A 40,986-nucleotide genomic window follows, 5' to 3' on the forward strand; every position below is an offset into this window, starting at 1 on the left:
GCTGGTCGACTACGGCGTGGTCGGTGACCTGTTCCAGGTCGTGCCGCAGCTGACCGAGGAGGTCACCGCCCGCAAGGGCTGACCCCGGCACACCAACCGACCGGCAGCACACACCGGAGCCCCGTGACGCCCCCTGACGGCACCACGGGGCTCCGGCGCGTCCGTCAGCCTCCGAGGTAGCCCCGCAGCAGCCGCTTGCACTCGGCGATGAGCACCGGATCGCCCTCGGGGTCCCGGCGGAAGGCGAGTCGGAGGACCGCGTCGGCGGACTCGAGGGCGACGTGCAGCCGCACGCGAGCGGCGGCCTGGTCCTGGTCGCCGAGCAGCCCGCCGACGAGGAACCAGAGCCGGTCGGCGACGGCCGCGTTGTTCTCCAGCACCGCGTCGAGGAGGTGGACGCTGCGGGGGTCCTCGCGGCCGATCGCCCCGAAGTCCACCACGCCGAAGCCCGGTACGGCGCGGCGCATCGCGACGTACTCCTCGATCGCCAGGTCCACCATCGCCCCGATCCGCGGCGGGCGTTCGGCCTCCACCCGGCGGGCGAGCCGGTCGGCGAAGTGCCCCAGGTTCCGTTCGGCCAGCGCGCCCAGCAGCCCGTCGACGCCGGGGAAGAACTGGTACAGCGTCCCGATCGGGACCTCCGCGCGCCGGGCCACCTCCTTGGTGGTGAGCGCCGTGTAGCCGACCTCGTCCAGCAGGTGTGCGCAGGCGTCCAGGATCCGGTCGAAACGTTCCTGGCTGCGCTGCTGCACGGGGCGGCGGCGGAGGGGACCGGACGGGTTCGCATGTGCCTGCATGGTCCCACTCTGCCGGATCGGGTGTACGTTGGCGAGATCCAACATGAGCAACCCTCATGTTCACCGCGCTCCACTGAGGAGAGGATCCCGATGTCCCCGCTTCCCGCCTCCTTCAGCTGGGGTGCGTCCACCGCCGCGTACCAGATCGAGGGCGCCGTCGCCGAGGACGGCAAGGGGGCGTCCGTGTGGGACACCTTCAGCGCCCGGCCCGGCGCGATCCGCGACGGCCACACCGGTGAGGTCGCCTGCGACCACTACCACCGCCACACCGCGGACGTGGCGCTGATGAAGGGCCTCGGGATCGACGCCTACCGCTTCTCGATCTCCTGGCCGCGCGTCCTGCCGGAGGGCCGGGGCCGCGTCGAGCCGCGCGGACTCGGCTTCTACGACCGCCTGGTGGACGAACTCCTCGCGGCCGGCATCACCCCCACGCCGACCCTCTTCCACTGGGACCTCCCGCAGGCGCTGGAGGACGAGGGCGGCTGGCTGAACCGGGACACGGCCCGCCACTTCGCCGAGTACGCGGCCGTCGTCGCCGGGCGCCTCGGTGACCGGGTCACGCGCTGGATCACCCTCAACGAGCCCTTCGTCCACATGGTGTTCGGCTACGCCTTCGGCACCCACGCCCCCGGCCGCGCCCTGATGCTGGAGGCGCTGCCCGTCGCCCACCACCAGCTGCTCGGGCACGGGCTCGCCACCGCCGCGCTGCGCGCGCACGCCGCCGTCCCCGCGCAGGTGCTGATCGCCAACAACTGCACCCCGGTGCGGACCCGCGAGGGCGCCACCGACGCCGACCACGACGCCGCCGCGGCCTACGACGCCCTGCACAACCGGCTGTTCACCGACCCGCTGCTGCTCGGCGGCTACCCCGACCTGTCCGCGTACGGGCTGACCGACCCGACGTGGGGCGGCGTGGTCCACGAGGGCGACCTCGCGGTGGTCGCCGCGCCCCTCGACGGCCTGGGCGTCAACTACTACAACCCCACATGGATCGCCGCCCCCTCGGCGGAGGCCGGCCTGCCCTTCGACATCCTGGAACCGGACGCGGCCGTCCCGGGCCCCCCGTACCCGCGCACCGCCTTCGGCTGGCCGGTGGTGCCGGACGGCCTCACCGAACTGCTCACCGGTCTCGACACGCGGTACGGGGCCGCGCTCCCGCCCGTCTGGATCACCGAGAACGGCTGCTCCCAGGCCGACCACCCCTCGGACGGCGGCGAGATCCGGGACGAGGCCCGCATCGACTACCTGCGCAGCCACATCGAGGCCGTCGAGACCGCACACGCCCGCGGGGTCGACGTCCGCGGCTACTTCACCTGGTCGCTGCTGGACAACTTCGAATGGGCCGAGGGCTACCACCAGCGCTTCGGGCTCGTCCACGTCGACTACGCGACCCAGCGGCGGACACCGAAGGCCTCCTACCACTGGTACCGGGAGCGCATCGCGCAGGCACGCCGCACCGCGCCCTGATTCGCCCGCATCCCTTGGCGGCCCGCCGGCCCGGCACTACACTCGCGCGAACATGAGATGACCTCATGTTCTCGGGTGCTGCAGGGGGAACCGCATGCGCCACACCGGTGAGGACGCCGCCCACACCCCGGACACCCTGTCGGCCGAACCGGTCGCCCGGGTCCGTCCGGCCTGGACCGCCCTGCTCAGCCTGGCCACGCTGGCCGTCTTCATGGCCTTCCTGACCCCGATCCAGATCCTGCTGCCGCTGCAGCTGGAACACATCGACCCGGCCGGGAAGCACACGGCGCTGTCCTGGGTGACCGGCGCCGGCGCGCTGGTCGCGATGGTCGCCAACCCCGTGGCCGGCGCCCTGTCCGACCGGACGGCCTCCCGCTTCGGGCGCCGCCGGCCGTGGATCGTCGGCGGCGCGCTGGCCGGGGCGGCGGGACTGCTGGTCACCTCCGGTCAGCACACCGTCCTCGGCGTGGCCCTCGGCTGGTGCCTCGCCCAGGCCGGGCTCAACGCCATGCTCGCCGGGGTCACCACGCCCATCGCCGACCGGGTGCCGGTCGCCCAGCGCGCCGAGGTCTCCGGGTGGACCGGCATCACCCAGTCCCTCGGCCTGGTCATCGGCGCCGTCGTCACGACCACCGTGGTCACCGGGGTCGCCTCGGGCTACGCGACGATCGCGCTGCTTACCGTCGTCCTCGCGCTGCCCTTCGTGCTCCGCTTCGGCGAACCCGCGCTGCCCCGCGCGCTGCGTCCGCCCCTCGACCCGCGGAGCCTGGTCGCCGGCCTGTGGGTGAGCCCGCGCCGCCACCCGGACTTCGGCTGGGCCTGGCTGACCCGCTTCCTGATCAACCTGGGCAACGCGATGGGCACGCTGTACCTGCTCTACTACCTCACCGACTCGGTCCGCCTCGAGGACCCCGACACCGGCGTACTGGTCCTCACCCTGATCTACACCCTGTGCGCGGCGCTCACCGCCGTCCCGGTGGGCGTGCTCTCCGACCGGGCCGGCCGCCGCAAGGGCTTCGTCCGGCTCTGCGCCGTCGTCATGGCCCTCGGCGCGGTCCTGCTGGCCTGCGTCCACACCTGGTCCGCCGCCATGGCCGCGGCCGCGGTGCTGGGCGCCGGCTTCGGGATCTACCTGGCCGTGGACCAGGCCCTGGTGACCCAGGTCCTCCCGGCCGCCGAGAACCGGGCCAAGGACCTCGGCGTCATCAACATCGCCAACTCCGGCCCCCAGGTGCTCGCCCCCGCCGTCGCAGCCCCCGTCATCGCCCACCTCGGCGGCTACACCGGCCTGTACCTCGCGACCGCGCTCGTCACGCTGCTCGGCGGACTGCTGATCTCCAAGGTGCGCGCGGTCCGTTAGCGACGAAGAGAGCCGAAACGGACGAGGTCCTGGGCCGTGCCGCGCGGCAGGCCGGCGACCGCCGCCTTCGGCAGGCCCGCGATGACGGCGCTCAGCCGGGCGGCGAGATCGGGCAGTGCGGCCCACGCGGCGTCAGGGACTCCGGCAGCCGCGAGCAGCAGGTCCCCCTCGTAGAAGCACGCGTCCAGCAGTGGCTCCTCCACGAGGAGCCGCACCGCGAGGGGCAGGACGTACGGCAGGCCCACCTGCTGGGTGAGCAGCACGCGCAGATCCGCCGCGCCGAGGTCGCCGAGCGGCACGCGCCGCAACGCGTGCACCGTGCGGACGAGATGGGTCGCGTCAGCGGACGGAGCCTCCCAGCGGGGCGGGTCCAGTTCGTCGAGCGTGCGGTCGAGGTGCAGCAGTCGGACCATGGCGACCATTCTCGGCGCAGGGATACATGTGCCCCGGCTGGCTGCGCCCTCGGGCGGATCGATAGAGGCCTTCGATCAAGCGATAGGAAGGCGGTCTTGGACGCGTCCCGTGCGGCGACGCCACGATCGAGGGCGTGATCCCCGTCGTCACGGAAGAGCCGCCGTGGACCGGATACGGGGATGGTTCCGAGGAGTCCCCATGCTGATTCCGCGTGCCCCGGGGGCCTGTGCCCCGCTCCGCCCCGAGACCGGTCACCCCCATGGCGACTGACGCGCCCGGGGCGACCAGGAGCGTCGACGCCGTGCCCCGCGGGGCGGAGCCGGCGCCCGAACGCCGCCGCAAGCACCACCTGCCGCGGCTGCCCCCGCGGACGATCGCCTCGGCGGCCGTCACGACTTCGGTCGGACTGGCCGTGCTGGTGGCGCTGGGCACGCTCACGCACCAGACGGTGCTCGTGCCGCCGCTCGCGGCCACGATGGCGATCGTCACCGCGACCCCCGAGTCCCCCCTCGCCCAGCCCCGCCACGTCATCGGCGGCCACATGCTCTCCTGCCTCGTGTGCTTCGGGGTGCTGGCCCTCGGCTGGCACGGCCCCTGGGCCGCCGTCGTGGGCTGCGGCATCGCCTGCGGGCTGGTGCTGCTGCTCAGGACGCCCCACCCGCCGGCCATGGCTACCGCCGTCATGATCACGCTCACCACCCCGTCCGCCACCCATTTCGTCCCGCTGCTGGCCGCCGGCACGGTGCTCCTCGTCGCGGTGCAGATGGTCTCCTCCCGCCTGAGGCGGCAGGTCTACCCCACGACCTGGTGGTGAGGGTTCATCGCGCGGCCGGGATGTTGTGGTTGAACCGGAAGAGGTTGTCCGGGTCGTACCGCGCCTTTACTTCGCCCAGCCTGCGGTAGGTCTCCGGGGTGTACGCCGTTCGCGTCCGCCCCTCGACCGCGTCCGTGTGGGACAGGAAGTTGGGGTGCCTGCGGTCGTCCGGCCGGGTCATCACACGGTCGGTGAGTTCCGTGCCCGACGCGGCACTTCGCGCGGCCTGGCCCGGCGCGACGAAGGTCAGCGTCAGCATCGCGAAGTCCGCGTCCCGGTTGCCGACGGCGTTGGGGGTCCCGGGCGGCTCGGCCAGGGCGCCGCCGAGGTGGCGTATGTCGACGATGTCGATCAGCGTCTCGGCGTCCGGGCCGGCGGTGTCGAGGACGGCGTCGACGGCCCGCGGGGTCAGCTCGTCGAGCAGGGCGAAGTGCTCGACGGCGGCCCAGGGTCCGCTCCCTTCGGGGACGATGCCCAGGCACTCCGCGAAGGGGATCCCCGTCACCAGGTCCCCGAGCAGCGGTGCCGCGTACCGCATCGGCGCGACGAGTTGCGCCCCGCGTACGGCCGGCGCGAGGCAGGCGACGCGGACGTTCACGGTCAGGGCGCCACGCATGAACTCCGGGAGGAACGGCAGGTCCGGCATCCGCATCAGCGCGAAGGAGGAGGTGAGCTCATCGGGCGCCTCTGCCGCGAAGTCGCGGTAGGCGCGGAGGACTTGCGCGGCGTGCTCGCCGGCGTAGAAGAGGTTGCCCGCGTAGAGCCGGGTCACTGGGAACAGGCTGAAGGTCATGGCGGTCACGACGCCGAAGTTGCTCTTGCCGCCCAGCAGCGCCCAGTAGAGCTCCGGTTCCTCGCGGGGTGCGGCGCGCCTCAGCTCGCCGTCCGCGGTGACCACGTCCATGGCCAGCACGTGGTCGGCGGCCCAGCCATAGGCCCTGGCCATGCCGATGCTCAGTCCGCCGCCCAGGGTGTAGCCGACCACGCCGACCGCCGCTGACGAGCCCACCAGGGGCGCGAGGCCCTCCCTTGCCGCCGCGTCGACCACGGGCCCCCACAGGGCCCCCGCCCCCACATGCGCCGTCCGGGCCCCGGAGTCGACGCGGACGCCGTCCATCCGCCGCGTGGTGATCAGCACGCCCTCGTCCATCGGCAGCGAGGGGCCGTGCCCGGTGGCCTGCACGCCGACCGGCAGCGCGTGTTCCCCGGCGAACCTCACGGCGGCCCGCACATCGTCCGCGGTCACCGCACCCACGACCACCTGCGGACGGTGCGCCACGGCGAGGTTGGCCCCCGAGCACTCGCCGGCGTAGCCGTCGTCCCCGGGCCTCAGCACCGGGCCCGACACGGCGGACGCCAGCTGCCTCGCGTCCCGTGCAAACGGAAGTTCGGTCATGGTGACCTCCAGTAGGGCTTTTCGCCACAACTGGAACGATTACATGCAAACGGTAAACAAGAGCCACATGGACTGCCAATTACTGCTGAGTCAAGACCAAAGAACGGAACGCATCGTCTTGGATCACGAGACGCCCAGGAGGGCGCCCCGCAGGATGGCCAGGTCCTCGGGAAGCATGGGCCGCGCGTGACCGGGCCGGGGGACCAGCGGTTCCGCGGCCAACGCCACCGGGACCACTGCCAGGCCCAGCCGGATGGCCACGGCGATCCTGTGGTTGCCGTCGAGCGTTGCGAACTCCTCGTTGAAGCCGAGGCGGAGCGGCACCAGGATCCCGTGCGTGCCGATGTCCGCCGTCAGCGCGTCGAGATGGCGCGGCGTGTCGACGAGCGCGGAACCCACGACCTCCCGGTCGACCGCCCGGTACCTCGCGACGAGAGCGGTGGGCAGGTGTACTGGCGAATGCGGCATCCGCCCATGATGACCTCCCCGAGGCCGCGGCTGCGGCGCCCGGCCGGCAACCGGGACGGGCGCCGCAACCGCGCACGTCAGGCCGACGCGGTGACCGCTTCGCCGAGGTGCCGGGCGAAGAAGCGAACCGCACTGTCAGCCTCGAAGCGGGGCAGCTCCTTGTGCTTGCCCGAGTTCACGTGCAACGACTTCTCCTTCGAGGCGAAGGCGTCGAACAGCGCTAGACCCTCCGCGCGGGAGATGTGCTCGTCGTCCCACTGCAGATCGAACTCGATCGGAATGGTGATCTGTTGCGCCTTCTCGGCCAGGACGTCGGGCCAGTGCTGGCCGAAGACCGCAGCCGTGATCCGGGGTTCGGCTGCCACGAACGGCACGCCGATCGCGGTGCCCATGTTGATGCCCCAGTAGCCGACCGGCCCGTCGGTGCCGATCTCCGGAAGCTCCTGAAGGGCGTCCAGGAGTGCCCGGTACTCGGGCACGGCCAGCGCCGCCAAGTGGTCGTTGTAGCGGACGACGATCGGGCCTTCCGGCTCGCCGGCCGCCCTCGCCCGGAAGAGCTCGGCGATCTCCGCTTCGTCGTGCGCCGTGCGCGGCCGGTCGCCGTGACCGGGCGCGTCAAGGACGGCGACGTGGAAGCCGCAGCCCCTCACCAGGCGCTGGGCCCGCCCCGACATCGCCGGGTGCTTCTTGTGGTTGCCGCCGCCGTGCCCCATCAGGACCAGGGGCGCGGCCTCGGCACCGGCAGCCGGTGACCAGAGAACACCGGGGACCCCGTCCACGGTGAAGTCGCGCTCGACCACGCCGTTCATCGACGACTCGGCGGTGAACTGCAGAGAGTGCATGAGTGTGTGCCTTTCGGGAGTGCCTTGTTGTCGGGGCGCTCCCGGCGACACCTACGTCAATCGCCAGACCGTGACGGCAAGGGGGAGCACCCACAGAGATACCGCGTTCATGGGTCTCACCTCCTCGGGCGACGTCACGGGCAACTGAAGCTAACAGACCGATCATCGGCCCGCCCGAGATTTTTGCAGGTCACCGACGGTGCGGTGGACGCATGGCCGGTCCTCACCATGCAGGTGGACACCTGGGAGTGGAACCGTTACGAGATCACCGCCACTGAGCTCCTGTACCGGATCCTCACCGAACCCGGGTTCTGGCCCCCCTCCACGACACAGGCCGTATCCGAGCCCGTGGCACATGCCATGCCCGAGCCGTTCTTCGAGCCTGCCTGATCGGCTGGCGAGCGCAGAGGCGGGCTGTGATGGGCGGGGGCCGCAGTCGTACGGCTCTCAGCAACAGCCTCCTCACCGTATGGCTCCCGGAGCATCGAGCTGTTCACCCTGACCCAAGATCCACTTTCGATACACGTCCTAGAACCCCAGCTCTGGTGCGCGCGAACCCACGTGGCGAACTAACGGTGCAGCTGGACTCCAGTCGCCGACACCTGCCTTGTAAGTTCGGGCCAGGCCTCGTATGGACTGCCAGAAGGCGCCTGCACAGCCGGTCTATCGTCGGTCCCCGGCCGCCCCGCTCCGCAGTCATCCGTCCACGTTGATGTGAGCCGCGACGGAGCCGGCGCTTAGAAGATGCGGGCAACCGCCGTGAACTGGGGGTGCGCCTTGGTTACAGAGTCCGCCAGGTGCTGCACTTGTACGTCGACGTCCGCGCTCGTTGCCGTCAGCGCTGCCGTCACTGCCGTCGGGCCCTGCCCGTATCGTGCACGCAAGCTCTGGGTGGGCGACGAGCAAAGGGGAGTGGGATGGACGAGTGGGTCCCTGTTGACTTGATAAATCTGTCTGACGGACGAGACGTTTCCCTCGTCCTGCGCGCGGTTGAGCCTCACGAAGCCCTACGCGCCTGGGTTCGAGCTGAGTGCCTGATCGCAACGGATTTCTTGAACGCCCGTTTGGAAACCCGCATTTGGCTTGACCACCTCGAAGAGTGGGAGGAAGCACTGAGGTGCCTCAGTTTTGGTGAAGATGCCAGCTGGCCGAAAGGAAGCCGAGGACTGGAGATGTACTTTCACCCACATGAAGACGGCTGGCTTTCCATCTCGGTCCATGACCCCGACAGGTTGACCGTGGCCCTGGGACTCGAACCAGCGCCTGGATGGATGGATGAGCATGGGGCAAACCTTCAGCGTCTACGTGATGCCTGTGGCGAGTTCTAAAGACAAGTCAAGGTCGGCGTAGCGGCTTTGGACTGGAGTTTCAATGACCCAGTCAAGCGCCGCCGAGCTCGTCTCCCGGAGCGCCAGTTTGGAAGACGCCTATGCGGATGGCTGCTGATCTGGCGACTCCCTGACCTGGTTCGGAGCGAGGTTGGCGCCGCCGTTCTCCGTGAGTTCCCGCTGCGTCCCCTCCGAACGGACACGCAGCGGGCAGATGAACCCCTCGATGCGAACTATGGGCACGACGGTCGCTGAGGTCTGCCGGGCACGCCAGCCGGCCGTCTGGGTCTGGTGGCGGTCGGTGGTGGAAGCGGTGGTTGCTGTACTCCACTGCTGTACAGCGCTGTCGTGTAACCCGGCTGGCGGTGCTGCCGAGGTCTTCGACACGAAGAGTACTGGCGCCACTATCTGCCAATTCCGCGGCTCTGGTGCCACTTGAGAGCGGTCACAAAGAACAGTGGTCCCAGTAGGGCCAGGCTGGCGTGAACCGTCGGCCGGATCACGTTCCAGGCCACAAAAGCCAGTTGCGCCCAAAAGATCAGCCACAGCCACCAGGGCATGATGCCTGGCACCTTGCCTTTCCACCCCATAACTTCCCCCCGCGATGGCACGGACGATAGCGCGGCCGAGAGCCAGCGCACCAGGTCCGCTGACTACCAGCCCTGAGCAGCAGCTTGTGTGGCGGTGAGTGACGCTCGGCAGCGATGCGATCACAGCAGCGCCGGACGCGCGCCGGCCAGCACCTTGCGACACCCGCTTTAGGAGCGTGGTGGGGTGAGTGACTTGCTTACTGACCTGCGAGAGCGGTACTTGGCTTGGTACCGGTCTGAGCGGCCTTGAGACACCCCCATTCCCCGTGATTCGCCGCTCCTTCTGGCACACCTGTGGCACGGGCTGACCTCTCGATGCGAACTACGGGCGGGGCGGCCGTAGATGTGGAGGCGCCGGACTGCTCGCTGCGCCGATACGGGACTATGTTCACGATGATGCGCAAGAACTTGTCGTAAGGGGCGCTCGGGTGGCGGTGGAAGTGTGGGGACCGGTCTTTTCACTCGCGGGTGTCGCCCTCGGCGGTGGCTTGACGGCGCTCTCCCAGCGCGCCACGCAGCGGTCAGCTGAACGGTCGGAGGAACGCCGACAGGCAGTGGCCACTGCCGAGGCTCGCAGGGCAGAACAGATGCAGACGATCAAGGAATTCATCGCGTGCGCCCAGGATGCCGAACGGGCGGCCTACAGCCGTCCCGAGGCGTGGGGCGATGACGAAGGCTGGAGAGACCGGGCTTCGGCCACCATGACCAGCCTCTGGGTCGCTGAACGGCATCTCGTTCTGCTCTGCGAGCCGGTCGTGCATGCCCCTGTCCATGCGTATGGCCGCGCGCTCAACCAAGCGGTGTGGCGCGAGATCGGCGACACCGAGGTCAACGAGCACCTTGAGGAACACAAAACCGCCTTCATGACCGCAGCCCGCGCGAGCCTCGCCTCCCTGTGAGGCCAATCCGTGGAATCCGATGGCGCGACGCAGCCCTGACGCCAAGAACCGCCAGATGCATGAAGTCAAGATGTCCGACGGGATCATCACCCTGTCCCCGCTACGCCTGGACGATGCGGAGGCGCACCTCGCAGGGGAGGACGAGCCGCTGGTTCGTTGGCTCAGCGGCGGTCCCGGCACACGCGAAGGCGTCGTCGCCTACATCCGGCACTGCCGGCAACAGTGGGACACGGCCGGGCCACTCCGCGCTTTCGGCGTCCGGGCAGGCGCCGACGAGACGCTCGCGGGGACGATCGACCTGCGTTTCGCAGCAGAGGGCTTGTCTCCCGGCCAGGTGAATGTCGCCTACGGGCTCTACCCCTCCTGGAGGGGACGCGGCCTGGCCACCCGCGCGGTCCTCCTGGTCTCTCGATACGCGGCAAATGAGGGCGGGAAAGAGGCCGTGATCCGGGTAGAGCCGGAGAACGCCGCATCCGCCGCAGTCGCCCAGCGGGCGGGGTTCACCCCCGGCAAGCACACGCACAGCGTGGACGGGACACGGCTCGACTGGTACATCCGGGACCTGCACAGCGATACCCAGTGACGACTCCCAGTACCCCCAAGCCAGCATGAGCGCGTTTGGCAACGCGTGACCAGCGATTACGGGACAGCCCTGGCGACGCGCTCGTCGGCCACGACGAGACCGGTACCGACGCGGAGCGACCACACCGGCCGCCACCACATCGCGGCAGCAGCTGCTCCCCGCCCGCCCATTCCCGGTGGTGCGCTCGCCTCACGCACCCGTCATCCGTGACGGCGGGGGTACGGCGCTCGGCCTGACTCGGTCCCGGCAGTCGGCCGGCCGTGCGCAAGAGGCCCCTTCCCTCGCCGCTGGCCGTGTTTGGGCACCCCGTCCCGGCCGCAGTCGGCAGCGCTCCCGGCTACGCATGCCATGTGACGGATGCCGTGCCTGTAGGCCCGCCTCAGCTACCCATCAACCCAAGCCGTAGGCGTGCGGTCGGCGGCCGGGCTGGAACGGGGCGCAGACAGGAGCGCAGGCCCGGGCGACGGGCCGCACGCGCCGCGCGTGCGCGGCGGGTGCCTTGATGAAGTAGAGAAAGTCTTACCGCGCAGCGCTGCTTCATGATCGTCTAGGCCAGTAGTCAAGCCTCACCTGGCGCCAGAGTGGCGGACTTACGTGGCCCGGCAAGTGCGTTGGGCCTGAGACGGGTGGCCTAGAAGGGCGGGTCGTCGCTGCAGCCGGAATGTTGGTCGTCGATGGAGACCGCATCACCCCACGGCGATCCATCTTGCTCTGTCGGCCGGGGCGGACGAACGTCGGTGGGGCGCATGAGGTCTTCGTAGGGCTCGCCCCAAGCCTTGAGGCCGTCGATGGCGCTGTGTCGGTAGTACTGAGGCCGTTCGCAGGTCGTCAGCAGATCCCGGGCATGGATGGCTAGGTCTGGGCGGTGGCCTGCCAGATCGGGGTGCTCGGCGAGGAAGATGGCTGTCATGAGGGCCGCGTGGCGCACAGCGGGCTTGCCGTCGTCCAGGAAGGGGGCGACGGCCTGGAAGAACAGTGGCCGCAGAGCCCGTACCGCCTCGATCTCCGGTGAGACCTCTCCCCGCCGCAGTAGCTTGGCGTACAACTCGTCGTCGGTGTCGTAGGCCAGCGACGCCAGCCATTCGAGCAGTTCCACACGGAGCAGGCTGCGCCGTTCCCCTCCGACTGGATGTTCCCAGGAGTAGTAGGTCCCTTCGACCTCGGTACTTGGCTCGGGAAGGATCGCGGCGATGAACAACGCCGCGGGCACCGTGGCCGGGGAGACGCCGTTTGAGTGGCGCAGGCAATCGAGGTCCTTGTCCATGACGCGCGCGTGGACGACGGGATCGGTACCGCACAGGGCCGCCAGCGAAGCGGGTACGTCGCCTGCTGGACCCCACAGGTGCTCCAGACTGGCCCAGTCGGTGTCGCGGAGGATCGCTTCCGGCTTGGGCAGAGACACCGCAGTCGTGGTGTGCTCTGGTTCGCTCGTCACCGGGACATGCTACGAAGGGCCATGAGACGGGGTTCAGGCGCTTGCCATCGTGGCTCCGCACATGGGGAGCCTCGCCGTCGAGGGCGTCGAGCAGCCGGACCGCGAAGACTTCGGACATGCGCTCGGCGACTTCTTCGGGCGTGAGCCAGTCGACGGCTGCGGACTCGTCCGAGGTGCGTTCGGCCGGAGGGCTGGCAGCGGAAGACCAGGGCAACGATGCCGCGCGTGGTGTTCTTGTAGACCCCGTGAGCTGGTCCACCGCGACGTGGATGCCGGTCTCTTCCCAGACCTCGCGCTTGACCCTGTCCTCGGGTGGCTCGTGCAGTTCGAGGACGCCGCAGGGGAGCTCCCACGCCCCGTTGTCGGCGCGGCGGATCGCCAGGAGCCGGCCGTCCTCGCGCACTACGGCTCCGGCTACCGACACTGAGTGCAGTGGTGGCGCTGATGTGGATCTCTGCGTGGTGCTCGACCTGGAGGAGCGCGTCATCCGGGTTCGCAAGCAGCGTCAGCGCGTCCATGGAGAGGTGTACGACGACGATCCCAAGGCCGCCGCAAGCAGTCGCTTCCCCTGCCGGCGATGTGCGTGGCGCCTTTGCGGTGGCAGCGGATGCGCCAGGCGGCCATGCGGGAGCGCGCGGGGGAGCAGTGGATCGAGAGCGACTACGTCTTCACCACTCGCACGGGGCGGGCCGTCGAGCCGCGCAACCTGTACCGCTCGTTCACGCGGGTCGCTGGCAGTGCCGGCCTTCGCGTGATCCGGTTGCGCGATGCCCGGCACGGCTGCGCCACGCTGCTGACGGCGGCCGGCGTCGCGCCCCGCGTGGTGATGGAGATCCCCGGGCACTCCCAGATCGCCGTCACGATGAACGTCTACACGCACGTCGTGCAGGACACCCAGCGTGAGGCCGTGAGCCACATGGGCCGGCTGCTGCGGAGGCGACCCGACCGCGAGTGAGCGTGGCCGTTGATGTCGGATCTGGATGTCAAAGACCCCCAGCCATGACCGGCTGGGGGTCTTCTCACTGGTGGGCGTGGACGGTTTCGAACCGCCGACATCTGCCTTGTAAGCCTGGTGGTCAGGGTCGTCGAGGGGGCACACAGGTCAGAGCGGGTCCCCAGTGCTACCGGGAGGGCGGACTGGAGTGGAACGAGGATGCCTTGGTCTTCCCCAAGGACGACGGTGAGCAGCGGGATTCGACCAACGTGTTCCGTAACTTCAGGAGTCTTCTCAAGGAGGCCGGGTTCACTGACCCGAAGGAGTGGACCACCAGGGAGCTGCGAACGAGCTTTGTCTCCGTCGTCTCGGACCACGGAATCCCCATCGAGGTGATCTCGCGCGTCGTGGGGCACAGCGGGAGCGCCACGACCGAACGGGTCTACCGCAAGCAGCTCCGCCCTCTCATCGCCGGTGGCGCCGAGGCTATGGACGACATCTTTGAACCGAGGACCCACTCCAAGGACGCGCCAGGAGAGGGTTGAAAGCGACGCCGGTGGCTCCCCATCTGGCTCCCATGCATCGGCGCCTTCCCGCGCAGGCGCTCGCTGACCTGCGCGGGGAGGCACGACCCACGCCGCTCCGCCATTACCCCGGGCGTAATCGACCCCTCGTGGCCGGCCCGGCAGGGTGGTCCTACCGGGCGGACGGGGTGGCGCACTCCACCCCGTCCGGCCGGGCCACACAGCCCGGATGAGGAGGACCGTGATGTCGCAGAACCGGTACGAGGCCGCCGTCGCCCGTTACTTCGAGGCGTGGAACAGCGCCGCGGACGCGGAGGCGCGGGCGAAGGCGGTGGCCGCCGCGTGGGTGGAGGACGGTACGTACACGGACCCGCTGGCACAGGTGGTGGGGTACGAGGGGATCGGGGCGCTGATCGCCGGGGTGGGGGAGCGGTTTCCCGGGTTCGTGTTCACGGCCGTGGGGGAGGTCGACGGGCACCACGGCGTGGCGCGCTTCGCCTGGGAGCTGGGGCCCGCCGGGGCGGAGCCCGGGGCGGCGCCGATCGCCGGGTCCGACGTGATCACGCTCGCGGAGGACGGCCGGATCCGCTCGGTCAGCGGCTTCCTGGACCGGCTGCCGGCGGCGTGAGGGACGGAAGGGCGGCGGCGGTCTCCGGGTCGGCGGGGAGGAAGGTCTCGATCGCCAGCTCGGAGACCGTGACGTCCATGGGGGTGTTGAAGGTGGTGGCCGTCGAGATGAAGGACAGCACCCGGCCGCCGTGCTCGATCCGCATCGGCAGGGCGAAGGGGAAGACCTCGGTGTCGCCGGAGGCGGAGGAATCCTCGGCGGCGTCGTGCAGGGTGGGCGGGGCGGGGTAGGCCGTCAGTTCCTCGTACAGGGCGCGCAGCGGCTCGTGGCCGCTCATCGTGATCTGACGCTCGATCCGTTCCAGCAGGTGCCCGCGCCACTGGCGGAAGTTGCGGATGCGCGGGGCCATGCCCTCGGGGTGGAGGGTGAGGCGCATGGCGTTGAGCGGCGGTCGCAGTAGGTGCGGGGCGACGCCCTCGAGCAGGGCGCCCACGCCCTGGTTGGCGGCGACGACGTCGTACATGCCGTCCAGGACCAGGGCCGGGAAGGGGTCGTAGGCCGCCAGGAGACGGTCGAGGCTCTCGCGCAGCGGGTGCATCGCGGGGTCGCGCAACGGGGTCTCCGGGTACGCGGGGGCGTAACCGGCGGCGATGAGCAGGGCGTTGCGTTCCCTGACGGGTACGTCGAGGTGCTCGGCGAGCCGCAGGACCATGGCCTGGCTGGGGCGGGAGCGGCCGGTTTCGATGAAGCTGATGTGCCGGGCCGAGCTGTCCGCGCGCAGGGCGAGTTCCAGCTGGCTGATCCGGCGCCGCTCGCGCCAGCCGCGCAGCAGCGTCCCCACCCCCGCCGTGGTCGTCGTCATCCCCCGACCGTAACCCAGGTGCGGGGCCCGGAGCCGCGGCCGGCCGACCGACCGGACCGCTCAACGGGCCGCCGTGGCGGGGGAGTCCTTGACCAGGGCGAGCAGCCGGTAGAGCGGGTCGGGGCGGGCGGTGTCCTGCCCGGGCAGCGCGGCCAGGCGGCCGGCGAGGGCCTGCGTGTCGCCGTCGCGCAGGGTGAGGGCGGAGGCGAAGTCGCCCGCCGCGATGCGGGCGGCCAGGTCGCGCGGAGTGCGGCCCTGGCCGTGGCCGGCGAAGCGGGCCCCGCCCGCCGGGCGCAGGCCGTGCGCGGCGGCCTGCCGCACCACCCGTTCCTCCGCGTCGTACGCCACCCGCGTGCGGAACGGCGCGAGGAGGGCGTCGACGTCGCTGCCCACGTCGTGCCCGGCGTCCTTGTCGACGGTGGTGACGAGCACCCCGCCGGGGCGCAGCACCCGCGCGCACTCGGCGATCACCGCGGGCGCGTCCGGCAGCAGATGGAGCAGCCACACGGCCGTCACCGCGTCCAGCGAGGCGGTCGCGAACGGCAGCCGGCGTACGTCGGCCTGTACGATCCCCGGCCCCACCCGGCGGACGGCGAGCCGGGCCATGGCCAGGGCGGCGTCGGCCCCGAGCACGCGCAGCCCGGGGCGGCCGGTGTAGCGGGCCGTCACCAGGCCGGTCCCGCAGCCGATGTCGAGCACGGTCCGGGCCGTTCGCGGTATCAGCCCGAGCACGGCCGCGGCCGCGGCCTCGGCCCGGGGGACGCCGCCGCGGGTGGCGTCGTAGACGGCGGCCTGCTCCTCGTAGTTCAGCACGTCCGTAGGTTAGCCGCCCGCCATCTACCCAGTGGTAACCAACTGCCCCTAGTCTCACGCTGTTTCCGCGACCGAGCTCCACCCGACTCCAGGAGAGCCCGTGAGACACGGCAGAGCCGCCGCCGCTTGCGCCTTCGTCCTGCTCATCGCCTCGTCCGCCGGCGCCGCCGGCACCGGAACCGCAACCGCGAGCCCCACGGCCACCGCCGTCGCGCCCCCACTGCGGCTGGTCACCAGCAACGTGATGATGCTGCCGCGCACCCTCTACCCCAACTGGGGCCAGTTGCAGCGCGCCGACCTCATCGCCGCCTCCGGTTACGTCCAGGGCGCCGACGTCCTGGTCTTCCAGGAGGCGTTCGACAACGGGGCCTCCGACCGGCTGCAGGCGAACCTCAGGAGCCGCTACCCCTACCAGACTCCGGTGCTGGGCCGGTCCAAGAGCGGCTGGGACCGCACCGAGGGCGCGTACAGCTCGCTCACGCCCGAGGACGGCGGTGTGACGGTCCTCAGCAAGTGGCCGATCCTGGAGAAGGTCCAGCACGTGTACGGCGACGCGTGCGGCGCGGACTGGTTCTCCAACAAGGGCTTCGTGTACGTCGTCCTCGACGTGAACGGCACCCGGGTCCACGTCGTCGGCACGCACACCCAGGCCGACGACTCCGCCTGCGGCAGCGGTGAGGCCGCGGGCGTCCGCTCCGCCCAGAACCGGGAGATCGACGCCTTCCTCGACGCCCGGGCGATCCCCGCCGCCGAGCCGGTCGTCATCGCGGGCGACCTCAACACCGACGCCGGCGGTGCCGAGTACGCCCGCATGCTCGCCGACCTGGACGTCGCGGCGCCCGACGCCGACCCCGGTCCGGCCGCCAGCTTCGACCCCGCCACCAACTCCGTCGCGTACGACCGCTACCCCGACGACCCCGCGCAGCGTCTCGACCACGCGCTCCTGCGCAACGGCCACGCCCGCCCCGCCCGCTGGAACAACCGCGTGGTCGACGAGCACGCGCCGCTGTGGTCGGTCACCAGCTGGGGCACCACCTACACCTTCGACGACTACTCGGACCACTACCCGGTCGTCGCCGGCGACGTCTGACCGCTCGGGGCGGCGGCAGGCCCGGACGGCCCGCCGCCGCCCCGCGGCGCGTCCGCGCGCGTCAGTTGAACGACGTCGGGTCCGGGCCGAGGCGCCCGCCGTTGTCGAGGGCGTCGATCGCGGCCAGGTCCTCGCCGTCGAGCTCGAAGCCGAAGACGTCGATGTTCTCCCGGATCCGCGACGGGGTCACGGACTTGGGGATCACGACGTTGCCGAGCTGGAGGTGCCAGCGCAGGACGACCTGGGCCGGGGTCCTGCCGTGCTTGGCGGCGAGGGCGGCGAGCGCCGGCTCGTCGAGGAGGCCGCGGCCCTGGCCGAGCGGCGACCAGGCCTCGGTGGCGATGCCGTGGCCCGCGTGGAAGGCCCGCAGCTCGCTCTGGGGGAGGTTGGGGTGCAGCTCGATCTGGTTGAGGGCGGGGACGACGCCGCCCTCGTCGAGCAGGTGCTGCAGCTGGGCGACCGGGAAGTTCGACACGCCGATCGCCCTCGCGCGGCCGTCGGCGTGGATCTTCTCCAGGGCGCGCCAGGTCTCCCCGTACAGGCCGCGGGCGGGCGTGGGCCAGTGGATCAGGTAGAGGTCCACGTGGTCCAGGCCGAGCTTGTCCAGGGAGGCGTCGAAGGCGCGCAGGGCGTTGTCGTGGCCCTGGTCGGTGTTCCACAGCTTGGTGGTGACGAACAGTTCCTCGCGCGGGATGCCCGAGGCGGCGATGGCACGGCCGGTGCCGCGTTCGTTGCGGTAGAGCGCGGCGGTGTCGATGCTGCGGTAGCCGGCCTCCAGGGCCGTGGCGACCGCGGTGGCGGCTTCGTCGTCCGGGACCTGCCAGACGCCGAAACCGAGCTGGGGCATGGTGACGCCGTTGTTCAGGGTGATGTCGGGAACCGTGCTCACGAGCAGGTCGTCCTTACGTCGTCGGAGGAGGACTCATCGTTGATCCTCTTTTCAACGATCTCCGCGGCGGCCGCATTCCCCGGCACCCCCAGCGCCCGCCTCAGGCGTGGTAGAGGGCCTCGATCTCTCGGGTGTACGCCTTCTCTATCGCCCTTCTCTTCAGTTTGAGCGAGGGCGTGAGCAGCCCGCCCTCCTCGGAGAACTGCCCGGCCAGGATGCGGAAGGTGCGGATCGACTCGGCCTGGGAGACGAGCGTGTTGGCGGCGACGACCGCCCGCCGGATCTCCGTCTCCAGGTCGGCGTCGTGGATCAGCTTGGCGATCGGCAGCTGCGGCTTGGCCCGCATCGTCAGCCAGTGCCCGACGCCCTCGGGATCGAGGGTGATCAGCGCCCCGATGAAGGGCCGGTCGTTGCCGACCACGACGCACTGCGAGACCAGCGGGTGGGACCGCACCCGGTCCTCCAGGACCACCGGCGAGACGGACTTGCCGCCGCTGGTCACCAGGATCTCCTTCTTCCGCCCGGTGATCGTGAGGTAGCCGTCCTCGTCGAGCGCGCCGAGGTCGCCGGTGGCGAGCCAGCCGTCGTGCAGGACCTCCGCGGTGGCCTTGGGGTTGTTGAGGTACTCGCTGAAGACCTGGCCGCCGTACACCCAGATCTCGCCGTCGTCCGCGATGTGCACCGTGGTGCCCGGGATGGGCAGGCCCACCGTGCCGAAACGTGTCTGCTCGGGCGGGTTGGCGACCGCGGCCGCCGTGGTCTCGGTGAGGCCGTACCCCTCGAAGATCCGCACGCCCGCGCCGTCGAAGAAGAGCCCCAGTTGCCGGTCCATCGCCGAGCCGCCGGAGAAGGCGTGCCGGACCTTGCCGCCGAGGGCGGCGCGCACCTTGCCGTAGACCAGCTTCTCGTACAGCTGGTGCTGCATCCGCAGCGAGGTGCTGGGGCCGGGACCGGTGCCGAACGCCCGGGCCTCCATCGCCTCGGCGTGCCGCACCGCCACTTCCACCGCCTTCTCGAAGGGCCCGAGCTTGCCCCCCGCCTCGGCCTTGCGGCGGGCGCCCTGGAAGACCTTCTCGAAGACGTACGGGACGGCGAGCACGAACGTCGGCTGGAACGAGGCCATCGCGGGCAGCAGCTCGGCCGCGGCCAGGTTGGGCTGGTGCCCCAGCCGGACCTTCGCGCGGACGGCCGCGACCTCCACCATGCGCCCGAAGACGTGGGCGAGCGGCAGGAAGAGCAGGGTGGACGCCTCGTCGCCGCGCTTGCTGTGGAAGACCGGCTCGTACCGGGCGACGACGTTGTCGCTCTCGGCCATGAAGTTGCCGTGGGTGATCACGCATCCCTTGGGGCGGCCGGTGGTGCCCGAGGTGTAGATGATCGTCGCGGTGGCGTCGGGGGTGACCGCCTCGCGGTATTGGTGGACCAGGTCGTCGTCGACGGAGAGGCCGTGCCGGGCCAGTTCGGACAGCGCGTCGGAGTCCAGCTGCCACAGCCGGGTCAGGTGGGGGAGTTCGTCGATGACCGCGCCGATCGTCATCGCGTGGTCCTCGTGCTCGACGACGCAGGCGACCGCCTCGGAGTCGTGCAGCATCCAACGGACCTGGTCCGAGGACGAGGTGGGGTAGATCGGGACGGGCTGGGCGCCGATCGCCCACAGCGCGAAGTCCAGCACGGTCCACTCGTAGCGGGTGCGGGACATCAGGCCGACCCGGTCGCCGAAGCGGATCCCCTGGGCGAGCAGGCCCCTGGCCACCGCCAGGACCTCGTCGCGGAAGCGGGCGGCCGTGACGTGCTCCCAGTCGGTGCCGTCCGCTCCGGCGCGGCGGCTCAGCACGATCCGGTCCGGCTCCTCGTCGGCATTGGAGAACACGGCGTCCGCCAGTCCTCCGACTTGGGGTGCCGTCACCAGTGGGGGAATGGTGAACTCGCGCAACGTCGCTCCTCGACCGCCTCGGCGGTCACAGACCGTACCCGATACCACGTGCGGAGGGGAGGGGCGTGACAATCGGCTGTGAAGGCCCGCGTGGGCTCCCTCACACCTTTGCGACGAGCCGATTCCCGGTTACCCCAAGGAACATGGCGCCGGAGGACGGTTTCCGGGCGGACCGCGGCCCGCCCGGACTCTCCACCAAATCCCCCCGCGGGGATCACGGCCGCTCTACAGCCCCCACAGGCTCGGGTGCCGCGGCCGGCGCCGGCTTGCCCGGCCGTTCCCGCACCAGGACGAGCACGACCGCACCCGCCAGCAGGCCGGCGACACCGGCCGCCAGGGCCGCCGCGTTCAGGCCCGAGGCGAAGGCGGCGTGCAGCGCGTGGTCGGTCGCCGCGCGCCGGCCGGAGGGGACCCGGGCCAGCAGCTCCCGCGCTCCGCCGCCCGCGAGCGCCTGGGCCGTCGCGTGCGGGGCGGGGGCCCCGGCTTGGCTCAGCGAGTGCTCCATCCGCGTGGAGAGCAGGGCGCCGAACACGGCGACGCCGAGCGCGTACCCCAGCTGCCGGAAGGTGTTGACCGCCCCGCCCGCCATGCCGGCCCGCCGCGGCGGCACGGAGGCCAGCGCGGCGCCCGCGATCGCCGGATTGACCAGCCCGACGCCGAGGCCCGCCACCACCAGGCCCGCGGTCAGCGCGGCCCAGCCGGAACCGGCGTCCAGCACCGCCTGGGCCAGCGCGCCGGCCCCGATGAGCACCATCCCGCCGCCGATCACGAGCCGGTACGGCGCCCCGTGCAGGAACCGGCCGCCCACCGCCGAGGCCACGAACGCCGCCAGCGCAAGCGGTATCAGCACCAGGCCGCCGCGGACCGGGCTGAGGCCGAGCAGCGTCTGCAGCCACAGCGAGGTGTACGGCAGGAAGCCGAAGGCCGTCGCGCTGAGCGCCAGCGCGCCGACCATGATCGCGGTGAAGGAGGGGTTGCGGAACAGCGCCAGGTCCAGCATCGGCTGCGCGGCGCGCCGCTCGGCCACCACGAACACCACCAGCGCCGCCACCGCGCCGCCGAGCGTCCACGCCGTACGGGCCGAGGCCCAGCCGGCCTCGTCCGCCCGGATCACGGCGAAGGTGAGCAGCCCGGCGAAGGCGGTGAAGGACGCCGTGCCCGGCCAGTCGATGCGGGCCCCGCCGTGGCCCCGGGACTCCTTCACCACCCGCAGCGTCAGGGCGATCGCCACGACGCTCACCGGCAGGTTGACGTAGAAGATCCAGCGCCAGTCCAGCGCCTGGGTCAGCAGCCCGCCCAGCACCGGCCCGAGTGCCGCCGCCGCGCCGCTGACCGCGCCCCACACGCCCAGCGCCACCGAGCGGTCGCGGCCCTGGTAGGCCGCGCCGAGCAGGGAGAGCGTCGTGGCGAACATCGCCGTCGCGCCGACCCCCTGCACCGCGCGCATCGCCACCAGGACCCCCGCTCCGGGCGCGAGTCCGCAGGCGAGGGAGGCCGCCGCGAACAGGGCCGTCCCCGCGACGTACATCCGGCGCCGCCCGATCACGTCGGCCGCGGAGCCGGCTCCCAGCAGCAGGGCGGCCAGTGCCAGCGCGTAGATGTCGATCATCCACTGGAGGTCGGACAGCGACGCGTCCAGGGCGTCCGCGATGTCGGGCAGCGCGACGATCACGATCGTCACGTCGATGAGCAGCATGAAGGTGCCCAGGCAGACCGCCACCAGCGGTCCCCACTTGCGCATGTCCTTCTCCGTTCCGTTCTTCCATTCCGGGGTGGGTCCTCCGTACCATCGCGAGACCACCCGGGCTTCCTCCAGCCACGGGCGGCATCCCGCTGGAATCCGACACAGTGAAGGAGAGGGCGATGGATTCCCACACACTCGACGAGCTGGACATGCGGCTGCTGCACGCCCTGCAGCTCGACGGGCGCGCCCCCTTCAGCCGGATCGCCGACGTCCTCGGCGTCTCCGACCAGACCGTGGCCCGCCGCTACCGCAGACTCCGCGGCGACTTCGGGATGCGCGTGCTCGGGCTCCCCGAGCAGGAACTGCTCGGACGCACCCGCTGGGCGCTGCGGCTGCGCAGCACCCCCGAGGCCGCCGAGTCCCTGGCCAAGGCCCTGGCCCGGCGCGACGACACCGCCTGGATCTCGCTGATGTCGGGCGGCACGGAGGTGATGTGCGTGACGCGTCCGCGCAGCCACGACGAGCACGACGCGCTGCTCCTCGGGCGTCTGCCGCGCACCCCGAGCATCGTCGAGATCGGCGCCCACAGCATCCTGCACACCTTCTACGGCGGCGCCCTGGGCTGGTTCGCCAAGCGCGGCGCGCTCACCGACGCGGAGGTCGCCGCGCTGCGGCCGCCCCCGCCCGAGCCGCCGTCCGGCACGGTCGTCCTCGACGCCACCGACGAGGCGCTGCTGGCCGTCCTGGCCAGGGACGGCCGCGCCTCCTACCCCGAACTGCACCGCGCCACCGGCCTGTCGGAGTCGGCGGCCAAGCGGCGGCTGGAGCAACTGCGCGGCTCGGGCGTGCTCTACACCGACGTGCAGCTCGACACGGCGTGGATCGGCCACGACACCCGCGCCATCTTCTGGATCACGGCCGCCCCCTCCGCCCTGTCCGCGGTCGGGCAGGCGCTGGCCGCGCACCCCGAGACCGCCTACGTCGCGGCGACCACCGGATCGTCCAACCTCGTCGCCGTGGTCATCTGCAGCAGCACGCCGCAGCTCTACCGCTACCTGAGCGAGTGCGTCGGCGCCCTGGACGGGGTCCGGCACGTGGAGACCGTGCCGTCGCTGCGCCTGGTCAAGCAGATCACGACCGAAGGGATCCGCTGAGGATCGCCGCCGCGAGCGCGTCCGCCGCCTCCTGCGCCGCGGGCCGCCGCCGGCCGTGCAGCAGCACGAAGTCGACGCCGCCGAGCTCGGGCAGCCCCGCGCGGGCCGGGACCCGCACCAGACCGGGCGGGATCAGCCCCTCGGCGTGTGCCATCACCCCGAGCCCCGCCCGCGCCGCGGCGACCAGACCGCTCAGCGAGCCGCTGGTGCACGCGATGCGCCACGCACGGCCGTGCCGCTCCATGACCTCCAACGCCCGCGCCCGGGTGATCGCGGGGGCCGGGTAGAGGATCAGCGGGACGGGCCGCTGGGCCTCCGGGCGGTACCGCTCGCCGGCGATCCACACCAGCCGGTCGCTCCACACCAGTTGACCGTGGCTGTCCCCGGCCGCGCGCTTGCCGAGCATCACGTCCAGCCGGCCGGCGGCCAGCTGCCGGTGCAAGGTGGCCGACAGCTCCACCGTCAGCTCCAGGTCCACCTCGGGGTGGTCGCGCCGGAAGCGCTCCAGGATCTCGGGCAGCCGGGTCAGGACGAAGTCCTCCGAGGCGCCCAGGCGCAGCCGGCCGCGCAGACGGGTGCCCGCGAACCAGCCCGCGGCGCGTTCGTTGGCCTCCAGGATCGTCCGGGCGAAGCCGAGCATGGCCTCGCCGTCCTCGGTCAGTTCCACGCTGTGCGTGTCGCGGGTGAAGAACCGCCGGCCGGCGGCCTCCTCCAGCTTGCGCACGTGCTGGCTCACCGTCGACTGGCGCAGGCCGAGCCTGCGGCCGGCCTGCGTGAAGCTCAGCGTCTGGACGACGGCGACGAAGGTCCGCAGCTGCACCGGATCGAACACGGTGCCAGCCTACCGCCGCTCATCGCGATACGTGATGACAGTCAGTGCGGTCAAAGTCATTTACGATCTCCCGGTCACCGGGCACCCTGGAGAGGGGCCCCGTCCAGCACCAATGAGGAAGCCCATGCGCCGCCTGCGTTACCCGTCCTGGCTCCCCGTGGACCCGTACATCGCGGCGCTCCTCGGGACCGTGCTCCTCGCGGCGCTGCTGCCCGCCAGAGGCACCGGCGCCCACCTTGCGGGCGGGGCGTCCACCGGAGCGGTGGGGCTGCTCTTCTTCCTCTACGGCGTGCGCCTGTCCACCCGCGAGGCGATGGACGGACTGCGTCACTGGCGCCTGCACGGCACCGTCCTGGCCGCCACCTTCGTCGTCTTCCCGCTGCTCGGCCTGGCCTCGGGCGGACTCGTGCCGTACCTGCTGACGCCCGAGCTGCGCACCGGCCTGCTCTTCCTGTGCCTGGTGCCCTCGACCATCCAGTCCTCCATCGCCTTCACCTCCGTCGCCCGCGGCAACGTGGCCGCCGCCATCTGCGCCGGCTCCTTCTCCAGCCTCGCCGGGCTCGTCCTCACCCCGCTGCTGGCCGCGCTGCTGCTCGGGGGGAGCGGCGCGGGCTTCACGGCGGACGCGGTGCTCGGCATCGTGCTGCAGTTGCTGGTGCCGTTCGTGGCCGGTCAGCTGCTGCGCCGCTGGATCGGCGGCTTCGTCACCCGCCACAAGAAGGTGCTCGGCCTGGTCGACCGGGGGTCGATCCTGCTGGTCGTCTACGCCGCGTTCAGCGAGGGCGTGGTGCGCGGCATCTGGCACCAGGTCACGCCCCTGCGCCTGCTCGGGCTGCTGCTGGCCGAGGCCCTGCTGCTGGCCGCGATGCTCGGCCTCACCTCGTACGGCTCGCGCAGGCTCGGCTTCCCCCGCGCGGACCGGGTGACCATCGTCTTCGCCGGGTCGAAGAAGAGCCTGGCGGCCGGACTGCCCATGGCCTCCGTGCTGTTCGGGGCCCAGGCCGGGCTGATGGTGCTGCCGCTGATGCTCTTCCACCAGATGCAGCTGATGGTGTGCGCCGTCCTCGCCAAGCGGTGGGCCCGGCAGGCGGAGGCAGCCGTGCCCGCCGCCGCCCCGGCGGCCGCCGCACGGCCCCGGGAGGTCGTGGCCGGCCGGAGGTGAGCCCGGTCCGCCGCGCCGCGGCGGGGCGGGGTGCCCGCTCAGCGCACGGCGTCGACCACGAGGACCGCCAGCGCCATCGCCAGGAACAGCGCGTACGCGGCCAGGGCACGCCCCCGGTCACCGCAGCGCAGCTGGCACAGGAGCACCCAGGCGAAGATCCCCGCCTCCAGCGCGGCTCCGGCGACGCCGACGGGAGGCAGCCACAGTCCCGCCAGGACCGCGGCGGCGCCGAACGTGTGCAGCGTGCCGAGCAGCGTGACCACCCACAGGCGCCGCCCCTCCAGGACGCCCAGCCGGGTCAGCTCGTCGAGCCGTTCCAGGCCGGGCCGCGCACGGATCAGCTGGGCGACCGCTGAGGGGACGACTTCCAGCAGCAGGAGGACGGTCGACGCGACGGCGAGTGCGAACACCCGGACAGTCTGCCGTACGTTCGAAAACCCTCAGTCCCCGCGGCAGATGACGAAGTCCGGGTAGACGTGGCGTCCCGGCCGGTCGCCGATCTCCTCGACGGCCCGCCGGACCTCGCGGAGCTGGTCGACGGTCATCTCCAGCGGCGGCTCGTCGGGCTGGTGGGTGGTGCGGACGGGGTAGTCCACGCCCGGCTCGCGGGTCATCTCGACGTGGCAGCCCAGCACGTGGGTGACCGGGCGCTCCCCGGCGAAGGCGACCAGCCGGTCGACGGTGCGCCGGAAGGCGGCCCAGTCCTCGACGTACAGCCGGCCCGGGTAGACGGTGTCGCCGGTGAGCAGGAAGCCCGTCGCCGGGTCGTAGTAGGTGACGGCCGAGGCGTGGTGGCCGGGTGTGGCGAGGCACTCCAGGACCCGGCCCCCGAGGTCCAGGAGCGCCACGCGGTCGGGGTCCTGGGTGAAGCCGAGGAAGTCCCAGGCGCTGTCGCGGTCCGCCGACACCACGACCGTGTCCGGGCGGCCCGCGAACTGCGCGTCGCCGGCGACGTGGTCGCCGTGGGCGTGGGTGTGCAGCACGAGCAGCTCGTAGCCGGGACGCTGCAGGGCGGGCGGCCGCAGTTCGAACAGCTCGTCCACGACCTCCCGCAGCGGGAAGAACTCCTCCTCCGGCGTGGCCCCGGTGTCCAGGAGCACCGCGCGGTCGTCCCCGAAGAGCAGGAAGAGGAACGGCGCCTCGTAGTGGACCGCCTTGTTCTGCCGCAGGACGAAGGTGCGTTCGTCGTACTCGAACACCTGGATGTCGGGATCGGTGTTGTGCTTCGCCGATGCCGAACCGTGGATCCAGCGCACGTCGAGCGGCTCCGGCGCCGGAGGGGCGGATGCGTTCATGACCTCTTCTCCTGCCGGGAGTCGTGGCGCCGGACGGACCGGCCTGCGGGTCCGCCCCGCCGCCGGGCGGCGCGGGCACCGTTTTGTGCGTCCCACCGGTCGGGAGGGACACTGTCCACGTGACCTCGGAGGCAACAGTGGCGACGTTCATCCAGCCTATCGGCGTCCTCGCCCCGGACCGCGCGGCCGGGTGCGCGGCCGGCGGCGACACCGAGGCCGTCGACAAGGAGGTGGCCCCCTGATGGCTCCGCGCCTCGTGCTCGTGCGGCACGGCCAGACCGAGTGGTCCAAGAGCGGCCAGCACACCGGCAGGACCGACATCCCGCTCACCGAGGAGGGCCGGGAGGCCGCGCGCCTGCTGGGCAAGCGCCTGGCCCGGGCCCCCTGGCACGACTTCCCCGGCGCCCGGGTCCGCACCAGCCCCCTCCAGCGCGCCCGCGACACCTGCGAACTCGCCGGGTTCGGCGACCGGGCGCGGACCTGGGACGCGCTGCGGGAGTGGGACTACGGCGAGTACGAGGGCCGTACGTCGCCCGAGATCCGGGAGGAACGCCCCGGCTGGGTGATCTGGCGCGACGGCGTCGTCGGCGGCGAGACCTCGTGGCAGGTCGCCAACCGCGCGGACGAGGTGGTGGCCTGGGCCAAGGAGGAGGACAGCGACGCGGTCGTCTTCGCCCACGGCCACTTCCTGCGCACCCTGGCGGCCCGCTGGCTCCGGCTCGACCCGATGCGCGGCATGGTGCTGAGCCTGGCCCCGGCCTCGCTGTCGGTCCTCGGCTGGGAGTACGGCGACCCCGCGATCACCCTCTGGAACGACACCGCCCACCTGCAGTGACGCGCTGACCCGCCGGGCGCCCGGCGGGTTCAGCGGGCCCAGGGCGGGCTGATCCGGGACCCGTCGGCGAGCACCGCCTCCAGACCGACGCCGGTGGTCACCCAAACGGAGGCGGGGCCCGCGCCCGGGTTCTCCAGGGCCAGGCGGGAGCCGGCGGGCGCCGTGGCGACGTCGCCGGGGGACAGGTCGTACGCCTCGCCGTCGATGGTCAGGCGCGGGCTGCCGGACAGGACGAGGAAGACCTCCTCGCGGCTGATGGTGTGCGAGGTACCGGCGGTCCCGGCCGGTACCTCGCCGCGCCACGCGCACAGTTCCGTGCTGCCGGTGGCGGTGCGGGCGTACGAGACGAAGCGGACGCCGTGCAGGTCGTGGACGACGGCGTCGGCGGAACGGACGACGGGCATACGGGCTCCTGTTCCCCGATGGGCAAGCAACTTGAGCAAGTTGCTTGCCCATATGCTCAAGCTGCTTGCGCACTGTGTCAAGGTGGCCGCATGAAGGACGAAGAGGCCCTGGCCATGGCCCTGGGCGTCAACCTGCTCGCCGCCGCCGGCGCCCTCACCGCCGCCATCCACGATGGCGTCGTCGCCCGCGGCTTCGACGACCTGCGCCCCGCCCACGGCTTCGCCTTCGCCCGGATGGCGGCCGGCGGCGCGACCGTCACCGAACTCGCCGCGCACCTCGGGGTGACCCGCCAGGCGGCCGGGCAACTCGTCGACGAACTCGAGGCCAAGGGCTACGCCGAACGCCGCCCCCACCCGGACGACGCCCGGGCCCGGCTCGTCGTCCTCACCGACCGCGGCCGGGCCTGCACCCGCGCCGCCGACCAGGCCGCCGCCGACGCCGTACGCCCCTGGGCCGACGTGCTCGGCGAGGACCGGCTGCGCGCCCTGTGCGCGGACCTGGGACGGCTCGCCCCCGGCGGCCCGGTCCGGCCGGCGTGGTAGCCGGGCCCCCGGCGATGGACTTCACCGGAGACTTCGAGACCCACTTCACGGTGCCGGCACCGAGGCCCGGGGACGAGGAGCGGATACGCCACTGGGCGGAGCGCAACGGCCTCAAGTACACCCGCATCGTGCTCGACCGGGGCGCCACCCCCGACCAGCCCATGCTGACGCTGCGCGGCCGCGGCGCCCTGCCCGCGCAGCGCGCCGCCGCCGCCCGGTGGACCGGACGGCTGCGCGCCGAGGGGATCGGCGTCGCGCGTGTGAAGATCGAGGCCGCGCCCTGGAACGCCGGCGTCCCGAGCACCCGCGGGCAGGCCCGTGCCCTGCCGCCCGGCTGCTACTTCGAGCACCACGTCAAGCTCGTCGTCACCGACCCCGCCCGCCTGGACGAGGTCCGGACGATCGCCGGGCGGCACGCCGCCCACGTCTCCCGCAACGCGCGTCGTGACCTCGGCGCCCGCGGCCACGAACGCTTCGTCACCCAGCGCTGCCGCGACGTCGGGCGCCCCGAGGCGCGGCAGCGGCTCGACCGCCTCCTCGCGGACCTCACGGCGGCGGGCCTCACGGCGGTGAAGGTCGAGGAGGAGTTCGTCGTGCACGACGACCGGCCCGCCCTCGACGACGGCTGGATCGACGAGGCGCAGACCCGGTGACCGCCCCCGCGGAGCGGGACCCGGCGGCCGCCGCCCGGCGGGCCGTCCTGGACCACCTGCTGGGCCTGGTCGCGCGGTCCCCGCTGGGTGAGTACCTCGTGCTGCGCGGCAGCATGGTGCTGCCCGCCTGGGTCGGCGCCGCCGCCCGCGAACCGGGCGACCTCGACTGGATCGTCCCGCCCTCCCCGGCGGTGCCGATCGACCCGCTCCACCCGTACCCGTACGTCGACGAGCGGGCCACCGTGCAGCAGTGGCCGGAGGCCGCCGACGGCGCAGTCCGTCCCGAGATCTGGACGGACGAGGAGTTCGGCACCGGCGGGCAGCGGGCCCACGTCCCGCCCGAGGGCCTGCACTGGATCGTCGACCCGGAACCGGACGGCTCCGACGGCCCCGACGGCCCGCCCGGCGAACTGCTGGCACTGGTCCGGGCCCACCCCGACGCCGCCCCCGGCGTACGTCTCGACCCGGAGGGCGCCCGCGACGACGGCAGTTGGACCTACGCGGAGTACGACACGCCCGGCGTGCGCCTGGTCGTCCCCTGGCACGCGGACGGACTGCCCCCGGGCGAGGTGCGCCTGGACTTCGCCCGCGACGAACGGCTCCCCGAGCCGCCCGTCCTGACCGCCGTGCCGCGCGGCGACGGCGGGCCCCCGGCCGTGGTGCTCACCGCGAGCCGTGAACTCTCCCTCGCCTGGAAGCTGCTGTGGCTGCAGGCCGACGCCGCCGCCGAGGGCCGCGCCCAGGGCAAGGACCTCTACGACGCGGTCCTCCTCGCCGAGGTGCCCGGCACCGCCCTCTCCCCACGCCTGCTGCGCCGGGTGATGAGCCGCGAGCACGGCCACCCGGCCTCCGCACCCCGCCTCACCGAGGTCGCCCCGCACTCCGTCGACTGGGACGCCGTCCGCGCCGCCCACCCCCACGTCACGGGCACGGCCGCGGAGTGGCTCGCCCGCCTGTCGCGCGCCCTGGACGGCGTTCTGACGGGCGGTCACTGACGGCCGGACCGGTCCGGCCGTCACCGCCGCTCCCGCCGTCCCAACCGCTCCCGGCGGGCCTCCACGTCCCCGTCGGCCTCGACCCCATCGTCCGTACGGAGGAGTTCACCGCCGTCGCCGGCCCGCCGCAGTGAGGCGAAAATGGCGAGCCGACACTGGGCCTGACGGGCTAGCCTCGGCGCTCGTGACCGCTCACCCCGCTCCCATACCGGCCGAGTTCGTCCGCTTCGCGGTCGCGCTGGAACCCGGCGAACTGGCCGTCGGCTACGCCACCGGCCGCGTCACCGACGACGACGCGCGATGGCTGGCGTTCCTGCGGCGGTGCGACCTGGGGGAGCTCGGCGGGAGGTTCGCCGCCCTGACGGAGGCGGAGCCGGAGGTGTGGCGGAAGGCCGCCGCCGACGCGGGCCCGGAGGCCGGGCGGGTCTGGGCGTACCTGGAGGGGGCACGGCGCGGGGAGCCGGACGCCGCCGGGCGGGGGGAGTTCCTCGTCGGGCGGGCGGCGGCCGGGCGGGGCATGAACTGGGCGGACTCCGCTGCGCTGCTCGGGACCGACCGGCCCGAGGAGGTGGACGCGGCCTTCGAGCGCGGGGAGCCGATGGTGGGCGTGGCGGTCATCGGGCTGGCGCTCACCCACCCGGACGCCGCCGCGATCCTGCCGCGCGTCGCCCGGGCGCTGGGGGCGCCGTACGGGGAACTGCGCCGGCAGGGCGTCGTGGCCCTGGCCCACGTCGCCCGTCTGCAGGGCACCGTCGACGACCGGTGCCTGGAACTGCTGCGCGGCATGCCTCCCGGGACCGAGGCGCATGACGACATCCTCACGTACGTGCCGCTGCGCCGGCTGCCGTGGTGGCTGCGCCGATCCGGCTACGCCGGGCGCCTTCGGGCCTTCGTCCGGCATCCCCGCATCGTCCTGAGGCGCCCCGGGAAGCGGTAGGTGCCGCCCGGACCGGGGCCCACGGGGCGGCGAGGGGGCCGTCCCGCTTCGCCCGGTGGCGGCACGTGAGGGCGGTTAGCATGCCAGGAGAACGTGATCGCGGTTAAGGAGGCGGGTCCACCATGGCGGACGACGTCACGATCCCCGGCATCGACCCCACGTCCGAGCCGAGCGGCGCCGGCTGCGCCGACTGCGGTGCCGGTCAGGGACCGGGCTGGTGGCTCCACCTGCGCCGCTGCGCGCAGTGCGGGCACATCGGCTGCTGCGACTCCTCGCCCTCCCAGCACGCCACGCGGCACGCGCTCGAGGAGGGCCACCCGTTCATCACCAGCTACGAGCCCGGTGAGGACTGGTACTGGAACGTCGAGACCGAGCAGTACTACGACGGTCCCGCGCTGACCCCGCCGCAGTCCCGCCCGGAGAGCCAGCCCTCCCCGGGCCCCGCGGGCAAGGTCCCCGAGGACTGGCAGGCGCAGTTGCACTGACGGGGCACCTCCCGGGGGCGGCACGGCCGTCCCCGGAACGCACGGCCCGCGGGCGCGGCCGCTACGCGGCGCCCTCGGGCAGCCGTACCCGCGCCAGCTGCCGGGACTGGGCCACGAGACGGCCCGCCGAGTCCCAGACCTCGGCGTCCTCCTCCATGTAGCCGTCCGCGAAGTTGCGGGTGGAGTGCTTCAGCCGCAGCCACCCCGGCTCGGGCCTGGCCCGGACGTGGGCGGTCAGCTCCAGCGTGGGGGCCCAGCCCGGGATGCCGAGGTCGAAGCTGACCGGGGGCAGGCTGTCCACGGCGAGCAGCAGCATCAGCGGGTCGGGCTCACGGCCGTCGGGCATCCGCAGCCAGCCCTGCACCATGCCGCGGCCCGACGGGGCGCCGACCGCCCAGCCGGCCGTGTCCGGGTCCAGCCGCAGCTCGATGCGCTCCAGCATCGGGGATATCTTCAGGAACTCCGGCGGCGCCACGTCGGTCCCCACGCACTTCTCCGGCGGCGGCATCTGCGGAGGAACGGCGGAGGTGCGCACGTCGCCCGCGTGGTCGTGGCCGCTCAGGTCGCCGTAGGTCGCGACCGCCCGCAGCCGCTCCTCGCCCTCCTGCTCCAGGGACACCATGCCGGTCGAGACGGTACGGCCGCGGCGCAGGGTCTGCGTGCGGGCGGTCACCGGGCCCGGGCGCGACGTCGACAGGTAGTAGGCACTGATCGAGAACGGATCCCGGTGTCCCTGCCCGTCGCCGCCCAGCTCCTCGGCGAGCGCCCGGCCGGCGAGGGCGAGCAGCAGCCCGCCGTTGACGCCCATGCCGATCCGCCACCCCTCGTGGAGTTCGGCGTCGTAGACAGAGGGCTCGTCCGGACGTGCCGTGACGGCCGTCTCACGGTCGAATCCGTACTTCTCATGCATCGTCAGTGTTCCTTGAGGTCGAACGAGGTGAACAGCGCGTCGAGCGCTTCGTCGATGGACGCGGCGCCGGTGCCCAGGGCCAGCGAGCCCCACAGCCACAGCTGCGCCACACCGTGCAGCCCGGACCACACGGCGCCGGTGAGCGCCCGGGTGTCCGCCCCGGGCCGCCAGCCCTCCGCCTGCGCGGCTCGCACGAGCACGAGGAGGTGGTCGTCGAAGGCCGACATGCCGGCCCGGCCGAGTTCCTTGTCCCGGGGGTCCAGCAGGTCGTGCCGGAACATCAGGGTGAACATCGCCGGCCGTCCCAGCGCGTACGCCACGTAGCCGCGGGCCCCGGCCCGCAGCCGTGCGGCCGCCGGCGCCCCCTCGGGGCACGCCCGGACGGCCGCCTCGGCGCGCACGTTGAGTTCCCTGAACCCCACGGTGGCCACGGCCGACAGCAGCGCCGCCCGGTGCGGGAAGTGCTTCAGCGGCGCCCCGTGCGACACGTTGGCGCGCCGTGCGATGGCCCGCAGGGTCAGCCCCTCGACGCCGTCGTCGTCCAGGACGGCGAGGGCAGCGTCGAGCAGGCGCGCGCGGGGAGCGGTGGTCATGGTGGACAGTGTCCACCTCGAGGTGGACACTGTCTACCTCGCGGTCCGCAGGTCCGCAGGTCTGCGGGCCGCGGGTACTCAGGTCCTCGGGTTCTCGGTCCGCGGATACGGCGGGACCGGCCGGCGCAGGGGGCGCACCTCGCCGGCCGGTCCCGCACGCGTGTACGCGGGTCGGGACGGGTCAGGCCCGCCCGGCCGCCGGCGCGGGCAGGGCGATCCGCTCTTCGCCCGCGTACACGTTCATGGAGGTGCCCCGCAGGAAACCGACGAGCGTGAGGCCCGATTCGGCGGCGAGGTCGACGGCGAGGGAGGACGGGGCCGAGACGGCGGCGAGCACCGGGATGCCGGCCATCACGGCCTTCTGGGCGAGTTCGAACGAGGCCCGCCCGGAGACCATCAGGATCTTCCCGGCCAGCGGCAGCAGGCCCTGCTGGAGGGCGCGGCCCACGAGCTTGTCCACGGCGTTGTGGCGGCCCACGTCCTCGCGGACGTCGAGCAGTTCGCCCTCGGACGTGAAGAGCGCGGCCGCGTGCAGACCGCCGGTCCGGTCGAAGACCCGCTGCGCGGCGCGCAGCCGGTCGGGGAGCGCGGACAGCAGCGCGGGTTCGAGCCGCAGCGGCGAGGCGTCGTTGATGGCCCAGCGGGCCGTGGTCCGTACGGCGTCGAGGCTGGCCTTCCCGCACAGGCCGCAGGAGGACGTCGTGTAGACGTTGCGCTCCAGCGTGATGTCGGGGACGGGGACCCCGGGGGCGAGTCGTACGTCGACGACGTTGTAGGTGTTGGACCCGTCGACGGTCGCGCCCGCGCAGTACACGATGTTCGCCAGTTCGTCCGCGCTCCCGAGCACGCCCTCGCTGACCAGGAAGCCGGCCGCGAGGGCGAAGTCGTCCCCGGGGGTGCGCATGGTGATCGCGAGTGGCTTGCCGTTGAGCCGGATCTCCAGCGGCTCCTCCGCGACCAGGGTGTCCGCCCGGTGGTCGACCGCTCCGTCCCTGATCCTCAGTACCCGACGCCGTTCGGTGACCCGTCCCATGTCGATCAGTCCCGGTTCTGTACGTGCTGGAAGCCGTATCGGCCCTTGATACAGAGGTTGCCACGGTGACCGCGCCGTCGTGCGGCGAGATCACCTCGACGAGTCCGCCGGCCCTGGGTTCTCAGCCCCGGACGAATACTGTGTACAGTATTCGTCTCCACGAGGTCAAGGGGTCGTAAAGGCGGTCCCGGCCGGCGTTCCGCCGGAGGGGAGTTCCGTTCCGCCGAGGGGAGTTCACCTGATTTCTCGCAGGATGCCCCGGCCTTCAGGCCGGGGAGGAATGGGTCATTGAGTCGGAGCCCGAAGCGGCGGAGCTCTCTGCATATCCGTTCTGACCTGCACTCTCCTTCATTGTCAGTGGGGGCTGTTAGGTTCCGGGGCGTGACGTCGACAGTGATGGCCGAGCAGGGGTCGGGGCATGCCCGGTCGCCTTTCGGCTGCGGGTGTCGTCGTCGGCGGGTGCCGGTCTGGAGGCGGAGTGGGCGCGGTGCCGGTGGGTGTGGAACGAGTGTGTGGCGGTGTCCCGCAAGGTCCACGGCCTGAACAGGACCGCCGAGCAGAAGATCACGTGCGGCCCGGCGCAGCTGGACAGGATGCTGACTGAGGCGCGGCGGTCGATGGCGTGGCTGCGGGAGGGCAGTTCGGTGCCGCAGCAGCAGATCATCCGGGACTTCGCGAAGTCCCGCGTCAAAGCGTTGAAGGACATCGCGGCACGGCTGCCGATGGGGCAGCGGGCCGGGATGCCCCGCATCAAGCGCAAGCGCGAGGCCGCACCGACGCTGAACTACACCACCCGCGGCTTCCGGCTCAAGGACGGACGTCTGCACCTGGCCGGCGGCATCGTGCTCACGGTGGTGTGGTCCCGAGACCTGCCGTCCGCACCATCCTCTGTACGCGTGTACCGGGACAGCCTCGGCCACTGGTACGCCTCGTTCGTTGTCGCCGTCGAGGTGCAGCTGCTGCCCGCCACCGGCGCAGTGATCGGTGTGGACTGGGGCGTGCGTGAGACCGCGACCACGACCAGCGATGCCTATGACCTGCCCCACGCTCAGCACGGCAAGACGGCCGCGCAGCGTCTCGCGCGGTATCAGCGGATGATGGCCCGGCGTAAGCCTGCTCGTGGGCAGGCTGGGTCCAGGGGCTATCGCAAGGCCAGGCACCAGGCGGCGAAGCTGCACAAGAAGGTGGCGCGTCAGCGGCAGGACACCGCCCGCAAGTGGGCCAAGCACGTCGTGACCGACCACGATGCGATCGCGGTCGAGGACTTCCGGCCGAAGTTCCTCAGCCGGACCACGATGGCGCGGAAGGCGGCGGACGCTGCGATCGGCGCCACGAAGACGGCCCTGATCGAGATGGGCCGCAAGCACGGGCGGGACGTCCGCCTGGTGCATCCCGCGCACACCACCATGGACTGCGCGTCGTGCGGAGCGAGAACCAAGCACGCACTCCCGCTCTCGGAACGTACCTACACCTGCACCGCGTGCGGAGCCGTGTCCCCCAGGGACAAGAACTCCGCACGCGTGATGCTGGTCCGGGCTGGTCTCAACCCGGCTGGTGCCGATCGTGTAAGCGCTGGCGGACCGCTGGTCCCCAGCCCACGTGAGCCAGGAATCCCCGTCCATTAAGGCGAGGAGGATGTCAAGGCATCACGGTAGGGGGACCCCCCACCCCCGACCGAGACCGACCGGAGCCGCGGAATAGCATCGGCGTACGACGGACGCGGCCGGGCGAGGAGGTGTGCGGTGGCCGGGGACCCGTTCTCGGTGAGCCGGGGGACGTGGTGGCGCATCGGCGTCCCGCTGGCCGCCGCGGCCCTGCTGGTCGCCCAACTGGCCTGGGGGAACGGCCCGCGACGGGAGGCGGCGGCGGTCTCCCGGCCGGGGGAGTGCGGGAAGGGCGCCGCGCGGCAGGTCGGCGAGCCCGGCGTGTCGCGCGACATGGTCATCGGGAGCTACGGCGCGGACAACCTCCCCCGGATGAAGGGCAGGCCGACCTTCAAGGTGCGCCTCACCGTCTCCCCGGGACCGGATCGGCGCCCGCTGACGCTGCGGATCCCGCTGGCCGGCGCGGTCACGGTGCAGGTGCACGCCGGGCGCGGCGGCGGCCTCCTCGCCGGCGCCCGCGGCCTCACCGCCCGGATCGACGAGGGGATGTACGAGGCCGGCCAGGCCCCTCCCGCGACCGGCACCGTCCGCGTGACGGAGGACGACTTCCTCCAGCTCGTCGTCGAACTGCCGGACGGTGCCATCTGCCCGGGAGTGACCATGGCCGACCTCATCTCCATGCGTCCCGGCGGCAACGACGCCGCCGACCTCACCGTGGTCACCGTCGTCCTCGCCGACCGGGCCTCCGGCCTGCGCATGGAGGCGCAGAGCGGAGTGGTTTGACGCCCTGTGCCCGGGGTGGGTACAAACGTGCGACTCCAACGTCCCGTACGCCACATGGGGGGCCTCGCGCTCGTGAGCACCACGGACACCGACCAGGGCACCGAGCCGCCGGTCACCACCTGCTACCGGCATCCCAAGCGCGAGACGTACGTGCGCTGCACCCGCTGCGACCGCTCCATCTGCCCCGACTGCATGCGCGAGGCGGCGGTCGGCCACCACTGCCCGGAGTGCGTGAAGGAGGGCGGCAGGAGCGTCCGCCAGGCACGCACCGTCTTCGGCGGCCGCGTGGCGACCTCGGGCACGCCGGTGGTGACGCAGATCCTGATCGCCCTGAACGTCGTCGCCTACCTCGGCGAACTGGTGCGCTCCGACCTCGTCGCGCGCTTCGGTGCCCTGGGGCAGGGGCTGCTGGGCCCCGACGGCGCGGCATACATGTACGACGGCTCGGCGTACCCCGGCTTCGAGGCCGTCGGCATCGCGCACGGCGAGTGGTACCGGCTGATCACCTCGGCCTTCCTCCACCAGCCGCCGGGCGAGGGCACCTTCGGGATCCTGCACATCCTCCTCAACATGTACTCGCTGTGGACCCTCGGCCCGGCCGTCGAGGCCCAGCTGGGCCGGATCCGCTTCGTCGGGCTCTACCTGCTCTCCGCCCTCGGCGGCTCCGTGCTGGTGTACCTGCTCGCGCCGCACTCCGGCGCCGTCGGAGCCTCCGGCGCGATCTTCGGTCTGGGCGCGGCCTACTTCGTCCTCAGCAAGCGCCTCCACCACGACCCGGTCGGCGGGCGTCAGCTCCTCATCGGCCTGCTGGTCTGGATGGCGGTCTCCGCCGCCGTGACCTCCTGGCAGGGCCACCTCGGCGGCCTGCTCACCGGAGGTGCGGTCGGCCTCGTCCTGGCCCACGCGCCCCGCAGGCACCGCGGCTTGTGGCAGGCGGCCGGGATGGCCGTGGTGCTGCTGGTGCTGGTGACCCTGGTCGTCCTGAAGACCTCCCAGCTCACCGGCGCCGCATAGCGGTGCGCCGCGCCGCCGGTGTGAAGCGCGTCACGCTTGGGTGCGGTGTCCGCGCCAGGGCCCTGCGCGCGTAGACTGTAGACGAAAGCCAATCATCCCCGGGAAAGGTTGGGGCCTCGATGCTGTCCAGCGGGCTGTCGCAGGGATCCGTGCCCAAGCTCCAGCGTCCGGGACCCCTGCGTGAGCAGGTGTACGAAGCGCTGCTCGAGCTGATCATCACCCGCTCGCTCACCCCCGGCCAGCACCTGGTGGAGACCGAACTCGCCGGCCACCTCGGGGTCTCCCGCCAACCGGTGCGCGAGGCCCTGCAACGGCTCAACACCGAGGGGTGGGTGGACCTGCGCCCGGCCCAGGGGGCCTTCGTCCACGAGCCCACCGACGAAGAGGCCGACCAACTCCTGGTCGTCCGCGCCCTGCTGGAGACGGAGGCCGCCCGCCTCGCCGCGGCCAACGCCACCTCCAAGGGCCTGGAGCGGCTGGACGAGCTGTGCGGGACGGGCGAGGCGGCCGTCGCCGCCGACGACGTCGACGCGGTCGTCGCGGCGAACGCCGCCCTCCACGCCTGCGTCATGGAACTGGCCGGGAACGCGGTGCTCGCCGAACTCGCCCGGCAGGTCGAGCGGCGCGTGCGCTGGTACTACACCCCGGTGGCCCGGCAGCGCGGCATGCAGTCGTGGGTCGAGCACCGCGAGCTGATCGCGGCGATCGCCGACCGTGACGGGGAGCGCGCCCAGCAGGTCATGCGCGCCCACACCGAGCACACCAGGACCTCGTACCACCAGCGCTCCCACGAGGACTGACCCCGCTCCGCCCCGCCGGGCCCCGTGGGCTCAGAGCAGCGGCTTGCCGTCGAAGTGGCCGAGGTCCTCGCGGTACAGCTCCACGTTGACCCCGTTGGGATCGCGGATGTAGAGGCTGTCCTCCACGCCCCGGTCCGGCCCGAGGTACTCCACCCCGGCCTCGTCCAGCCGGCGTTTCGCCTCGGTGAACTGCTCGCCGGTCACCGACAGCGCCAGGTGCTGCAGTCCGCCGATCGTCTCGTGCTGCTCGGGGTGCTCGTGGCCGGGGAAGTCGAAGAACCCCAGCAGGTTGTCGTGGCCGATGTCGAAGAAGAAGTGGCTGGAGCCCGCGTAGTCCCGGTTCTCCACCAGCTCCACCAACGGGAAGCCCAGGAACTCCTGGTAGAAGCGGACGGTCTCCTCGACGTCGCGGCAGATGAACGCGACGTGGTGCACCCCCGCCGCCCGCGTCGCCGGCCGTTCCGCCGGTTCGCGCAGGTACCTCCCGCGCAATTCCTCCCGCCGGGCCCGTACGGCCTCCAGCTGCTCGCCCTGCGGCTCACCCATGATCGATCCCGCCTCCTTAGACCCCGCGCTTAATGCGGTGCGCCGGAAGATATACCCGATTACCCTCCGGGCATGGTGTCCATCGACCGACTCGCGGCATTCGCCCTGGTATCGCTGGTGCTCGTGCTGATCCCCGGCCCCAGCGTCCTCTTCGTCATCGGCCGCGCGCTCGCCCACGGGCGTCGTGTCGCGCTGACCTCCGTCGCCGGCAACACGCTCGGCTCGTACGTCCTGGTGGTCGCGGTCGCCCTCGGCGTCGGCCCCGTGGTGGAGCGCTCGGCGCTGCTGTTCGCGGCCCTCAAGCTCGCCGGCGCCGCCTACCTGGTGTACCTGGGGGTCAAGGCGCTGCGGCACCGCGGGGCCCTGGCCATGGTGTCCGGGGAGGCGGGGGCGGCGCGCGGCGCGCTGCGCACGCTCGGCGAGGGCTTCGTGGTCGGGGTCTCGAACCCCAAGACGATGGTCTTCTACGCGGCGGTGCTGCCGCAGTTCGTCGACCGCCCGGCCGGTCACGTCACCGTGCAGATGCTGCTGCTCGGCCTGGTCTTCAACGCGATCGCCCTCGTCTCGGACAGCACCATGGGCCTGGTCGCCGCCGCGGCCCGTTCGTGGTTCGCCCGTTCCCCGCGCCGCCTGTCGCTGGTCGGCGGTGCGGGCGGCCTCGCGATGATCGGCCTCGGCGTCACCGTCGCCGTGACAGGACGTACCGACTGATCGGCGTCCCGCTGGTTAGGCTGGGCGGATGGACGACGGACACGCGGACGACACGGCCGCCCTGGAGCGGCTGCGCCACCTGCGCGGCAGCATCGACAACCTGGACGCGGCCCTGGTGCACCTCCTCGCGGAACGCTTCAAGGCCACGCAACAGGTGGGTGAGCTGAAGGCGGCGCACAACATGCCGCCCGCCGATCCCGGGCGCGAGGCGGAACAGATCGCCCGGCTGCGCCGGATGGCCGAGGACGCGCACCTCGACCCGGCCTTCGCGGAGAAGTTCCTGAAGTTCATCGTCGAAGAGGTCATCCGGCACCACAAGGCGATCGCCGCCGACCGCTCGGGCTGACGGACGGCCGCGTGGGCCTCAGCCGTGGCGTCCCACGACTGAGGCCCACGTCATGCCGGCACCGTCTCCCTAGGACACGGGGGTGGTCCGGGGACGCCGCGGCGGACGGGAGGAACACCCGGTCGTCGGGCACGAGGTGCCGTGCCGGAGCCCCGGGTGCTCTCCGGCGGTCACGTCAGATCGCCTCCCTGCTGATGGGCTGCGGATTGGGCTTGATGTCCTTCTTCCTCGGACGTCCCGGCGGGGTGAGGAAGAGCGCGACGAAGCCCGCGAACAGCGAGATCGAACCCGCGAGGGTGAACGCCCCGCTGTGGCCCCAGTGGCTGACGACGAAGGCACCCATGCCGGAGCCGAGCAGACCCGAGACCAGCTTGGAGCTGTAGACCAGGCCGTAGTTGGACGCGTTGTTGTTCTCACCGAAGTAGTCGGCCGTCATCGCCGCGAACATCGGGAAGATCGCGCCGCCGCCGAACCCGGAGATGGACGAGAAGATCAGGAACAGCGGCAGGTTCTTGATGTCCGCCGACCACAGGATGCCGTACTGCGCGAGGCCGAGGACGAAGCAGACGAAGATCAGGCACTGCTTGCGCCCGTAACGGTCGGACAGCCAGCCGATGACGCCGCGGCCCGTGCCGTTGACGATCGCCTTCAGGGACATGGCCGTGGCCACGATCCCGCCGGCGAAGCCGGCCTCCTCACCGATGTCGACCTGGAAGGCGATGCCGAAGATGTTCACGCCCGAGGTGCACAGCAGGCAGAACCACATCAGCGCCACCCGGCCGGTCCGCCACGCCTCGGCGGGGGTGTACTGCCGGACGGCGGGCGGGTTCTTCTCCATGGCACGCCGGGCCCGCGGGTCGTCGGGCACCTTCAGCGGGTCGACGTCGGCCGGCCACCAGTTCTTCGGCGGGTCCTTGAAGAAGTACCCCGCCACCGCGACGGTCGCCGCGAGGAAGATGCCGACCGAGACCAGCACCCAGCGGAAGTTGGTCAGGTTCATGTAGCCGGTGAAGAGGAAGACGAACGGCACCGAGCCGTAGGCGAAGCCGCCGTTGACGAAGCCGGTCTTGCCCCCCTTCCGTTCCGGGTACCACTTGCCGACCATGTTCACGCAGGTCGCGTAGACCATGCCGGCGCCCATGCCGCTGAACATGCCGAAGCCGATGTACGCGACGACCACGTGCGGTGCGTACGCCAGCGACAGGTAGCCAAGGAAGGTGCCCAGGGCGCCGCACATCATCGCCCAGCGCGCGGGCAGCTTCCCCGACTCGCGGAGCTTGCCCGCCGGGAAGGCCACCGCGGCCTGGAAGAACACCCAGACCCCGAGCATCCAGAAGATGTGCAGGCTGCTCCACGCATGTGCGGTGTGGAGCGTGTCCTCGGCGGACGCGAACGCGTACTCCGCCGAGCTGATGCCCATCATGCCTACCCACGGCAGGATGACCATCCACTTGCGCTTCCGGCCCATGATGTCCATGTCGGTCTCGCCGACGCGGAACACCCGGCCGTTGTGGTCGGTCACCTCTCGATAGGTGACGGGTGGTTGGGACGTCGATGTCGTTGACGCCATTGTCATGATTCCCCTGCCTCGAAAGAGTCTGGCCAGCGCCCCCTGGACCTGGGGCCGGCACGGGTCGGTCTCCGTGGAGACCGACCCGTGC

Annotated in this window: 45 protein-coding genes and 2 pseudogenes; 26 read left to right on the forward strand and 21 right to left on the reverse strand. The window is 72.0% G+C overall.

Annotated elements, in window-relative coordinates; translation table 11 throughout:
- Window positions 1–164 precede the first annotated feature (164 nt).
- Window positions 165–797, reverse strand: a complete 633-nt coding sequence (locus ACFV3E_RS42495) for a TetR/AcrR family transcriptional regulator (protein WP_500541297.1) — start codon at window positions 795–797, stop codon at window positions 165–167.
- Between the two features lie 90 nt (window positions 798–887).
- Between ACFV3E_RS42495 and ACFV3E_RS42500 the strand changes: the two genes are divergently transcribed.
- A complete protein-coding gene (locus ACFV3E_RS42500; protein WP_500541299.1) occupies window positions 888–2,264 on the forward strand; it encodes a GH1 family beta-glucosidase in 1,377 nt (458 codons plus the stop codon).
- Between the two features lie 94 nt (window positions 2,265–2,358).
- Window positions 2,359–3,624 (forward strand): MFS transporter, encoded by a 1,266-nt coding sequence (locus ACFV3E_RS42505; RefSeq protein WP_500541301.1) that lies wholly within the window; start codon window positions 2,359–2,361, stop codon window positions 3,622–3,624.
- On the opposite strand, the gene ACFV3E_RS42510 is transcribed toward ACFV3E_RS42505, so the two are convergent.
- On the reverse strand, window positions 3,621–4,037 hold the full coding sequence (locus tag ACFV3E_RS42510; RefSeq protein ID WP_500541303.1) for a contact-dependent growth inhibition system immunity protein: 417 nt from the start codon (window positions 4,035–4,037) through the stop codon (window positions 3,621–3,623). The two genes, ACFV3E_RS42505 and ACFV3E_RS42510, sit on opposite strands and share 4 nt — an antisense overlap.
- 260 nt (window positions 4,038–4,297) lie before the next feature.
- On the opposite strand from ACFV3E_RS42510, the gene ACFV3E_RS42515 reads away from it, so the two are divergent.
- Complete coding sequence (locus ACFV3E_RS42515; RefSeq protein ID WP_500541305.1) at window positions 4,298–4,852, forward strand: HPP family protein; 555 nt, start codon at window positions 4,298–4,300, stop codon at window positions 4,850–4,852.
- A gap of 4 nt (window positions 4,853–4,856) precedes the next feature.
- On the opposite strand, the gene ACFV3E_RS42520 is transcribed toward ACFV3E_RS42515, so the two are convergent.
- From ACFV3E_RS42520 to ACFV3E_RS42530, 3 genes are all read right to left on the reverse strand, one after another.
- On the reverse strand, window positions 4,857–6,248 hold the full coding sequence (locus ACFV3E_RS42520) for an FAD-binding protein (protein ID WP_500541307.1): 1,392 nt from the start codon (window positions 6,246–6,248) through the stop codon (window positions 4,857–4,859).
- A gap of 123 nt (window positions 6,249–6,371) precedes the next feature.
- The gene (locus tag ACFV3E_RS42525; protein WP_500541309.1) at window positions 6,372–6,716 is read right to left on the reverse strand and encodes a ParB N-terminal domain-containing protein; all 345 of its coding nucleotides are present in this window, start codon (window positions 6,714–6,716) and stop codon (window positions 6,372–6,374) included.
- 77 nt (window positions 6,717–6,793) lie between these two features.
- Entirely contained in the window at window positions 6,794–7,558 is a 765-nt protein-coding gene (locus ACFV3E_RS42530; RefSeq protein ID WP_500541311.1) for an alpha/beta hydrolase family protein, read from the reverse strand.
- Between the two features lie 204 nt (window positions 7,559–7,762).
- Here ACFV3E_RS42530 and ACFV3E_RS42535 point away from each other — a divergent pair, with 204 nt between their 5' ends.
- The 4 genes from ACFV3E_RS42535 to ACFV3E_RS42550 all read left to right on the forward strand — a co-directional run bounded on the left by ACFV3E_RS42535 (window position 7,763) and on the right by ACFV3E_RS42550 (window position 10,958).
- The gene (locus ACFV3E_RS42535; protein WP_500541313.1) at window positions 7,763–7,948 is read left to right on the forward strand and encodes a hypothetical protein; all 186 of its coding nucleotides are present in this window, start codon (window positions 7,763–7,765) and stop codon (window positions 7,946–7,948) included.
- A 527-nt stretch (window positions 7,949–8,475) separates the two neighbouring features.
- Entirely contained in the window at window positions 8,476–8,886 is a 411-nt protein-coding gene (locus ACFV3E_RS42540; protein WP_500541315.1) for a DUF5959 family protein, read from the forward strand.
- Between the two features lie 1,018 nt (window positions 8,887–9,904).
- A complete protein-coding gene (locus ACFV3E_RS42545) occupies window positions 9,905–10,375 on the forward strand; it encodes a hypothetical protein (protein WP_384048825.1) in 471 nt (156 codons plus the stop codon).
- Window positions 10,376–10,394: 19 nt separating this feature from the next.
- Window positions 10,395–10,958 (forward strand): GNAT family N-acetyltransferase, encoded by a 564-nt coding sequence (locus tag ACFV3E_RS42550; RefSeq protein ID WP_500541318.1) that lies wholly within the window; start codon window positions 10,395–10,397, stop codon window positions 10,956–10,958.
- 631 nt (window positions 10,959–11,589) lie between these two features.
- On the opposite strand, the gene ACFV3E_RS42555 is transcribed toward ACFV3E_RS42550, so the two are convergent.
- Window positions 11,590–12,393: a hypothetical protein gene (locus tag ACFV3E_RS42555; protein ID WP_500541320.1), complete on the reverse strand. Its 804-nt coding sequence runs from the start codon at window positions 12,391–12,393 to the stop codon at window positions 11,590–11,592.
- A 127-nt stretch (window positions 12,394–12,520) separates the two neighbouring features.
- A pseudogene (locus ACFV3E_RS42560) lies at window positions 12,521–12,880 on the reverse strand (NUDIX hydrolase); the annotation flags it as partial.
- Between ACFV3E_RS42560 and ACFV3E_RS42565 the strand changes: the two are divergent.
- The 3 genes and pseudogenes from ACFV3E_RS42565 to ACFV3E_RS42575 all read left to right on the forward strand — a co-directional run.
- Window positions 12,858–13,348 (forward strand): annotated as a pseudogene (locus ACFV3E_RS42565) (tyrosine-type recombinase/integrase); the annotation flags it as partial. The pseudogenes ACFV3E_RS42560 and ACFV3E_RS42565 overlap by 23 nt on opposite strands.
- Before the next feature lie 44 nt (window positions 13,349–13,392).
- A complete protein-coding gene (locus ACFV3E_RS42570) occupies window positions 13,393–13,872 on the forward strand; it encodes a tyrosine-type recombinase/integrase (protein WP_500541322.1) in 480 nt (159 codons plus the stop codon).
- A 223-nt stretch (window positions 13,873–14,095) separates the two neighbouring features.
- Window positions 14,096–14,479: a nuclear transport factor 2 family protein gene (locus ACFV3E_RS42575; protein WP_500541324.1), complete on the forward strand. Its 384-nt coding sequence runs from the start codon at window positions 14,096–14,098 to the stop codon at window positions 14,477–14,479.
- Here the strand turns inward: ACFV3E_RS42575 and ACFV3E_RS42580 are convergent.
- Window positions 14,445–15,281: a helix-turn-helix domain-containing protein gene (locus tag ACFV3E_RS42580; RefSeq protein WP_500541326.1), complete on the reverse strand. Its 837-nt coding sequence runs from the start codon at window positions 15,279–15,281 to the stop codon at window positions 14,445–14,447. The genes ACFV3E_RS42575 and ACFV3E_RS42580 overlap by 35 nt on opposite strands.
- Window positions 15,282–15,341: 60 nt before the next feature.
- Window positions 15,342–16,094 (reverse strand): class I SAM-dependent methyltransferase, encoded by a 753-nt coding sequence (locus tag ACFV3E_RS42585; protein ID WP_500541327.1) that lies wholly within the window; start codon window positions 16,092–16,094, stop codon window positions 15,342–15,344.
- Window positions 16,095–16,194: 100 nt separating this feature from the next.
- Here ACFV3E_RS42585 and sph point away from each other — a divergent pair, with 100 nt between their 5' ends.
- Window positions 16,195–17,184: a sphingomyelin phosphodiesterase gene (gene sph / locus ACFV3E_RS42590; protein ID WP_500541328.1), complete on the forward strand. Its 990-nt coding sequence runs from the start codon at window positions 16,195–16,197 to the stop codon at window positions 17,182–17,184.
- A gap of 61 nt (window positions 17,185–17,245) precedes the next feature.
- Here the strand turns inward: sph and ACFV3E_RS42595 are convergent, their stop codons facing one another.
- The 3 genes from ACFV3E_RS42595 to ACFV3E_RS42605 form a co-directional block, all read right to left on the reverse strand.
- Entirely contained in the window at window positions 17,246–18,073 is an 828-nt protein-coding gene (locus ACFV3E_RS42595; RefSeq protein WP_500541329.1) for an aldo/keto reductase, read from the reverse strand.
- Window positions 18,074–18,173: 100 nt separating this feature from the next.
- A complete protein-coding gene (locus ACFV3E_RS42600) occupies window positions 18,174–20,006 on the reverse strand; it encodes an AMP-dependent synthetase/ligase (protein WP_500541330.1) in 1,833 nt (610 codons plus the stop codon).
- Between the two features lie 214 nt (window positions 20,007–20,220).
- Window positions 20,221–21,747 (reverse strand): MFS transporter, encoded by a 1,527-nt coding sequence (locus ACFV3E_RS42605; RefSeq protein ID WP_500541331.1) that lies wholly within the window; start codon window positions 21,745–21,747, stop codon window positions 20,221–20,223.
- A 122-nt stretch (window positions 21,748–21,869) separates the two neighbouring features.
- On the opposite strand from ACFV3E_RS42605, the gene ACFV3E_RS42610 reads away from it, so the two are divergent.
- The gene (locus tag ACFV3E_RS42610) at window positions 21,870–22,844 is read left to right on the forward strand and encodes an Lrp/AsnC family transcriptional regulator (protein ID WP_500364950.1); all 975 of its coding nucleotides are present in this window, start codon (window positions 21,870–21,872) and stop codon (window positions 22,842–22,844) included.
- On the opposite strand, the gene ACFV3E_RS42615 is transcribed toward ACFV3E_RS42610, so the two are convergent.
- Window positions 22,822–23,676 carry a LysR substrate-binding domain-containing protein gene (locus ACFV3E_RS42615; protein WP_499514900.1) on the reverse strand — a complete coding sequence of 285 codons (855 nt, stop codon included), beginning with the start codon at window positions 23,674–23,676 and terminating at the stop codon, window positions 22,822–22,824. The two genes, ACFV3E_RS42610 and ACFV3E_RS42615, sit on opposite strands and share 23 nt — an antisense overlap.
- A gap of 124 nt (window positions 23,677–23,800) precedes the next feature.
- Between ACFV3E_RS42615 and ACFV3E_RS42620 the strand changes: the two genes are divergently transcribed.
- Window positions 23,801–24,838, forward strand: coding sequence for a bile acid:sodium symporter family protein (locus ACFV3E_RS42620; RefSeq protein WP_500541333.1), 1,038 nt, complete (start codon window positions 23,801–23,803; stop codon window positions 24,836–24,838).
- A 38-nt stretch (window positions 24,839–24,876) separates the two neighbouring features.
- On the opposite strand, the gene ACFV3E_RS42625 is transcribed toward ACFV3E_RS42620, so the two are convergent.
- Window positions 24,877–25,248, reverse strand: coding sequence for a DoxX family protein (locus ACFV3E_RS42625; RefSeq protein ID WP_500541335.1), 372 nt, complete (start codon window positions 25,246–25,248; stop codon window positions 24,877–24,879).
- A 30-nt stretch (window positions 25,249–25,278) separates the two neighbouring features.
- Entirely contained in the window at window positions 25,279–26,133 is an 855-nt protein-coding gene (locus tag ACFV3E_RS42630) for an MBL fold metallo-hydrolase (RefSeq protein ID WP_500541337.1), read from the reverse strand.
- Between the two features lie 119 nt (window positions 26,134–26,252).
- On the opposite strand from ACFV3E_RS42630, the gene ACFV3E_RS42635 reads away from it, so the two are divergent.
- Both ACFV3E_RS42635 and ACFV3E_RS42640 read left to right on the forward strand, forming a co-directional pair.
- Window positions 26,253–26,375: a hypothetical protein gene (locus ACFV3E_RS42635; protein ID WP_500541339.1), complete on the forward strand. Its 123-nt coding sequence runs from the start codon at window positions 26,253–26,255 to the stop codon at window positions 26,373–26,375.
- Entirely contained in the window at window positions 26,375–26,968 is a 594-nt protein-coding gene (locus ACFV3E_RS42640) for a histidine phosphatase family protein (RefSeq protein WP_499514905.1), read from the forward strand. Before ACFV3E_RS42635 ends, ACFV3E_RS42640 begins: the two co-directional genes overlap by 1 nt.
- A gap of 29 nt (window positions 26,969–26,997) precedes the next feature.
- Here the strand turns inward: ACFV3E_RS42640 and ACFV3E_RS42645 are convergent, their stop codons facing one another.
- On the reverse strand, window positions 26,998–27,372 hold the full coding sequence (locus tag ACFV3E_RS42645) for a cupin domain-containing protein (RefSeq protein ID WP_500541341.1): 375 nt from the start codon (window positions 27,370–27,372) through the stop codon (window positions 26,998–27,000).
- 90 nt (window positions 27,373–27,462) lie between these two features.
- Here ACFV3E_RS42645 and ACFV3E_RS42650 point away from each other — a divergent pair, with 90 nt between their 5' ends.
- The 5 genes from ACFV3E_RS42650 to ACFV3E_RS42670 all read left to right on the forward strand — a co-directional run bounded on the left by ACFV3E_RS42650 (window position 27,463) and on the right by ACFV3E_RS42670 (window position 30,985).
- On the forward strand, window positions 27,463–27,915 hold the full coding sequence (locus ACFV3E_RS42650) for a MarR family winged helix-turn-helix transcriptional regulator (protein ID WP_500541343.1): 453 nt from the start codon (window positions 27,463–27,465) through the stop codon (window positions 27,913–27,915).
- A 14-nt stretch (window positions 27,916–27,929) separates the two neighbouring features.
- The gene (locus tag ACFV3E_RS42655) at window positions 27,930–28,568 is read left to right on the forward strand and encodes a hypothetical protein (RefSeq protein WP_500541345.1); all 639 of its coding nucleotides are present in this window, start codon (window positions 27,930–27,932) and stop codon (window positions 28,566–28,568) included.
- A complete protein-coding gene (locus tag ACFV3E_RS42660; protein ID WP_500541347.1) occupies window positions 28,565–29,563 on the forward strand; it encodes a nucleotidyl transferase AbiEii/AbiGii toxin family protein in 999 nt (332 codons plus the stop codon). Before ACFV3E_RS42655 ends, ACFV3E_RS42660 begins: the two co-directional genes overlap by 4 nt.
- Before the next feature lie 184 nt (window positions 29,564–29,747).
- Window positions 29,748–30,500, forward strand: coding sequence for a hypothetical protein (locus tag ACFV3E_RS42665; protein WP_500541348.1), 753 nt, complete (start codon window positions 29,748–29,750; stop codon window positions 30,498–30,500).
- Between the two features lie 122 nt (window positions 30,501–30,622).
- Window positions 30,623–30,985 carry a UBP-type zinc finger domain-containing protein gene (locus ACFV3E_RS42670; RefSeq protein WP_500541350.1) on the forward strand — a complete coding sequence of 121 codons (363 nt, stop codon included), beginning with the start codon at window positions 30,623–30,625 and terminating at the stop codon, window positions 30,983–30,985.
- A 61-nt stretch (window positions 30,986–31,046) separates the two neighbouring features.
- Here ACFV3E_RS42670 and ACFV3E_RS42675 read toward each other — a convergent pair whose 3' ends face one another.
- The 3 genes from ACFV3E_RS42675 to fdhD all read right to left on the reverse strand — a co-directional run bounded on the left by ACFV3E_RS42675 (window position 31,047) and on the right by fdhD (window position 33,521).
- Window positions 31,047–31,895 carry a thioesterase family protein gene (locus ACFV3E_RS42675; RefSeq protein ID WP_500364929.1) on the reverse strand — a complete coding sequence of 283 codons (849 nt, stop codon included), beginning with the start codon at window positions 31,893–31,895 and terminating at the stop codon, window positions 31,047–31,049.
- A 2-nt stretch (window positions 31,896–31,897) separates the two neighbouring features.
- Window positions 31,898–32,488 carry a TetR/AcrR family transcriptional regulator gene (locus ACFV3E_RS42680; RefSeq protein WP_499514913.1) on the reverse strand — a complete coding sequence of 197 codons (591 nt, stop codon included), beginning with the start codon at window positions 32,486–32,488 and terminating at the stop codon, window positions 31,898–31,900.
- Window positions 32,489–32,669: 181 nt separating this feature from the next.
- A complete protein-coding gene (gene fdhD / locus ACFV3E_RS42685) occupies window positions 32,670–33,521 on the reverse strand; it encodes a formate dehydrogenase accessory sulfurtransferase FdhD (protein ID WP_500541352.1) in 852 nt (283 codons plus the stop codon).
- A 467-nt stretch (window positions 33,522–33,988) separates the two neighbouring features.
- Between fdhD and ACFV3E_RS42690 the strand changes: the two genes are divergently transcribed.
- The 4 genes from ACFV3E_RS42690 (at window position 33,989) to ACFV3E_RS42705 (ending at window position 37,722) form a co-directional block, all read left to right on the forward strand.
- Window positions 33,989–35,146: an RNA-guided endonuclease InsQ/TnpB family protein gene (locus tag ACFV3E_RS42690; RefSeq protein ID WP_500541366.1), complete on the forward strand. Its 1,158-nt coding sequence runs from the start codon at window positions 33,989–33,991 to the stop codon at window positions 35,144–35,146.
- Window positions 35,147–35,263: 117 nt separating this feature from the next.
- A complete protein-coding gene (locus ACFV3E_RS42695; protein ID WP_500541354.1) occupies window positions 35,264–35,908 on the forward strand; it encodes a hypothetical protein in 645 nt (214 codons plus the stop codon).
- A gap of 54 nt (window positions 35,909–35,962) precedes the next feature.
- Window positions 35,963–36,922, forward strand: coding sequence for a rhomboid family intramembrane serine protease (locus tag ACFV3E_RS42700; protein WP_500541356.1), 960 nt, complete (start codon window positions 35,963–35,965; stop codon window positions 36,920–36,922).
- A gap of 119 nt (window positions 36,923–37,041) precedes the next feature.
- Entirely contained in the window at window positions 37,042–37,722 is a 681-nt protein-coding gene (locus ACFV3E_RS42705; protein WP_500541358.1) for a GntR family transcriptional regulator, read from the forward strand.
- Window positions 37,723–37,752: 30 nt separating this feature from the next.
- On the opposite strand, the gene ACFV3E_RS42710 is transcribed toward ACFV3E_RS42705, so the two are convergent.
- Entirely contained in the window at window positions 37,753–38,268 is a 516-nt protein-coding gene (locus ACFV3E_RS42710) for a VOC family protein (RefSeq protein WP_499514920.1), read from the reverse strand.
- Between the two features lie 72 nt (window positions 38,269–38,340).
- Between ACFV3E_RS42710 and ACFV3E_RS42715 the strand changes: the two genes are divergently transcribed.
- Together ACFV3E_RS42715 and ACFV3E_RS42720 are read left to right on the forward strand one after the other, a co-directional pair.
- The gene (locus ACFV3E_RS42715; protein ID WP_500541360.1) at window positions 38,341–38,979 is read left to right on the forward strand and encodes a LysE family translocator; all 639 of its coding nucleotides are present in this window, start codon (window positions 38,341–38,343) and stop codon (window positions 38,977–38,979) included.
- Window positions 38,980–39,007: 28 nt separating this feature from the next.
- On the forward strand, window positions 39,008–39,325 hold the full coding sequence (locus ACFV3E_RS42720) for a chorismate mutase (RefSeq protein ID WP_500541362.1): 318 nt from the start codon (window positions 39,008–39,010) through the stop codon (window positions 39,323–39,325).
- 175 nt (window positions 39,326–39,500) lie between these two features.
- On the opposite strand, the gene ACFV3E_RS42725 is transcribed toward ACFV3E_RS42720, so the two are convergent.
- Window positions 39,501–40,895 (reverse strand): OFA family MFS transporter, encoded by a 1,395-nt coding sequence (locus tag ACFV3E_RS42725; RefSeq protein ID WP_500541364.1) that lies wholly within the window; start codon window positions 40,893–40,895, stop codon window positions 39,501–39,503.
- Window positions 40,896–40,986: the final 91 nt, after the last annotated feature.

It is taken from the genome of Streptomyces sp. NPDC059718 (genome assembly GCF_042733315.1).
GTDB lineage: Bacteria > Actinomycetota > Actinomycetes > Streptomycetales > Streptomycetaceae > Actinacidiphila.

Coding starts and splice junctions, on each gene's coding strand:
- ACFV3E_RS42700 (WP_500541356.1), top strand. CDS start 35,963: ATGGGGGGCCTCGCGCTCGTGAGCACCACGGACACCGACCAGGGCACC.
- ACFV3E_RS42720 (WP_500541362.1), top strand. CDS start 39,008: ATGGACGACGGACACGCGGACGACACGGCCGCCCTGGAGCGGCTGCGC.
- ACFV3E_RS42640 (WP_499514905.1), top strand. CDS start 26,375: ATGGCTCCGCGCCTCGTGCTCGTGCGGCACGGCCAGACCGAGTGGTCC.
- ACFV3E_RS42515 (WP_500541305.1), top strand. CDS start 4,298: ATGGCGACTGACGCGCCCGGGGCGACCAGGAGCGTCGACGCCGTGCCC.
- ACFV3E_RS42630 (WP_500541337.1), bottom strand. CDS start 26,133: ATGAACGCATCCGCCCCTCCGGCGCCGGAGCCGCTCGACGTGCGCTGG.
- ACFV3E_RS42510 (WP_500541303.1), bottom strand. CDS start 4,037: ATGGTCCGACTGCTGCACCTCGACCGCACGCTCGACGAACTGGACCCG.
- ACFV3E_RS42605 (WP_500541331.1), bottom strand. CDS start 21,747: ATGCGCAAGTGGGGACCGCTGGTGGCGGTCTGCCTGGGCACCTTCATG.
- ACFV3E_RS42500 (WP_500541299.1), top strand. CDS start 888: ATGTCCCCGCTTCCCGCCTCCTTCAGCTGGGGTGCGTCCACCGCCGCG.
- ACFV3E_RS42505 (WP_500541301.1), top strand. CDS start 2,359: ATGCGCCACACCGGTGAGGACGCCGCCCACACCCCGGACACCCTGTCG.
- ACFV3E_RS42675 (WP_500364929.1), bottom strand. CDS start 31,895: ATGCATGAGAAGTACGGATTCGACCGTGAGACGGCCGTCACGGCACGT.
- ACFV3E_RS42610 (WP_500364950.1), top strand. CDS start 21,870: ATGGATTCCCACACACTCGACGAGCTGGACATGCGGCTGCTGCACGCC.
- ACFV3E_RS42670 (WP_500541350.1), top strand. CDS start 30,623: ATGGCGGACGACGTCACGATCCCCGGCATCGACCCCACGTCCGAGCCG.
- ACFV3E_RS42550 (WP_500541318.1), top strand. CDS start 10,395: ATGGCGCGACGCAGCCCTGACGCCAAGAACCGCCAGATGCATGAAGTC.
- fdhD (WP_500541352.1), bottom strand. CDS start 33,521: ATGGGACGGGTCACCGAACGGCGTCGGGTACTGAGGATCAGGGACGGA.
- ACFV3E_RS42705 (WP_500541358.1), top strand. CDS start 37,042: ATGCTGTCCAGCGGGCTGTCGCAGGGATCCGTGCCCAAGCTCCAGCGT.
- ACFV3E_RS42680 (WP_499514913.1), bottom strand. CDS start 32,488: ATGACCACCGCTCCCCGCGCGCGCCTGCTCGACGCTGCCCTCGCCGTC.
- ACFV3E_RS42650 (WP_500541343.1), top strand. CDS start 27,463: ATGAAGGACGAAGAGGCCCTGGCCATGGCCCTGGGCGTCAACCTGCTC.
- ACFV3E_RS42715 (WP_500541360.1), top strand. CDS start 38,341: ATGGTGTCCATCGACCGACTCGCGGCATTCGCCCTGGTATCGCTGGTG.
- ACFV3E_RS42725 (WP_500541364.1), bottom strand. CDS start 40,895: ATGGCGTCAACGACATCGACGTCCCAACCACCCGTCACCTATCGAGAG.
- ACFV3E_RS42710 (WP_499514920.1), bottom strand. CDS start 38,268: ATGGGTGAGCCGCAGGGCGAGCAGCTGGAGGCCGTACGGGCCCGGCGG.
- ACFV3E_RS42540 (WP_500541315.1), top strand. CDS start 8,476: ATGGACGAGTGGGTCCCTGTTGACTTGATAAATCTGTCTGACGGACGA.
- ACFV3E_RS42525 (WP_500541309.1), bottom strand. CDS start 6,716: ATGCCGCATTCGCCAGTACACCTGCCCACCGCTCTCGTCGCGAGGTAC.
- ACFV3E_RS42645 (WP_500541341.1), bottom strand. CDS start 27,372: ATGCCCGTCGTCCGTTCCGCCGACGCCGTCGTCCACGACCTGCACGGC.
- ACFV3E_RS42575 (WP_500541324.1), top strand. CDS start 14,096: ATGTCGCAGAACCGGTACGAGGCCGCCGTCGCCCGTTACTTCGAGGCG.
- ACFV3E_RS42655 (WP_500541345.1), top strand. CDS start 27,930: ATGGACTTCACCGGAGACTTCGAGACCCACTTCACGGTGCCGGCACCG.
- ACFV3E_RS42530 (WP_500541311.1), bottom strand. CDS start 7,558: ATGCACTCTCTGCAGTTCACCGCCGAGTCGTCGATGAACGGCGTGGTC.
- ACFV3E_RS42580 (WP_500541326.1), bottom strand. CDS start 15,281: ATGACGACGACCACGGCGGGGGTGGGGACGCTGCTGCGCGGCTGGCGC.
- ACFV3E_RS42520 (WP_500541307.1), bottom strand. CDS start 6,248: ATGACCGAACTTCCGTTTGCACGGGACGCGAGGCAGCTGGCGTCCGCC.
- ACFV3E_RS42570 (WP_500541322.1), top strand. CDS start 13,393: ATGACCGGCTGGGGGTCTTCTCACTGGTGGGCGTGGACGGTTTCGAAC.
- ACFV3E_RS42495 (WP_500541297.1), bottom strand. CDS start 797: ATGCAGGCACATGCGAACCCGTCCGGTCCCCTCCGCCGCCGCCCCGTG.
- ACFV3E_RS42620 (WP_500541333.1), top strand. CDS start 23,801: ATGCGCCGCCTGCGTTACCCGTCCTGGCTCCCCGTGGACCCGTACATC.